Annotated in this window: 51 protein-coding genes, 3 tRNA genes, 1 other RNA gene and 2 pseudogenes (1 of these 57 only partly in view); 29 read left to right on the top strand and 28 right to left on the bottom strand. The window is 71.1% G+C overall.

Going from position 1 to position 56,244, the window contains the following annotated elements:
* The 5 genes from M2157_RS24860 to ffs all read right to left on the bottom strand — a co-directional run.
* Nucleotides 1-465: the start of a N,N-dimethylformamidase beta subunit family domain-containing protein gene (locus M2157_RS24860; protein WP_280866242.1), read on the bottom strand. 1,044 nt of this gene lie to the left of the window's left edge; 465 of the gene's 1,509 nt are visible here — the first part of the coding sequence; it begins with the start codon at nt 463-465; its stop codon lies beyond the left edge, outside the window.
* 166 nt (nt 466-631) lie between these two features.
* The gene (locus M2157_RS24855; protein WP_280866241.1) at nt 632-3,061 is read right to left on the bottom strand and encodes a hypothetical protein; all 2,430 of its coding nucleotides are present in this window, start codon (nt 3,059-3,061) and stop codon (nt 632-634) included.
* Between the two features lie 302 nt (nt 3,062-3,363).
* Nucleotides 3,364-4,617: a phosphoribosylamine--glycine ligase gene (gene purD, locus M2157_RS24850; RefSeq protein ID WP_280866240.1), complete on the bottom strand. Its 1,254-nt coding sequence runs from the start codon at nt 4,615-4,617 to the stop codon at nt 3,364-3,366.
* 107 nt (nt 4,618-4,724) lie between these two features.
* Nucleotides 4,725-7,232 carry a DNA polymerase III subunit gamma and tau gene (locus tag M2157_RS24845; protein WP_280866239.1) on the bottom strand — a complete coding sequence of 836 codons (2,508 nt, stop codon included), beginning with the start codon at nt 7,230-7,232 and terminating at the stop codon, nt 4,725-4,727.
* Between the two features lie 57 nt (nt 7,233-7,289).
* Nucleotides 7,290-7,388, bottom strand: an RNA gene (ffs, locus tag M2157_RS24840) — signal recognition particle sRNA small type.
* A gap of 72 nt (nt 7,389-7,460) precedes the next feature.
* Here ffs and M2157_RS24835 point away from each other — a divergent pair.
* The 3 genes from M2157_RS24835 to M2157_RS24825 all read left to right on the top strand — a co-directional run bounded on the left by M2157_RS24835 (nt 7,461) and on the right by M2157_RS24825 (nt 11,698).
* Nucleotides 7,461-7,548 (top strand) — tRNA-Ser (locus M2157_RS24835).
* A 231-nt stretch (nt 7,549-7,779) separates the two neighbouring features.
* The gene (locus M2157_RS24830) at nt 7,780-10,212 is read left to right on the top strand and encodes a helicase C-terminal domain-containing protein (protein ID WP_280866238.1); all 2,433 of its coding nucleotides are present in this window, start codon (nt 7,780-7,782) and stop codon (nt 10,210-10,212) included.
* A 64-nt stretch (nt 10,213-10,276) separates the two neighbouring features.
* Nucleotides 10,277-11,698 carry an ATP-binding protein gene (locus M2157_RS24825; RefSeq protein WP_280866237.1) on the top strand — a complete coding sequence of 474 codons (1,422 nt, stop codon included), beginning with the start codon at nt 10,277-10,279 and terminating at the stop codon, nt 11,696-11,698.
* A 67-nt stretch (nt 11,699-11,765) separates the two neighbouring features.
* On the opposite strand, the gene M2157_RS24820 is transcribed toward M2157_RS24825, so the two are convergent.
* From M2157_RS24820 to M2157_RS24810, 3 genes are all read right to left on the bottom strand, one after another.
* Entirely contained in the window at nt 11,766-12,176 is a 411-nt protein-coding gene (locus tag M2157_RS24820) for a roadblock/LC7 domain-containing protein (RefSeq protein ID WP_280866236.1), read from the bottom strand.
* On the bottom strand, nt 12,173-14,305 hold the full coding sequence (locus M2157_RS24815) for a nitrate- and nitrite sensing domain-containing protein (protein WP_280866235.1): 2,133 nt from the start codon (nt 14,303-14,305) through the stop codon (nt 12,173-12,175). Before M2157_RS24815 ends, M2157_RS24820 begins: the two co-directional genes overlap by 4 nt.
* Nucleotides 14,306-14,460: 155 nt before the next feature.
* Nucleotides 14,461-15,240: an SDR family oxidoreductase gene (locus M2157_RS24810; protein ID WP_280866234.1), complete on the bottom strand. Its 780-nt coding sequence runs from the start codon at nt 15,238-15,240 to the stop codon at nt 14,461-14,463.
* Between the two features lie 30 nt (nt 15,241-15,270).
* Here M2157_RS24810 and M2157_RS24805 point away from each other — a divergent pair, with 30 nt between their 5' ends.
* The gene (locus M2157_RS24805; RefSeq protein ID WP_280866233.1) at nt 15,271-16,113 is read left to right on the top strand and encodes a DUF72 domain-containing protein; all 843 of its coding nucleotides are present in this window, start codon (nt 15,271-15,273) and stop codon (nt 16,111-16,113) included.
* Here the strand turns inward: M2157_RS24805 and M2157_RS24800 are convergent.
* From M2157_RS24800 to M2157_RS24780, 5 genes are all read right to left on the bottom strand, one after another.
* Nucleotides 16,079-17,848, bottom strand: coding sequence for a copper resistance protein CopC (locus M2157_RS24800; protein ID WP_280866232.1), 1,770 nt, complete (start codon nt 17,846-17,848; stop codon nt 16,079-16,081). The two genes, M2157_RS24805 and M2157_RS24800, sit on opposite strands and share 35 nt — an antisense overlap.
* A gap of 123 nt (nt 17,849-17,971) precedes the next feature.
* Nucleotides 17,972-18,724 (bottom strand): glucose 1-dehydrogenase, encoded by a 753-nt coding sequence (locus M2157_RS24795; RefSeq protein WP_280866231.1) that lies wholly within the window; start codon nt 18,722-18,724, stop codon nt 17,972-17,974.
* Nucleotides 18,721-19,188: a cupin domain-containing protein gene (locus M2157_RS24790; protein WP_280858755.1), complete on the bottom strand. Its 468-nt coding sequence runs from the start codon at nt 19,186-19,188 to the stop codon at nt 18,721-18,723. The genes M2157_RS24795 and M2157_RS24790 overlap by 4 nt, the downstream gene beginning before the upstream one ends.
* On the bottom strand, nt 19,178-19,789 hold the full coding sequence (locus tag M2157_RS24785; protein WP_280859068.1) for a GNAT family N-acetyltransferase: 612 nt from the start codon (nt 19,787-19,789) through the stop codon (nt 19,178-19,180). The genes M2157_RS24790 and M2157_RS24785 overlap by 11 nt, the downstream gene beginning before the upstream one ends.
* Before the next feature lie 5 nt (nt 19,790-19,794).
* Nucleotides 19,795-21,903, bottom strand: a complete 2,109-nt coding sequence (locus tag M2157_RS24780) for a penicillin acylase family protein (RefSeq protein WP_280866230.1) — start codon at nt 21,901-21,903, stop codon at nt 19,795-19,797.
* 78 nt (nt 21,904-21,981) lie between these two features.
* Between M2157_RS24780 and M2157_RS24775 the strand changes: the two genes are divergently transcribed.
* The 4 genes from M2157_RS24775 to M2157_RS24760 all read left to right on the top strand — a co-directional run bounded on the left by M2157_RS24775 (nt 21,982) and on the right by M2157_RS24760 (nt 25,002).
* On the top strand, nt 21,982-22,719 hold the full coding sequence (locus tag M2157_RS24775) for a siderophore-interacting protein (RefSeq protein WP_280859069.1): 738 nt from the start codon (nt 21,982-21,984) through the stop codon (nt 22,717-22,719).
* Between the two features lie 33 nt (nt 22,720-22,752).
* Nucleotides 22,753-23,340: an HhH-GPD-type base excision DNA repair protein gene (locus M2157_RS24770; protein ID WP_280866229.1), complete on the top strand. Its 588-nt coding sequence runs from the start codon at nt 22,753-22,755 to the stop codon at nt 23,338-23,340.
* Between the two features lie 104 nt (nt 23,341-23,444).
* Nucleotides 23,445-24,095, top strand: coding sequence for an HdeD family acid-resistance protein (locus M2157_RS24765; protein ID WP_280866228.1), 651 nt, complete (start codon nt 23,445-23,447; stop codon nt 24,093-24,095).
* 589 nt (nt 24,096-24,684) lie between these two features.
* Nucleotides 24,685-25,002: a hypothetical protein gene (locus tag M2157_RS24760; RefSeq protein ID WP_280866227.1), complete on the top strand. Its 318-nt coding sequence runs from the start codon at nt 24,685-24,687 to the stop codon at nt 25,000-25,002.
* A 189-nt stretch (nt 25,003-25,191) separates the two neighbouring features.
* On the opposite strand, the gene M2157_RS24755 is transcribed toward M2157_RS24760, so the two are convergent.
* On the bottom strand, nt 25,192-25,662 hold the full coding sequence (locus M2157_RS24755) for a helicase HerA-like domain-containing protein (protein ID WP_280858759.1): 471 nt from the start codon (nt 25,660-25,662) through the stop codon (nt 25,192-25,194).
* 104 nt (nt 25,663-25,766) lie between these two features.
* Here M2157_RS24755 and M2157_RS24750 point away from each other — a divergent pair, with 104 nt between their 5' ends.
* Nucleotides 25,767-26,063: a type II toxin-antitoxin system VapB family antitoxin gene (locus tag M2157_RS24750; protein ID WP_003999914.1), complete on the top strand. Its 297-nt coding sequence runs from the start codon at nt 25,767-25,769 to the stop codon at nt 26,061-26,063.
* Between the two features lie 99 nt (nt 26,064-26,162).
* Nucleotides 26,163-26,798, top strand: a complete 636-nt coding sequence (locus tag M2157_RS24745; protein ID WP_280866226.1) for a LytR C-terminal domain-containing protein — start codon at nt 26,163-26,165, stop codon at nt 26,796-26,798.
* 538 nt (nt 26,799-27,336) lie between these two features.
* Here the strand turns inward: M2157_RS24745 and upp are convergent.
* Nucleotides 27,337-27,972, bottom strand: coding sequence for a uracil phosphoribosyltransferase (gene upp / locus M2157_RS24740; protein ID WP_057609479.1), 636 nt, complete (start codon nt 27,970-27,972; stop codon nt 27,337-27,339).
* Between the two features lie 97 nt (nt 27,973-28,069).
* Here upp and M2157_RS24735 point away from each other — a divergent pair, with 97 nt between their 5' ends.
* The 8 genes from M2157_RS24735 (at nt 28,070) to M2157_RS24700 (ending at nt 32,509) form a co-directional block, all read left to right on the top strand.
* The gene (locus M2157_RS24735; RefSeq protein ID WP_280858761.1) at nt 28,070-28,258 is read left to right on the top strand and encodes a hypothetical protein; all 189 of its coding nucleotides are present in this window, start codon (nt 28,070-28,072) and stop codon (nt 28,256-28,258) included.
* Nucleotides 28,259-28,568: 310 nt separating this feature from the next.
* The gene (locus M2157_RS24730) at nt 28,569-29,102 is read left to right on the top strand and encodes a hypothetical protein (RefSeq protein ID WP_280859070.1); all 534 of its coding nucleotides are present in this window, start codon (nt 28,569-28,571) and stop codon (nt 29,100-29,102) included.
* A 47-nt stretch (nt 29,103-29,149) separates the two neighbouring features.
* Complete coding sequence (gene tadA, locus M2157_RS24725; protein WP_280858762.1) at nt 29,150-29,575, top strand: tRNA adenosine(34) deaminase TadA; 426 nt, start codon at nt 29,150-29,152, stop codon at nt 29,573-29,575.
* Between the two features lie 45 nt (nt 29,576-29,620).
* Nucleotides 29,621-29,705 (top strand) — tRNA-Ser (locus M2157_RS24720).
* A 107-nt stretch (nt 29,706-29,812) separates the two neighbouring features.
* Nucleotides 29,813-29,989 carry a hypothetical protein gene (locus M2157_RS24715; protein ID WP_280858763.1) on the top strand — a complete coding sequence of 59 codons (177 nt, stop codon included), beginning with the start codon at nt 29,813-29,815 and terminating at the stop codon, nt 29,987-29,989.
* Between the two features lie 19 nt (nt 29,990-30,008).
* Nucleotides 30,009-30,302 carry a Dabb family protein gene (locus tag M2157_RS24710; protein ID WP_280858764.1) on the top strand — a complete coding sequence of 98 codons (294 nt, stop codon included), beginning with the start codon at nt 30,009-30,011 and terminating at the stop codon, nt 30,300-30,302.
* Nucleotides 30,303-30,444: 142 nt separating this feature from the next.
* A complete protein-coding gene (locus tag M2157_RS24705) occupies nt 30,445-31,302 on the top strand; it encodes an RNA polymerase sigma factor SigF (protein ID WP_280858765.1) in 858 nt (285 codons plus the stop codon).
* A gap of 313 nt (nt 31,303-31,615) precedes the next feature.
* On the top strand, nt 31,616-32,509 hold the full coding sequence (locus M2157_RS24700) for an RNA polymerase sigma factor SigF (protein ID WP_280858766.1): 894 nt from the start codon (nt 31,616-31,618) through the stop codon (nt 32,507-32,509).
* A 506-nt stretch (nt 32,510-33,015) separates the two neighbouring features.
* Here M2157_RS24700 and M2157_RS24695 read toward each other — a convergent pair.
* Entirely contained in the window at nt 33,016-33,219 is a 204-nt protein-coding gene (locus M2157_RS24695) for a hypothetical protein (protein WP_037711852.1), read from the bottom strand.
* Nucleotides 33,220-33,414: 195 nt separating this feature from the next.
* Between M2157_RS24695 and M2157_RS24690 the strand changes: the two genes are divergently transcribed.
* The 5 genes from M2157_RS24690 (at nt 33,415) to M2157_RS24670 (ending at nt 38,518) form a co-directional block, all read left to right on the top strand.
* The gene (locus tag M2157_RS24690; RefSeq protein WP_280866225.1) at nt 33,415-33,921 is read left to right on the top strand and encodes a MarR family transcriptional regulator; all 507 of its coding nucleotides are present in this window, start codon (nt 33,415-33,417) and stop codon (nt 33,919-33,921) included.
* A 13-nt stretch (nt 33,922-33,934) separates the two neighbouring features.
* Nucleotides 33,935-36,493: an MFS transporter gene (locus tag M2157_RS24685; protein WP_280866224.1), complete on the top strand. Its 2,559-nt coding sequence runs from the start codon at nt 33,935-33,937 to the stop codon at nt 36,491-36,493.
* Between the two features lie 91 nt (nt 36,494-36,584).
* Nucleotides 36,585-37,406 (top strand): YceI family protein, encoded by an 822-nt coding sequence (locus M2157_RS24680; RefSeq protein WP_280858768.1) that lies wholly within the window; start codon nt 36,585-36,587, stop codon nt 37,404-37,406.
* 34 nt (nt 37,407-37,440) lie between these two features.
* Nucleotides 37,441-38,040: a class I SAM-dependent methyltransferase gene (locus tag M2157_RS24675; RefSeq protein WP_280866223.1), complete on the top strand. Its 600-nt coding sequence runs from the start codon at nt 37,441-37,443 to the stop codon at nt 38,038-38,040.
* 4 nt (nt 38,041-38,044) lie between these two features.
* Nucleotides 38,045-38,518: a PPOX class F420-dependent oxidoreductase gene (locus tag M2157_RS24670; RefSeq protein ID WP_057609263.1), complete on the top strand. Its 474-nt coding sequence runs from the start codon at nt 38,045-38,047 to the stop codon at nt 38,516-38,518.
* Between the two features lie 19 nt (nt 38,519-38,537).
* Here M2157_RS24670 and M2157_RS24665 read toward each other — a convergent pair whose 3' ends face one another.
* The 9 genes from M2157_RS24665 to M2157_RS24625 form a co-directional block, all read right to left on the bottom strand.
* Complete coding sequence (locus M2157_RS24665; RefSeq protein WP_280866222.1) at nt 38,538-39,299, bottom strand: TetR/AcrR family transcriptional regulator; 762 nt, start codon at nt 39,297-39,299, stop codon at nt 38,538-38,540.
* A 143-nt stretch (nt 39,300-39,442) separates the two neighbouring features.
* Nucleotides 39,443-40,930: an MFS transporter gene (locus M2157_RS24660; RefSeq protein WP_280866221.1), complete on the bottom strand. Its 1,488-nt coding sequence runs from the start codon at nt 40,928-40,930 to the stop codon at nt 39,443-39,445.
* A 117-nt stretch (nt 40,931-41,047) separates the two neighbouring features.
* The gene (locus M2157_RS24655) at nt 41,048-43,261 is read right to left on the bottom strand and encodes a glycosyltransferase family 39 protein (RefSeq protein WP_280858772.1); all 2,214 of its coding nucleotides are present in this window, start codon (nt 43,259-43,261) and stop codon (nt 41,048-41,050) included.
* A complete protein-coding gene (locus M2157_RS24650) occupies nt 43,261-44,745 on the bottom strand; it encodes a bifunctional glycosyltransferase family 2/GtrA family protein (RefSeq protein WP_280866220.1) in 1,485 nt (494 codons plus the stop codon). Before M2157_RS24650 ends, M2157_RS24655 begins: the two co-directional genes overlap by 1 nt.
* A gap of 14 nt (nt 44,746-44,759) precedes the next feature.
* On the bottom strand, nt 44,760-46,406 hold the full coding sequence (locus tag M2157_RS24645) for a HAMP domain-containing sensor histidine kinase (RefSeq protein ID WP_280866219.1): 1,647 nt from the start codon (nt 46,404-46,406) through the stop codon (nt 44,760-44,762).
* On the bottom strand, nt 46,403-47,143 hold the full coding sequence (locus tag M2157_RS24640) for a response regulator transcription factor (protein ID WP_179332490.1): 741 nt from the start codon (nt 47,141-47,143) through the stop codon (nt 46,403-46,405). Before M2157_RS24640 ends, M2157_RS24645 begins: the two co-directional genes overlap by 4 nt.
* Nucleotides 47,144-47,287: 144 nt before the next feature.
* Complete coding sequence (locus M2157_RS24635) at nt 47,288-47,779, bottom strand: hypothetical protein (RefSeq protein ID WP_280858775.1); 492 nt, start codon at nt 47,777-47,779, stop codon at nt 47,288-47,290.
* 18 nt (nt 47,780-47,797) lie between these two features.
* Nucleotides 47,798-48,673 (bottom strand): DUF2797 domain-containing protein, encoded by an 876-nt coding sequence (locus M2157_RS24630; protein ID WP_280866218.1) that lies wholly within the window; start codon nt 48,671-48,673, stop codon nt 47,798-47,800.
* Between the two features lie 539 nt (nt 48,674-49,212).
* A complete protein-coding gene (locus M2157_RS24625; RefSeq protein ID WP_280858777.1) occupies nt 49,213-49,590 on the bottom strand; it encodes an HGxxPAAW family protein in 378 nt (125 codons plus the stop codon).
* A gap of 101 nt (nt 49,591-49,691) precedes the next feature.
* Between M2157_RS24625 and M2157_RS24620 the strand changes: the two are divergent.
* Nucleotides 49,692-50,181: pseudogene (locus M2157_RS24620) on the top strand (MarR family transcriptional regulator).
* A gap of 155 nt (nt 50,182-50,336) precedes the next feature.
* A complete protein-coding gene (locus tag M2157_RS24615; RefSeq protein ID WP_280866217.1) occupies nt 50,337-50,894 on the top strand; it encodes a GtrA family protein in 558 nt (185 codons plus the stop codon).
* 243 nt (nt 50,895-51,137) lie between these two features.
* Here M2157_RS24615 and M2157_RS24610 read toward each other — a convergent pair whose 3' ends face one another.
* Nucleotides 51,138-51,623, bottom strand: coding sequence for an NUDIX domain-containing protein (locus tag M2157_RS24610; protein WP_280866216.1), 486 nt, complete (start codon nt 51,621-51,623; stop codon nt 51,138-51,140).
* Between the two features lie 211 nt (nt 51,624-51,834).
* On the opposite strand from M2157_RS24610, the gene M2157_RS24605 reads away from it, so the two are divergent.
* The 3 genes from M2157_RS24605 to M2157_RS24595 all read left to right on the top strand — a co-directional run bounded on the left by M2157_RS24605 (nt 51,835) and on the right by M2157_RS24595 (nt 54,750).
* Entirely contained in the window at nt 51,835-52,035 is a 201-nt protein-coding gene (locus tag M2157_RS24605) for a hypothetical protein (protein ID WP_280866215.1), read from the top strand.
* A gap of 643 nt (nt 52,036-52,678) precedes the next feature.
* Nucleotides 52,679-54,214 carry an alkaline phosphatase family protein gene (locus M2157_RS24600; protein ID WP_280866214.1) on the top strand — a complete coding sequence of 512 codons (1,536 nt, stop codon included), beginning with the start codon at nt 52,679-52,681 and terminating at the stop codon, nt 54,212-54,214.
* Between the two features lie 308 nt (nt 54,215-54,522).
* Nucleotides 54,523-54,750: a hypothetical protein gene (locus M2157_RS24595; RefSeq protein WP_120051740.1), complete on the top strand. Its 228-nt coding sequence runs from the start codon at nt 54,523-54,525 to the stop codon at nt 54,748-54,750.
* A 210-nt stretch (nt 54,751-54,960) separates the two neighbouring features.
* Here M2157_RS24595 and M2157_RS24590 read toward each other — a convergent pair whose 3' ends face one another.
* Nucleotides 54,961-55,368, bottom strand: a complete 408-nt coding sequence (locus M2157_RS24590; RefSeq protein ID WP_280866213.1) for a hypothetical protein — start codon at nt 55,366-55,368, stop codon at nt 54,961-54,963.
* 286 nt (nt 55,369-55,654) lie between these two features.
* Between M2157_RS24590 and M2157_RS24585 the strand changes: the two are divergent.
* A pseudogene (locus tag M2157_RS24585) lies at nt 55,655-56,029 on the top strand (tyrosine-type recombinase/integrase); the annotation flags it as partial.
* 77 nt (nt 56,030-56,106) lie between these two features.
* Here the strand turns inward: M2157_RS24585 and M2157_RS24580 are convergent.
* A tRNA-Arg gene (locus M2157_RS24580) sits at nt 56,107-56,179 on the bottom strand.
* Nucleotides 56,180-56,244 lie beyond the last annotated feature (65 nt).

The raw sequence follows: 56,244 nt of genomic DNA, 5'->3' as shown, positions 1-56,244 counted from the left end.
GTGACAGGAGACCGTGCGGTCCGCGGTCAGCGGTGAGGGCTGGACGATGCCGGAGAGGCGGGGGCTGGTGGTGATCTTCGCCGCGCCGTCGCCGCCGTAGTGGCCGATGCGGTAGATGTCGACGCCGAACTCCTGCGGCGGGTCGACGGTGATGTGGAAGTCGACGGCCTCGCCGGGGGCCACCGCGCCGGTCGAGGTGAAGCCCTTGATCTGACGGCGGACGTCGTCGGCCGAGCGGGGGCCGCCGCCGGGGGCGGTGCGGGGGGAGGGGATGCGCGGGGCGCCCTCCTTGGGGGTGTGGGCGGGGTCCGTCTCGACGTACCACGGGACCACCTGGCCGGTGTCGTCGAAGTACGTCTCACTGCCGCGCAGCCAGGGGACGGGGCCCTGGCCGAAGGGGTCCGTCACGGCGTGCGCGAGTGCTCCCGACTCCCAGCGGCGGATGTGCTCCGGTCCTGGGCCCATGGTCGCTCCCCTCCCTCGTGCCCCCGTTGTTCGTCCTGCGCGGTGCTTTGCGCCGGCACAAGCCCTTGCCATGTGCGCGATCGGTCTCAGCACATCACATTCCGCACTCAGGCTGTCACTATTCGTTGCGAATTGGCCGAAAGTGGAAGAGGGTACTCCGGATCCGTCAGACGAGGCGGACCGGCTTCTCGGGGCGTATCCCCGACTTGACCAGCCAGGCGCGCAGAGGGGCCGGGTCGCCGTCCTCCACGAGGCTGAGGACGCGGGGGGCGAGGTCCGCGGCGCGTTCGCCGTTGATGAGGAGGGACGGGCCGTCGAGCCAGTCCAGGCCCGGGGCGGCGCCGGCGGTGTCGATCGCGGCGCAGCAGACCATCGCGGTGACGTGGTCGGTGAGGAGTTCTCGGGCGCTGCGGGGTGGCTGGAGCGGGAAGAGGGGGAGGACGGTGTCATCCCAGAGGGTGGTGTCGGGCGTGGTGCGGGACTGGGGGGCGGCGGCTTCCTCACGGGCGAGCTCGGCGGTGAGCGCCGCGGCGAGTGTCTCGGCTTCGCCCTCTGCGCTTCTCTCCACGGCACGCGCGCCACACTCGCCGCCCTTGTCACATTCGCCACCCTCGCCACATTCGTCATCGGCTGCGGGTGGTCCCTGGGGGGCGGTCTCGCGGTCGGTTGCTGCGGGATTGTCCGGCGGGGGCGGGTCGTGGGGTGCGGCGGCGAGGGCGTCAGCCGGGGCCGGGGCGTGCTGTGCAGCCGCTAGGGCGTCATCCGAGGCCGGGGCGCGGTCCGGGGCCGCCGCCATGGCGCCGTCCGGTGGAGCCGGTACGGGGGTGGCGGGAGCCTGGTCGTGCTGGATGGGTGCAGGGGCGGCGGCGGTCGCGAGTGCGTCCGCCTGAGCCGATTCGTGCTGTGTGGCTCCGGCGTCGTCCGGGGAGGCGGGTCCAGCGTCCATCGCCACGCTGTCGGCCGGCGGCGGGAGGTCTGTGGGAGCGGCGTCGTGCAGAGGTGCCGCGGTCCCGGTGGGCGCGAGATCGTCCGCGTCCGCCCGTGCCGGCCCGTGCTGGACGGGGCCGGCGTCGTCCGAGGTCGGTCCACCGGCCGCCACCGCGCCGTCGGCCGACGGCGCAGCCGCGGTCCCGGCGGGCGCGAGATCGTCCTCGTCCGCCCGTGCCGGCCCGTGCTGGACGGGGCCGGCGTCGTCCGAGGTCGGTCCACCGGCCGCCACCGCGCCGTCGGCCGGCGCAGGCGGGACGAGGTCTGCGGTGGGGGTGGGCGAGTACGTGGGTGTCGAGGTGGCGGGTCGGTCGGCTGCCTGCTGGGGAGCCGACAGGTGGGCCAGGACTCGGGAGAGGGTGGGGCCGTGGGATTCCGGCGGGGCGGTTCCCGGGGTGCGGCTCACGCCCTTGGCGTCGAGGACTCGGTGGAGGCGGGCCGCGTCCAGGCGCCACTTTCGGTCCACGACCTCTTCCGGGTACTCCTGCCAGTCCACCGGGGACCAGTCCTGCCCGGTCTCCGCGGGCCCGCCGTGGAAGAGGCGGGCGGCGAGAAGGGAGGCGGCCTCGTCGACCGCGCCGGGCTCTTCGAGCAGGTCGCAGGCGGGGCGCTCACCCAGGCGGGAGGCGAAACCCTCGGCCAGGCGGTCACGGCGGGACAGCTCGGTGAGGGCGGCCACCACACCCGCGTCCAGGCGGGAGGGCCAGCGGCCCATCCGCCAGGCGGGCAGCGCGACCCGGGTCAGCAGCCGGTCCCAGCCCGCGTACGCCAGGCCCACCTGTTCCTGGGCCACGATCCTGAGGCCGTAGTCCACAGCCTGTGCACGCTCGGCGGCCGCGGCCGCGACCCCGCGCTCCATCTGGGTCGCGTGCTCCCGGCAGCTACGCAGGAGGAGGCGGGCCACCCAGGCGACACCCGCGCACATCACACGGGTGAGCGGGCAACGGCCCGCGCCGGAGCCGACGGCCACGGCCGCGTCCAGACCCCGCACGAAGCGGCGGGCCGCCGCTATGTCGGGGTGGGCCGAAGGGCCCGTACCGGCGACGACCGGGGCGAGGACCGCGCGCAGTTCGCCGACGCGCATCCACCACAGGAACGGCGAGCCGATGACCAGCACCGGTGCGGCCGGGACACGGCGGTGGGAGTTGCGGACGCCCGCGATCTCGTCGTCCCGGCCCTCCCGCGGGGGCGGGCCGTGGGCGGGGTGGGTGCGGTCCTCCAGCCAGCTGTCGCAGTCCGGGGTGAGCGCTATCGCGGAGGGGGCGGGGACGTCCAGGCGGTCGGCGAGGTCGCGCACCATGCGGTACAGGTCGGGCGCGGACTCCTCGGCGATCGCGACGGTGGGGCTGACGGCGGGGCGGGCGCGGGCGACCACCAGGGCCACGGCTCCGGCGGCGAGCAGCACCACGATCCCGAGAACGGTCATGACCACGCGGGCGGTGTCCCAGAACCCGCCCACGAGATGACTGGTGGAACCTCCGGCGAGCAGCACCACGGCCACCGCCGCGGGCAGCAGCGCCACGGCCAGCGCACGGCTGCGGATGCGCAGCACGGCGAGGGCCCGGGAGCGCGCGGCCTGCGCGCCTGCCTCCACACCGATACCGGTCATGACCGGACCTCACGCCCTCCCTGCCGTCCTGAATGCCCAGCTGTCCTGGCGTTGCTCACTCCCCCACTGTGGCACCCGCCACAGACATCGCAATGCCGGTGGGCCAAGTGCCGGACCGCTTGCGCCGCACCCTAGTTGGGCCCCGGGCCCCCGTCAGCTGTATGGAGCCCCGGTCACCCGATGGAATGGCTTTGGGGAGAGGTGGATGACGTACAGCAAAGATCAGGCCCCGAATCCTTAGACGGATCCGGGGCCGGTCGGGTTGTTCGGCAGCGGGGGTTTCGCCCCGGTCTTCGAGCTTCTCAGGCTCCGGACGCCGCCTTCGCCGCGATGTCCGTCCGGTGCTGGGAACCGTCGAGCCGGATGCGGGCCACCGCCCGGTACGCGCGCTCGCGGGCCTCGGTGAGGTCCTTGCCGGACGCCGTGACCGACAGGACGCGGCCGCCGGCGCTGACGACGGCGTCACCGTCCCGCCTGGTGCCGGCGTGCAGGACGTACGTGTGCGGGGCGTCCTCGGCGGCCACCTCGTCGAGGCCGGTGATCGGGTCGCCGGTGCGCGGGGTGGCCGGGTAGTTGTGCGAGGCGACGACCACGGTGACCGCGGCGTCCTCGCTCCAGCGCAGCGGCTCCAGGTCGGCCAGGTTGCCGGTGGCCGCGGCGAGCAGGATGCCGGCCAGCGGGGTCTCGAGGCGGGCCAGGACGACCTGGGTCTCGGGGTCGCCGAAGCGGGCGTTGAACTCGATGACCCGCACGCCTCGCGAAGTGATCGCGAGACCGGCGTAGAGCAGGCCGGAGAAGGGGGTGCCGCGGCGGCGCATCTCGTCGACCGTCGGCTGCAGGACCGTCTGCACGACCTCGTCGACCAGCTTGGGGTCGGCCCAGGGCAACGGGGAGTAGGCGCCCATGCCGCCGGTGTTCGGGCCTTCGTCGCCGTCGAGGGCGCGCTTGAAGTCCTGGGCCGGCTGGAGGGGCAGAACGGTGTCGCCGTCGGTGATGGCGAAGAGGGAGACCTCGGGGCCGTCCAGGAACTCCTCGATGACGACCCGGTCGCAGGCGTTGGCGTGCGCCGCCGCGGCCTCGATGTCGCTGGTCACGACGACGCCCTTGCCCGCGGCGAGACCGTCGTCCTTGACGACGTACGGGGCGCCGAAGGCGTCGAGGGCCTCGGCGACCTCCTCGGGGGTCGTGCAGACGTAGGAGCGGGCGGTCGGGACTTCGGCCGCGGCCATGACCTCCTTGGCGAAGGCCTTCGAGCCCTCGAGCTGCGCGGCCTCCCCGGACGGGCCGAAGACCGGGATGCCCACCTCGCGCACGGCGTCGGAGACCCCCGCGACGAGCGGGGCCTCCGGGCCTACGACGACCAGGTCGGCACCGAGTCGCTGCGCGAGCGCGGTCACCGCCGCGCCGTCGAGGGCGTCGACCGGGTGCAGCTCGGCGACCTCGGCGATGCCGGCGTTGCCGGGGGCGCAGTGCAGGGCACTGACGTCGGGGTCGAGGGACAGGGAGCGGCACAGGGCGTGTTCGCGGGCGCCGTTACCGATGACGAGGACCTTCACGGGGCTCAGCCTAACGGGGTTTTTGTGGGGGGTTACCAAGGGGTGAAGGCAGGGGAGCCGTAGGTTCCTCCAAGATGACCCCTCGCGCCCGTCCCTGTGTCGTCCCCTTATTCGTTGGTGATCTCCTCCACCACGGTCGCCCCGAGCTCCCGCACGATCAGTTCGCGACCCGAGAGGGCGGCCTCGTTGAGATCGGGGTCGTCGTCCTCGGGGATGTCGTCCTCGATGGAGACCGGCGGAGGTTCCGGCGCCGACCGCTGCGGGGCAGGGGCCGGTACGGGGGCCGACGTCGGCGTGGGCCGGGCCGCCGGGGCGGGCGTCGGCTGGTGGGAGGACGGGGCCGGGGCCTGAGGGGCCTGGGTGCCGTAGCCCGCCGTGCCTCCGGTGCCGTAGCCGCCGGTGGTGCCGCCTCCGCCGTAGCCCCCGCCACCGCCGCCGTTGAAGCCGCCGGATGCCGGGGGCGCCCCTCCGCCGCCCGACGGGTCGACGACCGCCTCGATCTTCCACTGCACGCTGAACTGCTCGGCCAGCGCCTGCCGCAGCACCTCTTCGCTGCCGCTGCTCGCGAAGTTGTCGCGGGCGCCGCCGTTGACGAAGCCGAGCTGGAGGGTGGTGCCGTCGAAGCCGGCCACGTGGGCGTTCTGGCTGAGCAGGATCCATGTGAAGCGGCGGCGGTTCTTGACGGCTTCCAGGATGTTGGGCCAGAGCTGGCGGGGGTCGGGGCCGCCGGTCGGCGGGGCGTAGGCGCCCGGTCCGGGTGCGGGGGCCGCGGGGGCGGGCTGGGCCGGTGCCGGCGGGGGCGCGGGCCGGTGTGATGCGGGCGCCTGGGGTTGGCCGCCACCGCCCGCCGGGGCCGCGGTGGGCCAGCCACCGGGACGTCGGCCGCCGCCGACCGGGGCGGCGGCGGGCCAGGCTCCGGGGGCGGGAGCGGAACCCGACGCGGGCTGGTCCGCGTGGGCGGTGGCGGGTTGGCCGGAGGGTGCGCCAGGGGACTGGGCCGTGGGTACACCGTGCGCCGGGCCGGTGTGGGGCTCGCCGGTGTGGACGTCGGGAGACGAACCGTGGGCGGGGCCCGCGGGCGAGTCAGGGGCCCGGTCGGCGGGCGGCGCCGAGTCGGCCGTAGCGCCGGGGAATCCGCCCGTGCCGCCTGATCCGGCCGGAGCACCGCCACCTGGGGCGCCGACTTCCTGTGCTCCGGCGCCCGGCATGCCGCCCCCCGGGGTGCCGTTGCCGAAGCCTCCGCCGCCGGGTGTGCCCGCGCCCGAAGCCCGGACCGCCGCACGCGCCGCGGCCGGGCCGCCACCGGGCGGGACCTGTGCCGGTGGCGGGACGGCGGCCGTCGAGGCACCCGAGGCACCGGGCATGCCCTGGACGCCCGGGGCACCAAGGGCCGCGCCGCCGTGGGCTTCCGGCCCCGGCACGTACCCCATCGCGGGGGCGCCGCCGGACGAGAAGTTCACGCCCCGCTCGATGCGGTCGAGGCGGGCCATCACCGAGCGCTCGTCCCCATAGGCGGCGGGGAGCAGAACGCGCGCGCAGATGAGTTCCAGCTGGAGGCGGGGCGAGTTGGCGCCGCGCATCTCGGTCAGGCCTTCGTTGACGAGGTCGGCGGCGCGGCTGAGCTCGGCCGGGCCGAAGGTGCCGGCCTGGGCCTGCATGCGTTCGATGACGTCGGCGGGGGCGTCGATGAGGCCCTTCTCGGCGGCGTCGGGAACGGCGGCGAGGATGACCAGGTCCCTCAGCCGCTCCAGCAGGTCGGTGACGAAGCGGCGCGGGTCGTTGCCACCTTCGATGACGCGGTCGACGACCTCGAAGGCGGCGGCGCCGTCACCGGTGGCGAAGGCCTCGACGACGGAGTCGAGGAGGGAGCCGTCGGTGTAGCCGAGGAGGGACGTGGCCATGGCATACGTCACACCCTCCTCCTTGGCCCCGGCGAGCAGCTGGTCCATGACGGACATGGAGTCACGCACGGAGCCCTGGCCTGCCCGCACGACGAGGGGCAGGACGCCGTCCTCGACGGGGATGTCCTCCTTGCCGCACACCTCGCCGAGGTAGTCCCGCAGGGTGCCGGGCGGGACGAGCCGGAAGGGGTAGTGATGGGTGCGCGACCGGATCGTCCCGATGACCTTCTCGGGCTCCGTGGTGGCGAAGATGAACTTGAGGTGCTCCGGGGGCTCCTCGACGACCTTCAGCAGCGCGTTGAACCCTGCCGACGTGACCATGTGGGCCTCGTCGATGATGTAGATCTTGTAGCGGCTGCTCGCGGGCCCGAAGAAGGCCTTCTCGCGCAGCTCACGGGCGTCGTCCACACCACCGTGGGAGGCGGCGTCGATCTCGATGACGTCGATGGAACCGGGGCCGTTGCGGGCGAGGTCCTGGCAGGACTGGCACTCACCGCAAGGGGTGGGCGTGGGCCCCTTTGCGCAGTTCAGGCACCTGGCGAGGATGCGTGCGCTGGTCGTCTTGCCGCATCCGCGCGGACCGCTGAACAGGTACGCGTGATTGACCCGGTTGTTCCGCAGCGCCTGCTGCAGCGGGTCGGTGACATGCTCCTGCCCGATGACCTCGGCGAAGGACTCCGGGCGATAGCGGCGGTACAACGCGAGAGACGACACGCATACGAGGTTATAGGCGCCCACTGACAGCCGGGCCCGCGCGTGCGCTCCGCCGGGAACGCAAGCGCCCCCCACGCACCCGCCAGAGCCGACCTACCCTTGCTGCCTTCCGGCCCTGGGGGAGTTCAGTCAGATAGCGCCGCGTGAGGGGCTGCCCAAACAGTACCCGATGGCAGCGGGTGGGAACGAGTTCGCGAGCACTCCTCAACGTCTTGTATTGTTTGCGGCGGAGGATTCGCCTAGAGGCCTAGGGCGCACGCTTGGAAAGCGTGTTGGGTTCACACCCTCACGAGTTCGAATCTCGTATCCTCCGCCAGTGCCTCACCGGGCACGATGTCGAAGGGCCCCACCGTTCGCGGTGGGGCCCTTCGTCGTGCTTGTCGGCCCTCGTTGTCCTGGTTTTTCGTCCACAGGGGGCGTTGCGGGGGCAAGGGGATGCCTGCCCTCATGTGGCATCCGCGGATCATGGGGATACGCCATCCTTGAATCCGGCGCCGGGGCTCCCGCGCCGCTGCGACGCTCCCTGGTCCGACGAGGTGCACCCCGCATGAAGTCCCGATCAACGCTGGCGACATGGCTGGGCAGCCTCGACGCCTCGCGTCTGGCACGCGTACTCGGGGCGCGGAAGGACGCCGTGTCCCCTCCGGAGCCGCGCTCGGTGGGGGAACTGGCGGACCGTCTTCAGCGCCCGGGATCGGTGGCCCTGGTCCTGCCGCGGTTGGCACTGCCGCACCTCCAGGTGGCCGAGGCGCTGGCTGCCCTGGGTGCGCCCGCATCGCGCGATGCCCTGGCGGGACTGCTGGGAGCGGCGGACGACGAACCCACCCGCGAACTGGAGGCGGTGCTGGAGGCGCTGGCCGACCATGCTCTGGTCTGGCCGGACGGCACGGGGAAGCTCTGCATGGCCGGACCGCTGCGGCATGCGTGGGACAAGCCCCTGGGGCTGGATGCCCCGCTGGAGGAACTACTCGCGGGCACGACCTCCGAGGAGCTGCGCGGAATGCTGGCGGCACTGGGCGTCAAGCCGCCGGGCACCAAGCCGCAGCGACTGGCCACACTGCTGGAACACCACAGCGACCCGGGGCAGATCGCTGTGGTGATCGCCAAGGCTCCTGCGGCGGCCCGGGAACTGCTCGAACGCCGAGCGGAGGCTGCGCCGGGGGAGGCCGCGCAGTTCATCATGGTCGGGCATTCGAGCCCCGGCCTCGAACCGGGCGCCCGGTGGGCGCTGGAACGGGGACTCCTGATCCAGGACCGTCACCGCTACGGTCCGGCCCGTATGCCTGCCGAGGTGGCGCTCGCGCTGCGCGGACCCGGCCGGCACGCCCCGTTCCAACCCGTCCCGCCCGCCCCGCGGCTGGTGTCCGTCACACCGACAGAGGTCGACCGCGAGGCCTCGGCCGCCGCCACGGCGTTCCTCGCCCGTGCCGTCTCCGTCCTGTCGGCCTGCTCGGCGGCCGCGCCGGCCCGGGTGAAGTCCGGCGGGATCGGTGCGCGTGAACTGGCCCGGATCGGCAAGGCCGCCCAGGCCGACGACGCCGTCGTGCGCCTCACCCTGGAGACCGCGTACGCCGCCGGGCTGCTGGGTCGGGACGGCAATCGTGTGGCGCCCGCCGAGGCGTACGACGCCTGGGCGGAAGACGAGCCCCCGGAGCAGTTCGCCGTACTGCTGCAGGCATGGCGGAATCTGCCGCTCACTCCCACCCGGGTGCGCGACGAGGACAACAAGGCGCTTCCCGCTCTTGCGGGAGCACCGCCCTGCAACGGCTGCGTGCAGGCCCGCCACGGGTTGTTGGACGCAGCCGCACAGCTCCCGGCAGGGCAGGGTGTGAGGGTCGCATCGGAGCTGGGCCCCCTGATCGCCTGGCACAGCCCGCTCGCCGATACCTTGCCCCAGGACGGAACGCCGTTCGCCACTGTGATCCGTGAGGCCGAGCTCTTCGGCGTACTCGCTCGCGCCCTGTCCGCCCTTGGCATCCACCTGCGGAGCGGCGACACCGAGGGACTGAGCGTCGAGTGTCGTCGGCTGCTGCCCCCGGCCACCGCGGCGGCCCGGATCGGCGCCGACCTCACTGCCGTTGTCACCGGCACACCGTCCGCGCGGCTGGCCGCGCTCCTGGACTCCGTCGCCGACCGGGAAACCAGCGGCACGGCATCGGTGTGGCGGTTCAGTGCCGGCAGCATCCGCCGGGCCCTGGACGCCGGCCGTGTCCCCGAGGGCATCGAAGCCGACCTGACCGCTGTCGCCTCCGGGCCTCTGCCGCAGCCGCTGTCGTATCTGATCGCCGACACCGCGCGCGGCCACGGGCGTGTACGCATCGCCCCCGCCGCGTGCATCCTCCACGGCGACGAGCCCGCACTCCTGGCGGAACTCGCTGCCCACCGCAAGCTCGCCAAGCTCGGGCTACGGCAGCTGGCGCCGACGGTGCTGATCAGCCGCAGCCCGCTCGACACGACTGTCGCCGCGCTCCGGGCCGAGGGATACGCCCCTGTCGCCGAGACGGCCGAGGGCACGGTACGCGTCGAAAAGGCCCGGCCTCGGCGGGGCACCGCTCCCGTTCCGCCTCCCCGAGGCACCAACGCGAAGGACAAGGGCCGGATCGCTGCCACGCGCGCGGCGAAGGCGTCCGCCGCCATCGACTGCAACACCCTGGCGGCCCAGCTGCTGGCCGCCCCGCCCACGATTTCCGATCCGGCGCCGTTCGACGGAGGAGTGCCCTTCGCCACGGACACCGAGGAGATCGTCGCAGGGTGGGCGAAGCACCTGCCGTACGGCGATGTCCGCCAGCTCGCCCACGCCATCGACACCGGTCGGGCCATCACCGTCGAGTACGTCGCCGCCTCCGGCAGTCGGACCGTGCGTACCCTGAGCCGCCTCATGCTCGACCCGCCCTACCTCGAAGCCTGGTGCCACCTCAGGGACGCTGAACGGGTCTTCACCCTTTCCCGCGTCCACAGCGTCATGAGCGTGCCCGAATGAGAGGGAAGATAGTATCGACCGAGATAGTATCTCTATCGATACCATCTTCTACGGGAAGCTTGCCATGCGTCGTTTCATCGGGCGGGACCGCGAGCTGAACGTGCTCGGCAACGCCTTGCGGGCGGTTCGCGATGCCGTCGGGTCGGCGAAGCCGGGCCAGTGCATCCTCATGCGAGGAAGGCGGCGGGTCGGCAAGTCCAGCCTCGTCGAGGAGTTCCTCCGGCGCACCGAGACGCCATACCTTTTCTTCACTGCTGCGGGCGGCACGGCGGAGGACGAACTGACGGAGTTGCTCGACGCCGTCGCCAGGTCCACGCTGCCAGAGCGGGAACTGTTTGCGGAGGAGACCCCGGAGCAGTGGAATGCGGCATTCAGGCTGCTCGCGGAGATCCTGCCCGACGACAGCCCGAGCGTGGTCGTCATAGACGAGATTCCGTATCTCATGGACCGCATCGACGCCTTCGAGGGCATGCTCCAGCGGGCATGGGACCGGCTGCTCGGCCGTAAGCCGGTACTCCTCCTCCTGGTCGGATCCGACCTGTCGATGATGGAGGCGCTGAACAGCTACGACCGCCCCTTCCATCAGCGCGGCCGGGAAATGGTCGTGGGGCCGCTGAACCCGGCCGACATCGGCGAGATGCTCGACCTGTCGCCGGCGGCCGCCTTCGACGCCGCCCTCGTCACGGGCGGTCTCCCGCTGATCTGCGCGGAGTGGCGGGCCGGAGCGGATGTCTGGGAGTTCCTCCGCGACTCGCTGGACAACCCGATCTCGGCGCTGCTGGTCTCCGCCGAGCGCTCACTGGCCGCTGAGTTCCCACCGCAGGCGATGAGCCGGGAAGTGCTGCGGGCCATCGGAAGCGGGGAGCGAACGTTCACCAACATCGCGCGCGCCGCAGGCGGCATCGCCCACACCACTCTCACTCGAGCCACGGATGTCCTGACCGAGAAACGGGTGGTGGCAGCCGAGCTGCCGCTCTCGACACGGCCGTCGAAGGAACGCCGCTACCGGGTGGCCGACCCTTACCTGCGGTTCTGGCTCGCGTTCCTGGATCCCCACATGGCGGAGATCGAGCGGATGCGGGGAGATCTCACTCTGGCCCGGATCAAGGAGCAGTGGACCAGCTGGCGGGGCCGGGCGATCGAACCGTTGGTCCGGGAATCCCTCGCCCGTCTCCTGCCGGACGGGCTCCTGCCCGCCGCCCCGGCCATCGGCGGGTACTGGACCCGCAGCAACGACGTCGAAATCGACCTGGTGGGCGCCGACCGGCAGCCGGTGGCCAAGGAGTTGCTCTTCCTCGGCTCGGTCAAGTGGCTGGAGACCTCCGCGTTCGACAGCCACGACCTGGCCGCGCTGCAGAAGCACCGGGCGGCCGTCACCGACGAGCCCGTACCGCTCGTGGCGGTCTCCCGCAACGGGATCAGCTGCTCCGGGCTCCAGGCGGTGTACGGCCCCGAGGAACTGCTCGGCGCCTGGCGGAGAGCGTGAGCCGGGACCGGCCCCGCTGATTGCAGTTCTGGGTGCCTTCACCCCCGTCCAGTGCCGTCCGCCCTGCTCACCTGGGCGCGGAGTGCAGTTCGCGTACCAACTGCGGGGTGAGCAGCTCGCCGGCGCGGTCGGCGAGGACGGCCATTTCGTAGCCGACGAGGCCCACGTCGCACCCTTCGGCGGCGAGGACGCCGAGGCAGCTGCCGTCGCGGATACGACCGACCATGAGGAAGCCCCCGAGCATTTCGATCATGACGAGCTTCATGCCGTGGAAGCCGTGTGTCGTCGCCGCGTTCTGGGCGAGGCTGGTGATGCCGGAGACGACGGCGGCCAAGTGGTCGGCGCGATCTCGGCCGAGGCCGTCCGAGGCGGCCATGAGCAGGCCGTCGGAGGAGACAGCGACGGCGTCGGTGACGCCGTCGGCGGTGCGCACGAACTCCGAGACGAGCCAGCCGAAACTCTGGACGGCGGTGGTCACGATGACGCTCCTTGGGGGTTTCTGGCTTCGGCGCGGGCGACACCTGCTCGGAAGCCGTTGAGCAGGGAGGAGACAGCGGGCCTGGCGGGTGGGGGTGAGGTGGAGGGGTCCTCCACGGGGGCGAGCAGGCGCCCGGGGAGGACAAGGAGGGCGGACAGGCCGCCGCCAGGAGTGTCGAAGAGGTGGACTTGAGCGCCTTCACCGAGGCGGTGGGCGAGTCGGCCGACGACGAGGTGGCCGAGGAACCGGGTGGGTGCGGCAACGAGGGCCTCCTCGTCGGAGTCGGAGCCGGAGAAGAGGGCGCCCGCACGTGCCTTGTCGGCTTCGGACATGCCGATGCCGTGGTCGACGACGGCGATGCTGTACGTGTCGTCCTTGGCGTCGTACCAGCCGTGCACCTCGACCAGCTCGGCCGGTGGCGAGAAGTTCAGCCCGTTCTCGATGAGTTCGGCGAGGAGGTGGGCGACATCCGCGACGGCGTGCCCACGCACCCGCACCGGCTCCACGGTCGCGATCAGAACTCGACGGTACTGCTCCACCTCGGCGACTGCGGACTGGACGACCTCCAGACCGTCGGCGGGTGCTGCCGTGGGCCTTGGCGGATTCTGCCCGGCCAGGACCAGCAGGCTTTCGGCGTTGCGCCGCATACGGGTGGCGAGGTGGTCGAGTTCGAAGAGCTCGGCGAGGGCGTCCGGGTCGAGTTCCTGCCGTTCCAGGCGGGTGATGAGGCCGAGTTGGCGACGTACGAGACTCTGGTTCCGGCGGCCGAGATTGGCGAGCGATTCGGTGGTGTTGCGACGCAGGCCGGCCTGCTGGGCAGCCAGCTGGAGGGCCGTGTGTTCCACCTGCTGCAGGGACGCCGCGACCTCGGCGATCTCGGCCGCACCGCCCAGCAGCCGTGCATCGGGGGTGTCCTGCGCGTCCTCCGGCGTCAGGAGCTGAGCGGAGTCCTGCGGGGACTGCTGGATACGGGCGACGGCTGCGGGCAGTCGGCGGCGCGCCACGTCGTGAGCGGTCTCGGCGAGTCCACGGAGCGGGCGCGTGAGCGACCGGGAGGCGACAGCGGCGAGGCCCGCGACCAGGGCGGCGATGAGCGTGCCCGTGACGAGATAGGCGGCGAGGGCCAGTTCGGCGTCGTGGCTGAGCCGGTCGGCCCGGTCCCGTACGTCGTCACCGACCGACTGCTGGACGGCGTACAGATCGTCGACGAGTACGGTCATCGCGTCCCACCAGGTGCGGGCGTCGGCGCGCAGCGGGGAGCCGTCGGCGCCGCCTTCCGCCTGTTCCTCGTAGGCGGTGGCGCGTTCGGCGTCCTCGGTCGCGAAGGCTTTCTCCAGTGCCGCGCGCTGAGGTGCGGTGGCAACCTGCCGGAAGCGGGTGAGGGCGGCGACGCGGGTGGCGCGCACCTCGGTGAAGTCGATGTACGCACGGCCGTGGAAGGCGTCTTGGGCGAACACACCGTTGAGGAGCCCGCGTTCGAGGGCGACGGACTCCTTGGCGGCGGCCAGCTCGCGCAACGCGGCCAGCCCGTCGCGCAGTTGACGGTCGGCGCCGGTCGCGGTCTCCGCCACCGGATCGACGGCGTTCAGGGCGTTGACGGCGCTGGTGTAGAAGGTGAGGGTCGCGGCCTGGCCGGCGGTGCCTCTGTCGGCGGCGGCTCGGACGTCGGCGAGACGCCGCAGGTGCCGCTGGACGACGTCCTCGACGGCGCCTTCGCCGCGCATTCCGCTCAGTGCCGTGTCAACGCGCTTGCGCGTAACGGAAAGCGATGGGCGGAACTCCTTCTCACCGCCCAAGAGGCCGTTGGTCAGGCCGCGTTCGCGCTGCAGCTGGTGCACCAGGGCCTGGATGCGCAGGCTGAGGCCGACCTCGGCACGGGTCGTCCGGGCATCGCCGAGGGCCTCGGCGCGGCCCTGCACGGCGAGACCGGCCACCGCCAGCAGCAAGCAGATCGGGACCGTGATGACCACCGCCACCCGCCCCCTGATGCTGCGCCAGCCAGGCATCGGCCGTCGCCCGGGAGTCGTTCGGCCCCCGTGGCGGCCCACTGAACCACCCTTGCCGAATCCGCCCTTGCCGATCGCGGCAAGCCTGCCGCGCAGCGGCCGTACGGGCATCCGCACCCTCATGTCACGAAGCTAGTCCGCCTGCCGTAGCGGCCGGTTTCCTGTCTGTTAGACCGCGTGGGACATTCCGTTGCGCCGCTCTCACACCGCAGAGCAAGAGAGTGTGACCGCGACATCGAAATCGACCTGAGCACCTGGTGATCCTGGACCGTGCGAGATCAGTGCACCGACAACCCTCCGTCCACAAAGATCGACTGCCCCGTGACATAGCCCGAGGCCCCGCTCGCCAGGAAGACCGCCGCGCCCGCGAAGTCCTCGGGGAGGCCGTTGCGGCCGGTCATGGTGCGGGCGGCCAGGGACGTGACCTTGTCCGGGTCGGTGGCGAGGCGGGCGTTGAGGGGGGTCAGTACGAAGCCGGGGACGAGGGTGTTGCAGGTGACGCCGTGCGGGGACCAGGCCTCGGCCTGGGAGCGGGCCAGGGACTCCAGGCCGCCCTTGGAGACGCCGTAGGCGCCGCTCTGGACGAAAGCGCGGTGGGCCTGCTGGGAGGTGATGTGGATGATCCGGCCGAAGCCGCGCTCGGCCATGCCGGGGCCGAAGCGCTGGCCCAGGAGATAGGGGGCCTCCAGGTTGACCGCCAGGGTGGTGTCCCACACGTCGTCGGTGAGCTCGGCCATCGGTGGACGCAGGTTGATCCCCGCGGAGTTGACCAGGATGTCCGGCTCACCGAACACACCGGCGGCCGCCTCCGCCGCCGTACGCACGCCCTCCCTCGTACTCAAGTCGCCGCTCACCCAGGCGGCTCGGCAGCCGTCGGCCGTCAACTCCTCGACCGCCGCGGTCAGTTCCAGCTCCCTGCGGGCCACGATCACCACGCTCGCGCCCGCCCGCGCCAACGCCCCCGCGATCGCCCTGCCGATGCCCGAACTCCCGCCCGTCACCAGCGCCACACGGCCGTCCAGCGAGAACAGTTCGGAGAGATACGCCTGGGAAGTCATGGCCGAACCCTAAGTCGGTACCCACTCCCCATGACCAGCATCCTCGTCGGCACCTGCTCCTGGACCGATCCCGCGCTCGTCCGCAGCGGTTGGTACCCGCCCGGCCGGCGCGACGCCGAGGGGCGGTTGCGGTACTACACCGAGCGATTCCCGGTGGTGGAGGTGGACGGCACGTTCTACGCCCTGCCCAGCGAGCGCAACAGCCGTCTGTGGGTGGAGCGCACGCCTGCGGGGTTCGTGTTCGACGTGAAGGCGTACGCACCGCTCACGGGGCATCCGGTGAAGCAGGCCGCCCTCGCGGACGTGGCTCCTGACGAGGTGTGGGCGCGGTTCGCCGCCGGGATCGAGCCGTTGCGGGAGGCCGGGCGGCTCGGTTCGGTGCTGTTCCAGTTCCCGCCGTGGTTTCGGCCCGGAGGGCGGGCCGAGCGGTTCCTGGAGGAGACCGCCGCGCGGACCGCCGGATGGCCCGTGCATGTGGAGTTCCGGCATCCGTCCTGGTGGGGGGAGCGGCAGCGGGACCTCACCTGTGCGCTGCTGAGCACGTACGGCTTCGCCGCCGTGGCCGTGGACATGAGCCAGCGGCTGCCCACCTCCCTGCCGCCGGTCACCCCCGTCACCGCGTCCCGGCTGTCCGTCGTGCGCTTCCACGGACGCAGTGCCTCCTGGGGGCGCGGCAGCAAGGAGGAGCGTTTCCGGTACGACTACGAGCGCGCCGAACTCACCGAGTGGTTACCGCGGTTGCACGCCCTGGCGGAGCAGGTGGACGAGCTCCACGTCCTGTTCAACAACTGCTGCGGAGCAGCCGCCGTACAGGCCGCCGAGACCATGACCGGCCTGCTCAGCCCACGATCCTCACCGTCTTCGTCACGCTGACCTGGTCGACGTCGGAGACCCTGATCGTCGTCTTCATCTGCCAGTCGCCCGCGAGGGGCAGGGTGAGGTCGTTCGTGCCCCAGTAGCCGCCCTTGTCCTTGAGTTCGGCGTCGATCGGGCCGATCTCCTGGGCCGGGAGGGTGAAGGACAGCCGGAGTTCGGGGACCGTGGCGAGGCCTCCGTCGGCCGCGTAGACGATGGCCTGGACGGAGTTGTCGCCGGTGCGGCCCGGGTCGAGGGTGATCTGCACCCTGCCCGTGGCACCCCCCACGGAGAAGGGGACGTCGGTCAGGGACGCGGCGGGCAGTCCTCCCGTGGCCGGGCCCGCCTCGGCCGCCTCGGCCTCCGCCCGGCCGGGCAGCGTGCCGCTCAGCACGGTGCTGAGCACCAAAACCACGACACCGACGGCCACTTCGGCGAGGACGGAACGGCGCAGGCCGCGCCGGTACGCCGGGGAGTCTCCCCCGGGGGCGGCGGGCTCCCGCTCCGCGTCGGCGGCGGCCGGCGGTCCCCCCACCGGCTCCGGCACCCGCTCCCGTACGACGGACTCCGACTCGACCTGCGCCCCGGCCGTCACGAGCCGTCCCGTCCACTGCCGCGACAGCCTCGCCGCCCCCAGCAGCAGCGCCACGGCGAGCAGCTTGAAGACGAGCAGATGACCGTACGTCGTGCCGGTGACCGCTTCCCAGGAGCCGAGGCCGCGCCAGGACTGGTAGACGCCGGTGGCGACGAGGACGGTCACGGAGGCGAAGGCCAGCCGGGAGAAACGGGCGACCACGGCGGCCGGGATCTGCGACGACGCCCGGTACAGCGTGGTGAGCAGGGCCGCGAGGCCGCCCAGCCAGACCGCCATCGCGAGGACGTGCAGCACCGCGGACGTCATCGCCACCGGCACCTGGATCCCGGCGGACGCGTGCTCGGCGGCGGCCCAGGTCAGCGCGAGACCCACGGCGAGCGCGCCGCCCGCCGCCTGCCAGGCGCGGGGCAGCCTCGACTCCCCGAGCCGCAGCAGTCGTACGACGAAGAAGTACCCGACGAGCAGCAGCGCCAGCCGGACCAGGAGCGCCTCGCCCGGGCGGGTGGTCAGGGTGCGCTCGAAGGCCTTCAGCGAGAAGGCGGAGGCCGGGCCCGCCCCCGACTCGTACGGCGCCCGGAGCACCAGCAGGAACACGGTCGATCCGAGCAGGGTGCCCCAGCCCGCCCACAGGAGCCGGCGCAGCCGGGACGGCTCCGGCGGGCGGCAGGCGAGGAGGAAGACGGCCGTGCCGATGAGCAGGGCGGCGGCGAGGTAGGCCAGGTAGCGGCCCATGTTGAAGAGGCTCTCCGTGGCCGGGTCCTCGGTCGGGCCGGTGTCCATGACCACGGTGGCGGGGGAGGGTTTGCCGACCGAGAAGGTGAAGGCGCCGGAGACCGGGTGGCTGTCGGCCGAGACCACCCGCCAGGCCACCGTGTAGGTGCCCTGGGCGAGCTTTGCGGGCAGCGAGACACTGGCCGTGTCCGAGCCGCCCGCCCCGTGTCCGGCGTCCGTGACCTTCAGGCGCTTGCCGTCGGGGTCGAGCACCCGGAAGGAGTCGTCGAGGAGGCCGACGGACTCGGTGAAGGTCAGGGTGATGTCCCGGGGGGCGGACTTGAGGACGCTTCCGTCCTCGGGATCGGTGGTCCGGAGGGCCGCGTGGGCCGACGCCGCTCCCGCACCGCCGAAGAGGAGCAGGACCAGCACGGTGCCCAGCAGCACCAGCCCTTGAAGTCCTCGCCTTCGCCGGCCTGTGCTGCTGCCTGCACGCTCACACCTCACGTCACTACTCCGTACCTGGGCTCGCGGTCTTCCCGATAGGTACGGACGCGAACCCCCGAGCGCTCACCACGTGGGCCGGGCGGACACCCCGCCGTCCACCACCAGGTCGTGCCCGGTGACCCAGGACGCGAGCGCTGAGGCCAGGAACACGCACGCGTCGGCCACGTCCTCGGGCCGCCCGAGCCGCCCCAGAGGCGCTTTCCGCCCCCACCGCTGCACCCCCTCCGGCCAGGCCTCCGCCAGCCCCGCCCGGTCGATCAGCCCGGGCGAGACCGTGTTCACGCGGATGCCCCGCGGCCCGTACTCCAGGGCCGCCGACCGCGCGTGCGTCACGATCGCGGCCTTGGAGGCGGAGTAGTGGGCGTGCTCGGGCGCGGGGTGACGCGCCTCGATGGACGCGATGTGGGTCACGCAGCCGCCCGGCCCCATGACCTCGGCCGCCGCCTGGGTGCACGCGAAGACACCGGTCAGGTTGGTCTCCACGACCGCGCGCCAGTCCGCCGCCGTCATCCCGGGCAGGGGCTGAGTGGGCTGCACGCCCGCGTTGTTGACCAGGGCGGTCAGCCGGCCGCCCCACGCTGCGGCCTCCCGGACCAGCCGGTGGCACTCGTCCTCGTCCCGCAGATCCGCTTCCAGTACGACGGCCCGGGCGCCCGAGTCCTCGATCCGGGACGCCACTTCACGGGCCGCCGCCACCGCCGTACGGCAATGGACCGCGACCGCCGCGCCCTCCTCGGCGAACCGCAGCGCGATCCCCCGCCCGATGCCGCCGCTCGCGCCCGTGACCAGGGCGACCTGACCTTCCAGGAGTCTCATGGGCGGCACAGTCCCGCGATGCGCGCGGCCTCGGACGGATAACGCGCCGTCAGTTCGGCCGCGTTCCCGTGCTCGTAGTCCTCGTAGGTGAAGCCGGGCGCCATGGTGCAGCCGAAGAAGGTCCACGCGCCGCGGGTCCTTGCCCCCATCCAGGTGCCCGCGGGCACGGTCAGCTGGGGGTGCTGGCCGCCGCGTATGTCCGGGCCCACGACGGCGGTCGTCGCCGTGCCGTCCGGGGCGAGGAGCAGGAGGTCCAGCGGGTCGCCGAGGTAGTGGTGCCAGATCTCGTCGCTGGGCAGGCGGTGCAGGGCGGAGTAGTCGTCGGCGGTGAGGAGGGCGACGATCGCCGTGCCGTGCGGCCTGCCGTCGGCCCGCTCCTCGCCCGCCCAGGTCTGCCGGAACAGCCCGCCCTCGCGGGGGATCGGTTCCATGCCGTAGTGGGCGACGAGGTCGTCAGGCGTCACCCGGAAAGGCTACCTCCCTTGCCAGGAACGCCAGTTGGGCGTGCTTCTCGGGCAGGTACACGTCCGGGAGGTCGATCTCCGGCAGCACGACCGCGGGTCCGGCCACGAAACCCTGCTTCAGGAAACGGGCGACGGCCTTCTCGTTGCGCACGTCGGGGTCGACCACGACCCGCCGTTTGTCCAGGCCCAGCAGCACGTACGAGGCCACGGCCGACAGCAGCGCCGACGACCAGCCGGAGCGCGTGCCGTGCGGGCCGGGGGGCGGAAGCAGCAGGTGGACGCCGATGTCACCGGGTTCCACGGGGTAGCACTCGCTGACCCGGTCCGCCTCCGGCTCGTAGGTCTGCAGGAGTCCGACCGGTTCGCCGTCCTTCTCCAGCAGATAGGCGTGGTGGGTGTCGAGAGTGTCCAAGTGGGCGTAGATCTCGGCCACCTGCTCCTCGGTGAGGCCGTTCATGCCCCAGAACGCGGCCCGTTCCTCGCGCACCCAGGCGTGGACCGTCGCGGCGTCGGCGTGCGGGTCGAGGCGCAGGACGCGGACGGTGCCGAAGCCGTCCACTGGCTGGGTGTGGACCGCCTCACGGGTGGGGGTCTCGGACATCGGTCTCATCGGTCTTCCTTCGTCAGGTGCTGCCAGTCGGTGTCGACCGGGACGAGATCTCCCTTGAGCCACAGGGGGAGTTGGTCGCGGTGATGGGGTGAACCGGGCACGCCGGAGGCGCCCAGCGGGACCACCCAGAGACTGTCCTCGCGGCGGGCCAGGTCCCAGATGTATCGGGCGGCCGGGCCACGGGCGGCGAGGTCGGTGAGTCCGGGGACCGCGGAGGTGCACAGCACGCAGTCGTGGTCGCCGGAGAGGGCGGCGGAGAGGGCGGCGGCCTCGCGCTCGTCATCGGGAAGCGCCCGCCAGGGGGCGAGGCGATGGGTGTCGCCCCAGGTGCCCCGCGGCGGTTCGGCGGCCACTTCCTCCACGGCGGCCCGCACGGTCCCGGCGCGGTCGATGCCGTACAACTCCTCGGCGCGCAGGAGGTGTTCGAGCGCGAAGGCGATGCGGGGGACGAGGCCGAGCCAGGGGAGGAGGACGTCCGGGTAGGCGGGCGGGGCGGTCAGGGCCGCGAACGCGGGGTGGGCGGCGAGCCGTCGTACGACCGCGCTGCGTACGGCGGCGTAGAGGGCGGCCTCCCGGCTGCTCGCGACCATGCGGCGATCCCAGCGGAGAATCGTTTCCCTCGTGGTCACGGCCTCGGGGCTCAGTCCGTCCAGGGCCTCGATGTGATCCAACAGGGGCTGCGCCGAGGCGAGATGGGTGTCCATGTGGATCCGGGGCATGTCGGCGGCCGACCACTGCTCCTTCTCCCGCAGCAGGGCGGTGATGCGGTCCGCCCGGTGGGGCGGGGCGAACTCCACGCCGAGCGGGGTGGCGGGGCCGCGCTGGTTGGCCATCACGGCGATGCCGTCGGTGAGACCGGCGCGGGGAGAGTCGTGCCAGCCCTGCCAGTCGTGCCCGGGCTCCCAGGCGGGGACGGGGTGCAGCCGGTTGGCCTCCGCGCGCACGGGGACTCTTCCGGCGACCCGGTGCAGCAGCCCGCCCTCGGTGTCGGCGGCCTGGACGACGTTCACGGGCTCGGCCCACAGGTCGAACGCCTGGTCCACGTCGGCGGTACGGCGGGCCCGGAGCAGAGGGAGCAGGGCACTGAAACCGAGGTCCTCGGTGACCCGGGGCGGGTAGCGGAGGGAGAGGGCCACGGGCGTCCCCGGGAAGCCCGTCCGCTCCTCGTCCGGCACTCCCCCGTCCAGCCCTTCCGGACCCCCCGCGATCACCGGCCCCCGCCCGGTCTCGATCACCTCGATCTCGACCGGGGCCTCGCCCGCCACCTCGACCGTCTCGGTGTGCCGGGCGGCGCGGTGCCAGACGCCGTCCGGGCCGAGGGCCTCCACCCCGGCCCCCGTGCGGCGCAGTCGCTCCCGGTACAGGTCCTGGTAGTCGGCCATGGCGTTGGTGATGGACCAGGCGACCGTGCCGGTGTGGCCGAAGTGGGCGATGCCGGGGACGCCGGGAACGGCGAGGCCGACGACGTCGAACTCGGGGCAGGCGAGCCGGATCTGCTGGTAGACGCCGGGATCCTCGATGTAGCGGTGCGGGTCGCCCGCGAGGACGGCATGGCCGGTGGTGGTGCGGGCGCCGGCGACCAGCCAGCCGTTGCTGCCGGAGGTGCCCGGGCCGTCGGCGGCGAACAGCCCGACCGCGTCCGGGCCCAGGTGCCGTAGCGCCTCGTCCCGCCAGAGCTTGGCCGGGAAGCCGGCGAACAGGATGTGGGTGGCGAGCCAGACGCCGAGCGGGGTCCAGGGCTCCCAGCGCCCGGGGGCGAGGCCGACGCGGGCGAGCTCCGGGGCCCGCGTGCCCGGCAGCTCCTCGTTCACGCCGTCGACGTACGCCCGCACCCAGTCGGCCGTCTCCGGGTCCCGTCTCTCCAGCGCCTGGAAGCAGCGTCTCGCCGTGTCGTCCAGGCGGGCCCGTCTCGCGAGGGTGTCCCAGGACAGGGCCCCGGCACCGAGGAAGGCGGCCGAGGTGCCCTGCGCGCGATGCCGTTCCACCTCCAGCTGCCAGGCACGGTCGCGGGCGGTGACCCGGCCCTGGGCGCGGGCGAGTTCATGTGCGCTGCCCGCGCGGAGATGGGGTATCCCCCAGGCGTCGCGGTAGATCTCGATACTCACCCTCGAACCCGCTTCCCTTTAAGTTAGGCTTACCTAAGTTTACTGGTGAGGGAATCGTACGTGAGGGGTGAAAAGGTCATGGGGCAGGGGCACGGCTGGGAGGGAGCGGTCCTGAGGCTGCTGCGCGCGAAGGACTTCACGTTCACCGTGACCGGCGCCGAGGACGTCACCGGCGCGTACCGGCGGGTGCACCTCACCGACGGCGGGATGCTTGCCGTCACCGGCGTCCACCCGACGATGTGGGTGCGCCTGTGGTTCGCCGCGGCGGGCAAACCGCACCAGCGCGCCTACACCCTGGTGGACCCGGACCCCGCGGCAGGCACCTTCAGCCTGGAGTTCGCGCTGCACGACGGCGTGGCCAGCGACTGGGCCCGGACGGCGAAGCCCGGCGACACCGTCGAGGCCACCGTCCACGGAACCGGCTTCGAGCGCCCCGACCCCGAGCCCACCCATGTCTTCGCCATCGGCGACCCGGCCTCCCTGCCCGCCCTCAACTCCCTCCTCGGCGCCCTGGACTCCTCCCCCGCGACCGTCTGGTTCGAGGGCGGCGACGACGGCCTCCCCTTCCGCACCGACCCGTCCCGCCACGAGGTCCGCCGGGTCCTCCGCCTCGACTCCGGCGCGCATCTGGTCGCCCAGGTGAAGGCGGACCTGCCCGGTCTGCTGAAGAGCCACCCGGACGCGTATGTGTGGATCGCCTGCGACACGGCGACGACCAGGGCGCTGTCGTCGTACGTCCGCAAGGATCTCGGTGTCGCCAAAGATCGGGTGAACGCGCTCGGCTACTGGAGGGAGCAGTCCGCCGGCTCCCGGTAGAGGCGAGCCGTCGGCGCAGGCATGATCGGGGGCATGGACGTCACCCTTCACCTCTCCCAGGACCCCGAGGCCGACGAGCTCCTCGGCCGCTCCCCGCTCGCCGCGCTGGTCGGGATGCTGCTGGACCAGCAGGTCCCGATGGAGTGGGCGTTCAAGGGCCCCCGCACCATCGCGGACCGCCTCGGCGCGAACGACCTCGACGCCCACGAGATCGCCGCACAGGAACCGGAGGCCTTCGCCGCGCTGCTCTCCGAGAAGCCGGCCGTGCACCGCTACCCCGGCTCGATGGCCAAGCGGATCCAGCAGTTGTGCCAGTACCTGGTCGAGCACTACGACGGTCGGGCCGAGCTGGTCTGGAAGGGCGTGGCCGACGGCCGCGAACTGCTGCGCCGGCTGGAGGAGCTGCCGGGGTTCGGGAAGCAGAAGGCACAGATCTTCCTGGCGTTGCTGGGCAAGCAGCTCGGCGTTCAGCCGAAGGGCTGGCGCGAGGCCGCGGGCGCGTACGGCGAGCCGAAGTCCTTCCGGTCCGTCGCCGACATCACCGGCCCCGAGTCACTGACCAAGGTCCGCGCGCACAAGCAGGAGATGAAGGCGGCGGCGAAGGCGGCCAAGAAGTCCTAGGGCCGGTCCGGCGGATCTGGCCGAGAGGGAGTCGACGCGGAGCGCGGTCAGCCGGGTGGCCCGCCCCGGTGGCAGTGCGGTGTCCGGCGGTCCCAGCATGGACCATGACCGAGTTCGACGACCGCTTCAACGACCGCAAGGTCCACGCGGGCCGCCCGCCGGGCGTCTCGCCGCACGCGCCCGAACCGCCCCTCGAGGGGCCCTTGCACACCCTCGCCCAGGCCGCCTGGCAGGTCGTCCTGCTCACCGGCGCCGCCTCCCTGATCCTCGGCGTTCTGGTCCTGGTCTGGCCCGACGCCTCCCTGCTCGTGGCCGGTGTCCTCTTCGGCGTCTACCTCCTGATCAGCGGTGTCTTCCAGCTGGTCGCGGCCTTCGGCACCCACAGAACGACGGCCCTGCGCGTCCTGGCCTTCATCAGCGGCGCTCTGTCGATCCTGCTGGGCCTGTTCTGTCTGCGCGGCCCGATGCGGTCGATCCTGCTGCTCGCCCTGTGGATCGGCATCGGCTGGCTGATCCGCGGCATCACCCAGACCCTGGCCGCCGCGTCCGACCGGTCGATGCCGGCCCGCGGCTGGCAGATCCTCCTCGGCGTCCTCACCTTCGCCGCCGGGATCGTGCTGATCGACTCCCCCTTCGAATCGGTCGCCGTGCTCACCCTGGTGGGCGGCATCTGGCTGGTCGTCGTCGGCGTCGTCGAGATCATCACCGCGCTCACCATCCGCACCCGGGCCCGAGAGGTGCCGCGCACGCTGTGACCGCGACGCCACCTCTGCGACCGCCCCGGCTGTCGACACGCGTGTTCCACGGTCATGCCCCGGTCCGGTGAATCCCACGGCTGAAGGCGACCGGCGAGTGCCACCCAGGTCCTCGGCACACCGCCACTGCCGCCGGGCAGCCGAATCACGAGCCACACCCGCCGGCCGGGAACCGATGGGTGCCACCCAGCCGCCCCATCACCGGCATGCGTGCTGCCGCGACCTCTGACGAGTCAGACCCACGGACGGCGCCCGCTGGCGCCACCCCCGACATCCGCCACGCCCTCGCCCCACCGACGGCCACAACCCCGCCGCACGATCGACGGGCAAGCCACCTCGATCGGACAAGCTCATGGCCGAACTCGGTGTGCGTGCTGCCGCGACCCGGTGAGCCCCGCGACCGCTGACGAGCCACGCCCGAGATCCGCCACGCCCTCACCACACCACCGCCCTCCCGACGGCCACAGCCTCGCCGGACGGGAACCGGCGAGCGTCACCTTCCGCACCACCGACGGGCGCACTGCTGCGACCGGGTGAATCGCGCGGCCGAAGTGATGAATCACGTGCGCCGGGCGGGGAGACGACCTGTGTGAGTTCCGTACGACGTGCCCCGTGCAGCCATGACTGGCTGCGGACGCTCGTGCTGCTGCTCGCGCTGCTGGTTCCCGGGGCGCATTTCCAGGCGCATGCGATGCCGCCCGTACCGGCCGGGGAGCTCGTCGAGTACGACGTCCTCGACACCCCTGTGCGGTCACCGGCCCGGGCCGTCCACCGAACGGCCGTACCTCTGCGCCCCGCTCCGCGACCGGAGACGGCTCCCGGCGTGCCGGCGTACCGCCCCGTGCCGGTGTCGCCGCGGCCGCCGTACGTGCCGCGCGCCCTGCGTTCCGTGGTCCTGCGCTGCTGACAGAGCCCGCTTCCCCAGGCCTGCTCAGCACTCACGCAAGGAACACCGTCATGTCCAAGGACCCGTACGCGATCCTGCGCGCCCTGCTGCGCGCGGAGGCCGCACGCAGTGCGCCGAAACCGCAGAGCACGAAGAAGCAGCCGCCGTTGAGAGCGGAGAAGCGCGGCTGATCCTCCGGAGGAGGCGGGGCTACCGCCTCCTCCGGGCCGTACTGCCACGACGGCCCTGACGCTGGAGCACCTTGGACAGCAGCACCGGCCCGAAACTGGTGACGGTGGCCCGCACGGGAGTGCCGTGACCGATGCCGCCGAGGGCGTGGAACTCGGCGGGACACCCGGTGGCGGCCCACGTCTGATGCACTTCCGCGGCCCTGGCCTGCACCTTCTCGTTGCGCACACCCGGTTCGGAGATCCCCGGGACATCGCCCGCCGGTTGAGCAACGGCAGCGGGATCCTGACCTGCGCGTCCGGCAGACAGACGCCGTCCCCACATGAGCGCGCCCAGATCGAGGGCGGACCCGGTGAAGGCGTAGCCGGAGGCGATCTTCAGGGCCTCCCGGGGCTGGGCGGAGGAGCCGGACTGTGCCTCCGGCATGGACCGGTCGGCGGTTCCCGCGGCGGCCCCCGTGACGCCCTCCGGAGGGGTCTTTCGCTCACTCATCCCCAACCCCTGCTCCCGTTACGAGCCCTTTCGTGGCTTTTTTCCAGCACCGCACTCGGTCGCCATGGCTGCGCCCGGAAGGTCTTGACCGGTAGGCTTTCCGTGTGATCTTCAAGCGCATCGGAAACGGCCGGCCGTACCCCGACCACGGCCGGGAAAGCACCCGGCAGTGGGCGGACGTCGCACCGCGCCCGGTCCGCCTCGATCAGCTGGTGACGACCAAGGGCCAGCTCGATCTGGAGACCCTGCTCGCCGAGGACTCGACGTTCTACGGCGACCTGTTCGCGCACGTCGTGAAATGGCAGGGTGACCTGTACCTGGAGGACGGGCTGCACCGCGCGGTGCGGGCGGCGCTCCAGCAGCGACAGGTGCTGCACGCGCGTGTGCTCGAACTGGACTGAGTGACCGCGCCGTGAAGGTTTGACCCTTTCGGGTTCACCTGCACCGTGGTCAATGATCATCTAGTAGGCATTGCCGTCCTGGCGCACTACGCTGCGCCCATGAGCATGCTGACGCCCCCCGGCATGGGCCGTAAGTACCGGATCACGGGCGACAAGTACCCCCGGATGCGTCGGCCCCGGCGGCGCGGCAGGCTCGTGCTCGGCGTGGTGGCCTCCGTCGCCGCGCTGAGCCTGGTCGGCTGGGGCACGCTCCAGCTCATCGACGTGTTCACGGGCGGTGGGGACGAGGCCTCCGCGGTCGGCTCCAAGGGGGACTGCACGACGAAGGCCGGCGCGTCCCCCTCCGCCTCCGTGGCCCCTCTCCCCAAGCCGGGCCAGATCACCGTCAACGTCCTGAACGCCACGGCTCGCGGTGGGCTCGCCAAGAAGACGGCGGACGAACTGAAGAAGCGGGGCTTCAAGATCGGCGACGTGGGCAACGCGACGGCGACCTACGACAAGAAGGTCAAGGGCACGGGGGTACTGCTCGGTCCGTCGTCCGCGCTCAAGACCTCACTGCCGGTCCTCGCGACGCAGCTGGCCTCCGCCGAGACCCGCACGGACACCCGCAAGGGCGCCGAGGTCGACCTGATCATCGGGACGGCCTTCAAGAACCTGACCAGCAAGGTGGCAGCGGACAAGGCCCTGGCCGCGCTGAGCGCACCCGAGCCGACGGCGTCGAAGAAGAGCTGCTGAGGTGACGTAGGGCTGGGTGCCTACGGGGATGCCACCTGATGTCGTAGGGCGGGTGCGGGCCGGTGGGGGCTGGTCGCGCAGTTCCCCGCGGGCAGCTGCGCTGGGCTTGGGCCGGGCGCCTGTGGGGGTGCCACGCCGGGTCCTTGCGCGTCTGCGGGCCGGTGGGGGCTGGTCGCGCAGTTCCCCGCGCCCCTGGGGAGTTGCAGTCACCCGCACCACGACGGACCGATCCCCACCCCCGCACCACGACGGGCCGTTCGCCACCTCGCCCGCCCCGACGGGCCGTTGGCCGCGTACGGCGGCAAGGGGACGGGGTGGGGGGTGTCCGCCCGCAGCGGCCGGCGTCCGTTACCGAGCCCTGTTCAAGGGACCGAGCCGCCGGACCGAGGACGGATACCCCCCACCCCGGCCCCGACCCACCCACCGGACCGCAGGCGCTACACCAGCCCCCACCGAGGCCGAAACGGGCCGCCGCAGGCATTCAGGGGCGCGGGGAACTGCGCACAACGCCCGCCCCCACCGAACCCGCAGGCACCCCCTACTCGGCCGCGCCGTACAGGCGGTCTCCCGCGTCGCCGAGGCCCGGGACGATGTAGCCGTGCTCGTTGAGGTGGTCGTCGACCGCGGCCGTGACCACCGTGACCGGAGTGCCCGCCAGCTCGCGCTCCATGATCTCCACGCCCTCCGGGGCGGCCAGCAGGACCACCGCCGTCACATCGTCCGCGCCCCGCTTGATCAGCTCACGGATCGCGGCGACCAGGGTGCCACCGGTCGCGAGCATCGGGTCGAGGACGTACACCTGCCGCCCGGAGAGGTCCTCCGGCATGCGCGCGGCGTACGTGGTGGCCTGCAGCGTCTCCTCGTTGCGGATCATGCCGAGGAAACCCACCTCGGCGGTCGGCAGCAGCCGGACCATGCCGTCCAGCATGCCGAGCCCGGCACGGAGGATCGGCACCACCAGCGGGCGCGGATACGACAGCTTCACACCGGTCGTGGGGGCGACCGGCGTGCGGATGTCGACCGCCTCGGTGCGCACGTCGCGCGTGGCCTCGTAGGCGAGCAGGGTGACCAGCTCGTCGGCGAGACGACGGAAGGTCGCGGAGTCGGTGCGCTGGTCGCGCAGCGCGGTGAGTTTGTGTGCGACCAGCGGATGGTCGACGACGTGGAGACGCATGTCCACAACAGTAGCCGGGTCCACCACCCCCCCTCGCGCTGGCGTCAAACCGCCCGACCGGGGGAAAGTGGGAGGGACGGACTGGGGTGGTGAACCGATGCCTGACCTGCCTGAGCACGAACCGTCGTCACACGAGACCGAGACCGACGCCGAGCGCCGACGCCGTCGCGCGCAGTTCCTGCGCGATCTCGCGGAGGCCCGAGAACTGCGCGACCGGGTGCAGCCGCGCCGGGCGAAGGTTGCCCGACTGCGACACGCGATGCGTATGCGGACTTTCCGCTGGTAAGGAAGATCACGCGCCCGCGAGCCCGGCGGCGCACCGATGGTGCGCTGAACAGGTGGCCGTGCGTGGGCCCTTGGGAAAGCCGCGTACGATCCCGCTCGTGGCGGCGACGAGTGCGCTGGTGGTCCTTCACCGACGTGCCGACGCACGTGCGATCAAAACCACCGGACACAGGGTGCCGAAGACGTCCCCTGAACGCCTTGTTTCTGCCACGATTCCGAGTGGGCGGGGCTCGGAGCCGAGCTCTCCCCGCCCGCAACCTCCGCCGGGGGGACCCCCAACCGGCACGCCTATGACCAGTGGGAGAGTCACGGTGTACTTCGCCGCACTGCTCGCGCGCACCGAAGACGGGTGGGAAGCGAGCGACACAGAGCTCGACGATGTGGAGACCCTGTCGGATCTGGCCGACCTCGCCCGTGAAGCCGCGGCCGAGGACGACACGGTGCTCGTACTGATCGAGCAGGAAGACGCTTGGTTCGGCGTCGTCCGCATCGACGGCGAGGAGGATCCTCGCATCTATGTCTCGGACGCCGCCGCCGCTGCCCGCAGCTCGTACGGCGAGATCCTGCTCACCGACGAACTGCTCGGAAGGGAGCCCGACGACGACCCGGACCTCGACGCCCTCGACCTCGACGGCACCGAGGACGGTGAGGACGAGGACGACGACGACACCGCCGCCGAGGCGGGCGTCTCCGGAGAAATCGTGCCTCACGGCCCGGTCGGGGATGCCCAGGTCCTCGACGACCTGGGGGTCAGCGAGAAGCAGCTGAAGTCCCTGTCGGAGGACGCCGTCAACGAGATCGCCGAGTCCCTGGGCGCCTCGGAGGTCCTGGAGACCGTCCGCTGACCGGAACCACCGCGGCAGACCCGCTGCGCGACCGCTGGCGGGCCGCGATGCGGCTCGCCCTGGAGGAGGCCGGCAAGGCAGGCGCGGATGTGCCGGTGGGCGCCGTCGTACTGTCTCCGGACGGTACGACCGTGCTCGCGGCCGGCCACAACGAACGCGAGGCCGGCGGCGACCCGACCGCGCACGCGGAGGTCCTCGCCATCAGGAGGGCGGCGGCGGAGCTCGGCGAGTGGCGGCTGGCCGGCTGCACGCTTGTCGTCACGCTGGAGCCCTGCACGATGTGCGCGGGCGCGATCGTCCAGTCCCGGGTGGACCGGGTGGTCTACGGCGCCCGGGACGAGAAGGCGGGCGCGGCCGGTTCACTGTGGGACGTCGTCCGCGACCGGCGCCTCAACCACCGGCCCGAAGTCATCGAAGGTGTCCTCGCGGAGGAGTGCGCCGGACTCCTCACGGAGTTCTTCCGCGAGCGCTGAATTCTGATTTCAAAGCACGCCCCACCTTGCTGTAAGGTCTCCCTCGGTAGCGTGTCCGAGCGGCCGAAGGAGCTCGCCTCGAAAGCGAGTGTGGCGCAAGTCACCGAGGGTTCAAATCCCTCCGCTACCGCTTGAGAAGGGCCTCGTCGAGAGACGGGGCCCTTCGTGCGTACTGATCACCCCGGTTACACTCGCGCCCCAGAAGGAACAGACTCACCAGAAGCGGGGGAGGCCGCGGTGGCGGTGAACGGAAAGAAGATCGCCGTCTATGTGCTCGTGGTCTTCGTGCTGTATGTGATCATCACGGACCCGGCCAAGGCCGCCGACTACGTGCAGATAGGGTTCGAGGGCATATCGGACGCCGCCAAGGCCGTCGGCGACTTCTTCACCTGGCTGGCCGACGGGGCGCACTGACAGACCCGAGGGAGCGCCCATGATCCGCCATCTCGTCCTCTTCAAGCTCGACGAGGGCGTCGAGCGCGACGACCCGCGCGTGGTGGCGGGAGTCGAGGCCTTCCGCGCCCTGGAGGGCAAGATCCCCGAGATCCGCTTCTGGGAGCTGGGCTGGAATCTCAGCGACCGGCCCATCGCCTACGACTTCGCCATCAACTCCGGCTTCGAGGACGCGACCGCGCTGCGGACGTACGTCGAGCACCCGGAGCACCAGGCGGGCGTGGCGCTGTGGAAGGAGTTCGCCAGCTGGGTGATCGCGGACTACGCGTACTGAGCCCGAGCGCTCCGAAGCCTCCCGCCGGAAACAGCGGGAGGCTTTTCTGCGCCTTCACCCCGACATGCCCCTCAACACGGCGTAACCCAACGTATGCGGTGCTTGCACACAGTGCACATGTCTTGTGATGCTATGACCGCTTTTGACGGATGGGTTGATCAACGAAGAGGTGGCGTTGACCGTGTCGGCCAGTACCGCGCCTCCCCAGGAGGCACCCCAGGAGGCCGCTCCACGTAGCCGCGGCGCCGACACCCGGGCGCTCACCCAGGTGCTCTTCGGCCAGTTGAAGGGGCTTCAGCCGGGCACGCCGGAGCACAGCCGGGTGCGGGCGGCCCTCATCGAGGCCAACCTCCCGCTCGTGCGCTACGCGGCCGCCCGCTTCCGCTCCCGGAACGAGCCGATGGAGGACGTGATCCAGGTCGGCACCATCGGGCTCATCAACGCGATCGACCGCTTCGACCCGGACCGGGGCGTGCAGTTCCCGACCTTCGCGATGCCGACCGTCGTCGGCGAGATCAAGCGGTACTTCCGCGACAACGTCCGTACGGTCCACGTCCCGCGCCGGCTGCACGAGCTGTGGGTGCAGGTCAACGGCGCGACGGAGGACCTGACGACCGCCTTCGGCCGGACCCCGACGACCTCCGAGATCGCCGAGCGGCTGCGCATCACCGAGGACGAGGTGCTGTCCTGCATCGAGGCCGGACGGTCGTACCACGCCACCTCGCTCGAGGCGGCCCAGGAGGGCGACGGACTGCCGGGCCTGCTCGACCGGCTCGGCTACGAGGACCCGGCGCTGGACGGCGTGGAGCACCGCGACCTGGTCCGCCATCTGCTCGTCCAACTCCCGGAACGGGAACAGCGAATCCTGCTGCTGCGCTACTACAGCAATCTCACCCAGTCGCAAATCAGCGCGGAACTCGGCGTCTCGCAGATGCACGTTTCGAGGCTACTCGCGCGTAGCTTCCAGCGGCTGCGATCCGCCAATCGGATCGACGCTTAGCCGATGCATAAGGGGCGCACGGTCGCACGTTCCGGAACACCGCAGTTCGCAAGCAGTATCGAGGCGTAACCGGCGCGAGCGAATCGCTCACCAGCGCCGTTCCCGACACTTCTGTGCCGAAAAACCGTCAGACCCCCTTTATCCAGGGCGTATTCGGGTCTCACATGTCGACATGTCACTACAGCGTGTTGCCGACATGTGACATTCTGCGGGAAGCGCGTTTGCCGAGGCTTCGGCTCCGGTATTCAGGTGAAGGCTGACGTTCCACCACGGGGCGTTCGCCACGACCGTCCCGCGACCCAAAGGGGGTGGCATGTCCGCAGATCAGGGCAGCTCGAAGGTGCTTACGCTCATGAAGAGCGAGGCCGAGCCAGTGCTCGACGACATCACGGCCGTCGAGGCCGCACCGGCCCCGGTCCTCCCGACTCCCCCGACGGTGTCCGGAGCCATCGACACCCGCACCCTGTCCCGCTCCCTCTTCCTGCGGCTCGCCGCACTCGACGAGAACAGCCCGGAGCGTGCCTACGTCCGGGACACCCTCATCGAACTCAACCTCCCGCTGGTGCGCTACGCGGCGGCCCGCTTCCGCTCGCGCAACGAGCCGATGGAGGACATCGTCCAGGTCGGCACCATCGGCCTCATCAAGGCGATCGACCGCTTCGACTGCGAACGCGGCGTGGAGTTCCCGACGTTCGCGATGCCGACCGTCGTCGGTGAGATCAAGCGGTTCTTCCGCGACACCTCGTGGTCGGTGCGCGTCCCGCGCCGCCTCCAGGAGCTGCGGCTGGCCCTCACCAAGGCCAGCGACGACCTCTCCCAGAAGCTGGACCGCTCCCCGACGGTGGCCGAACTCGCCTCCGTGCTGGGCGTGTCCGAGGAGGACGTCGTCGACGGCCTCGCGGTCGGCAACGCCTACACCGCCTCCTCGCTGGACTCCCCGGCCCCGGAGGACGACGGCGGCGAGGGCTCCCTCGCGGACCGCCTCGGCTACGAGGACACGGCTCTGGAGGGCGTCGAGTACCGGGAGTCCCTGAAGCCGCTGCTGGCCAAACTCCCGCCCCGTGAGCGGCAGATCATCATGCTGCGCTTCTTCGCCAACATGACGCAGTCACAGATCGGCGAGGAGGTCGGCATCTCCCAGATGCACGTCTCGCGCCTGCTGACCCGCACGCTGGCACAGCTGCGCGAGGGCCTCATCTCGGACTGACCTGAACGAACCGGGTGCGCCTGAGGGGGCACCCGGTCAGGTCGTGGTCCGGGCGCCTGTGGAGGTGCCGGGTCGGTGCGGGCGGGGCGCCTATGAGGGTGCCTCACCATGTCGTCGGGCGGCTGCGGGCGCGTCGTGGCCGGTCGCGCAGTTCCCCGCGCCCCTGGGGAGTTGCAGCCACCCACGCCACGACGGACCGATCACCACCTCGCGCGCCCCAGCGGGCCGGTAGCCGCGTACGGCGGGAAGGGGACGGGGTGGGGGGTGTCCGCCCGCAGCGGCCGGCGTCCGATACCGAGCACCGCCCAAGCACCAGCAACCGCCGGACCGAGGACGGACACCCCCCCACCCCGGCCCCGACCCACCCACCGAACCCCACGCGCTACACCCGCCCCCACCGAAGCCGAAACGGGCCGCCGCAGGCACCCAGGGGCGCGGGGAACTGCGCACAACGCCCGCCCCCACCAAACCCGCAGCAAACCCGCCCAACCGCCGGAGGCAACCCGCTACTTCAGCGCCAGCCAAGCCACCGCCGCGACGATCGCCACTGCGACCACCACGCCGATGATGAGGCCGATCCGCGGGCCGCCCGAAGCGGCGGGAGCGGTCTGCTGCCGGCGGCCCTGCGGGCCCTCGTCGACGAACGCGCGGAACATCTGGGTGCTGCCGGCGGGGTCGTGGTTGCCCTGGGGGACCTGGTTCTCAGCCATGCCCAGAGACCCTAGCGAATCCGGGAGCCGGGCCCAAGTGCGGGGCTCAAGGGGGTAGTACAGGCCCCCACCCGCAGGTTTACGTTCGCAATACTTGCCTTTGCCAAGTTTTTATGCCGCACTCACCCCGTTTTATTTGCCTGTAGCAACCAAGCACGTCTATGGTTGCCCTAAGCAACGAATACGGGAGGTGTGATGGCCGAGCAGACGCGCTACGAGGAGCTGATCCGTCAGTTCAGCGCCTTCGGCGCCGTGAAGAGGGAGATCGGACGGATGATGCCGTCCGAGTGCCCTTCCGGTTCCGCCGCCGTGCTGACCCTGCTCGGGCGCTACGGAGACATGCGCATGAGCAGGCTCTCCGAGCTGCTCGCCGTGGACATGTCCGTGACCAGCCGGCATGTGGCGCACGTCGCCGAGCGCGGCTGGATCGAACGCTCCCCCGACCCGGCGGACAAGCGCTCACGCATCCTGCGGCTGACCCCGGCCGGCCAGGCGCTCCTGGACCAGCTGTCCCGTCGGACCTGCCAGCTGCTCGCCGAACGGCTGAGCGACTGGAGCGACGACGAGGTGGCCCAGTTGACCGCGCTGATGGCCCGCCTCCGGGCGAGCTTCGACGACACCCGCGCGCACGGCCCCGAACCGCGGCCGCCCGTACCCCCCGTACTCGAACAGATCACCCGTACACCCGCGACCACCCAGTAAGAGAAGGAAGCCCATGGCTACGACCACACCAACCGGTGTGCGGGCTCACGCCAAGCACGGGGGAGGCTCCACCGAGTACGCCCCCATGACGCACCGGCAGATCATGGAGGCCATCTCCGGCCTGCTGCTCGGCATGTTCGTGGCGATCCTGTCGTCCACGATCGTCACCAACGCCCTCCCGCACATCATCAGCGACCTGGGCGGCGGCCAGTCCGCCTACACCTGGGTCGTCACCGCCGCCCTGCTGTCGATGACCGCGGCCACTCCCCTGTGGGGCAAGCTCGCCGACCTCTACAGCAAGAAGGCGCTCGTCCAGATAGCCCTGGTCATCTACGTCCTGGGCTCCGCGGCGGCGGGTCTCTCGCAGAACGCCGGCATGCTGATCGCCTGCCGTGTCGTCCAGGGCATCGGCGTCGGCGGTCTGTCCGCCCTCGCGCAGATCGTCATGGCGGCGATGATCTCCCCGCGCGAGCGCGGCCGTTACTCCGGCTACCTCGGCGCGACCTTCGCCGTCGCCACCGTCGGCGGCCCGCTGCTCGGCGGTGTCATCACCGACACCTCGTGGCTGGGCTGGCGCTGGTGCTTCTACGTCGGCGTCCCCTTCGCCGTCCTCGCGCTGATCGTGCTGCAGAAGACCCTGCACCTGCCGGTCGTGAAGCGGGACGTGAAGGTCGACTGGGGCGGCGCGTTCTTCATCGCCGCCGCCGTCTCGCTGCTGCTGGTCTGGGTCACCTTCGCCGGTGACAAGTACGACTGGGTCTCCTGGCAGACGTACGCGATGGTCGGTGGTTCGATCGTCCTCGGTCTGGTGTTCGTGCTGGTCGAGTCCAAGGTGCGCGAGCCGATCATCCCGCTGCGCCTGTTCAGGAACCGCACCATCACGCTCGCGTCGCTGGCCTCGCTGTTCGTCGGTGTCGCGATGTTCACCGGCACGGTCTTCTTCAGCCAGTACTTCCAGCTGGCCCGCGACAAGTCCCCGACGATGTCGGGTGTGATGACCATCCCGATGATCGGTGGTCTGTTCGTCTCCTCCACCGTCTCCGGGCAGTTCATCACCCGCACCGGACGCTGGAAGGCGTGGCTGGTGAGCGGTGGCGTGCTGGTGACGGCCGGCCTGGGTCTGCTCGGCACCAGCACGTACGACACGGACTACTGGAAGATGGCCATCTTCATGGCCCTGCTGGGTCTCGGCATCGGCATGATGATGCAGAACCTGGTGCTGTGCACGCAGAACCAGGTCGACCCGAGCGACCTCGGCTCGGCCAGCTCGACGGTCACCTTCTTCCGCTCCCTCGGTGGTGCGGTCGGCGTCTCCGCGCTCGGCGCGGTCATGTCCCACCGGATCACGCACTACGTCACGGACGGTGTCGCCGCCCTCGACCCCAAGTACCGGGCCGCGCTGTCCGGTTCCGGCTCGTCCACCGACAGCATCCCGGACCTGGGCAAGCTGCCCGCCCCGGTGCGCACCCTGATGGAGAGCGCCTACGGCCACGGCATCGCGGACGTCTTCCTGATCGCCGGTGCCCTCGCGGCCGTCGCGTTCCTGATCACGCTGTTCATCAAGGAGGTTCCGCTGAAGACCAAGGGCGCACTGGCGCAGTCGGCCGCCGAGGACGCGCCGGCCGAGGCACCCGCAGAGGCCGCGGCTCCCGCGGAAGCTGCGACTCCGGCGGAGGCTGGGGCTCCGGTCGGCGGGCACACGCCGAGTTGGGCCACGACCGCCTCCGACACCGAGGCCGCTCCCGACGGCACGCAGCGGCTGTCCGCCGTCGCCACCCTGACCCGCCCCGAGGAGCCCTCGGCCGGCTCCGGCGGCATCCCGGTCCGCGGCTTCGTGCGCGGCAACGAGAGCGCGCCGGTCCCGCAGGCCGCGGTCACGCTGATCTCGCTCGCGGGACGGCAGCTGGGCCGGTCGGTGACGCAGGCCGACGGCTCGTACGCGGTCGAGGCGCCGAGCGTGGGGTCGTACGTCCTGATCGCCTCCGCCGACGGCTTCCAGCCGCAGGCGTCCACGGTGCTCGTGAACAGCGAGCCGGTGGCCTACGACGTCCTCCTCAGCGGCACCAGCGGGCTGAACGGGCTCGTGCGGGCCGCGCGGAGCGGGGAGCCGGTCAAGGACGCGATGGTGATCGTCACCGATGTGCGGGGCGATCTGCTGGCCACCGGGACCACCGGTGAGCAGGGCGAGTTCGCCTTCGGCGAGCTGGTGCCGGGTGCGGTGACCGTCGCGGTGAACGCCGCCGGGTTCCGGCCGCGCGCGCTGCCCGTGGAGGTCGGTGGCACCGGCGTCACCCGTGTCGAAGTCGACCTCGACTCGGGCGCCCGCCTCCAGGGTGTCGTACGGGCGCCGCACGGTCCGCTGGCCGACGCGCGGGTCACCCTCGTGGACGCGGCGGGCAACGTGGTCGGTACCGCCACCACCGGGACGGACGGGGCGTACGCCTTCACCGACCTGGACGGCGGCGAGTACACGGTCATCGCCACTGGGTACCCGCCGCAGGCGACGGCCCTGACGGTGAACGGGCCCGCGGTCGACGGCCACGACATCGAACTCGCCCACCCCGGCGAGTAGTCCACCGACTCCGGCCCGTGGCGGGGAGCGCGCTCCGAGCGGAGGTGCGCGCCCGCCACGGGCCGGTCTTTCTTTCGAGGAGTTACGTGAAATGGGACTGAGCGCGAGGATCCGGACCCGGGACGGCTGGGCCGTGTCGCACGCGGTCGTCACGGTGACCGACATGACCGGGACGCAGGTGCTGCGCGCGGAGGCGGACGCCGAAGGAGCGGTACGGGACGGCACACCGCTGGAGCCGGGGCCGTACACCGTCATCGTCACGGCCGTCGGCTACGCGCCCGCCGCGTCGAGCGCGATCGTCACCGCGAGCGGCCGGGCCGAGGTCGGCACGGTCACGCTGGCCCGCATCGGCGGGGCGGAGCTTCCGCCGCCGGGGCCCTGGACCGTGGACCCGGCCCACTCCGGCGTGGGCGCGGTCGCCCAGCACCTGGGCATCTCCAGCGTGCACGGCCGCTTCACCGACTTCACGGCGGCGATCGAGGTCGCCCCGGACGACGTGACCAAGTCGCGGGTGGAGGCGGTGATCCGGGCGGCCTCCATCGACACGGGGAACGCGATGCGGGACGAGCACCTGCGGTCGGCGGACTTCCTGGACGTCGAGCGCTATCCGGAGATCACGTACCGGTCCACGGGGCTGGCCGTGGCCGGTACGGACCGGTGGACCGTGCGGGGTGAGCTGGCGATGCGTGGTGTCGTGCGCCCCGTCGACCTGGACCTCGCGTATCTGGGGACGGGTGCCGATCCCTGGGGCGGGACCCGTGCCGCCTTCCGGGCCACCACCCAGCTTCGGCGGGAGGACTTCGCCATGAACTACAACCAGGTCGTGCAGGCGGGGATCGCGGCGATCGGTACGACGCTGAAGGTCGAACTCGATGTCCAGGCGGTGCAGGGGGAGTCGCTGCCGCAGGCCTGAGGCCGTTGTCAGTGGCAGGTCGTACGGTTCTGGCATGGAGCGAACCACGGGGGTGCAGGCCTACTACGCCGAGTCGGCGGAGCGGCTGGCAAGGGTGTACGAGAGCGTCCCCTTCGAGTCGGTGCACGAGGCGCTGCTGGATCTGCTGCCGGAGGCGCCCGCGCGGGCGCTGGACGTCGGCGCGGGGACGGGGCGGGACGCGGCGGCACTGGCCCGGCGCGGGTTCACGGTCGACGCGGTGGAGCCGGTGGCGGAGCTGCGGGACCTGGCCGAGCGGCTGCATCCCGGCAGCGGGGTGACCTGGCGGGCGGGTGCGCTCCCGGAGATACCCGGCGTCCAGGGGCCGTACGACATCGTCCTGCTGTCCGCGGTGTGGATGCACCTGCGGCCGGAGGAACGGCCCCTCGCCATGCGGCGTCTGGCCGAACTGCTCGCCCCCGGCGGGATCCTGCTGATCACCCTGCGGCGCGGCGAGCCGCCGGTGGACCGGAGGATGTTCGACATATCGCCGGAGGAGGTCGCCGGGCATGGGGCAGGGGCGGGGCTGAGGCTGCTGCGGATCGTGGACGAGAAGGCGGACCGACTCGGCCGTGACGCGGTTCACTGGAACGCCGTGGCGCTCCAACTAGGCTGACGTCATGGCACCGAACATTGCGACCAACAAGGCCGTCTCGCTGGACGAATTGCTGGACTTCGTACGGCCCCGGCACCGGGCGATCCTGCTGACGCGGCGGGGGGACGGGTCACCGCAGGCCTCGCCGTTGACCTGCGGGGTGGACGACTCCGGGCGGATCGTCGTCTCGACGTACCCGGAGCGGGCCAAGACGCGGAACGCGAAGCGGGACTCCCAGGTCAGCGTGATCGTGCTGAGCGACGACTGGAACGGACCGTGGGTGCAGGTCGACGGGACCGCCGAGGTCGTCGACTCGCCGGAGTCCGTGGAGCCGTTGGTGGAGTACTACCGGAACATCGCGGGTGAGCATCCTGACTGGGACGAGTACCGGGCGGCGATGGTGAAGCAGGGCAAGTCGATCATTCGGGTGACGCCGGTGCGGTGGGGTCCCGTGGCGACGGGTGGGTTTCCTGAGCGGCTGGCTTCGCCGGACGCCTGAGGGGCCCTGTGACGCCGACCTAAGCGGATTCGACCATCGCCTCGATTCCCTTGATCAGCAGGTCCAGGGCGAACGTGAAGTCCCTGTCCCTCATCTCCTCCACCGTGTCGCCTCCCCTCGCCGTCATGATCTCCTCGTTCTCCTTGAGGATCTCCGTGGCGCCGGGGGCCCGGGTCGCGGTGGTCATGGCGTGACGGAAGTAGGCCTCCTGGGTCATGCCGGCCTGGGCGGACCGGGCGATGAAGTGGCCCTCGATGGTGCCGAAGCCGTAGACGAACTGGAAGACGGCGGAGATCGCGCCGGTGATGCCGTGTGCGGGCAGGCCGGTCTTGCGGATGACCCGGTGCACGATCCGGGAGAGGGTCAGGGAGTTGGGGCCGATGTTGAGGAAGGTGCCGGCCAGCGGGGAGACCCAGGGGTGCCGGACCAGCAGGCCCCGGTACTCCCTGGCTACCGTGCGCAGTTGGTCCCGCCAGTCCTCGTCGGCCTCCGGGTCCGGCAGGTCCAGTTCGCCGAAGGTCGCGTCCAGGGCGAGTTCGAGGAGGTCGTCCTTGGTGTCGACGTACCAGTAGACGGACATCGCGGTCACGTTCAGTTCGGCGGCCAGCCGCCGCATGGAGAACTTGGCCAGCCCTTCGGCGTCCAGGAGACGGACCGTCACCTCGGTGATCCGGTCCCGGTCCAGTCCGGACGGCTGCCCGCCGCCACGCCCGCCCCGGCGCACCTTGCCCTCCAGCCACACACTGGTCCGACCCGAGGCCTTCTGACCTGCGTTGGGCATGGCGCACCTTTCGAAAACATCCGTCCACTTGCAAAGATGCTAGGCCTTGCAGGGGCGCGAGCCGTCTCGATGTGCGGCTGCGCCGCGTGGGCGCGACCAGCCACGACGGACTCGCACCCGCCGACGGCCGAAGCCGCGAGCTCCTAGGCTCCCTCTGCCCGCTCAGCCCGCCGCAGCAACACCGCGGCGACCACTCCGCCCAGCAACACGGCGCCCGCCCCCACCAACTGACTGTTCTCCAGGCCGGAGGCGAACGCCTCGGTGATCCGCGCCCGCTCCTGTGCCGACCCCGCCTGCGCCAGCGCCGCCGGCAGGGACGCCGCCGCCACCGAGACCAGCGCCGCGAAGCGGGAGTTCAGCACGGCGCCCAGCACCGCGACCCCGAGCCCCTGCCCGAACTCGGCGAGCGTTCCGTTGATACCGGCCCCCACCCCGGCCTTCTCCGGAGGAATCGCGCTCATGACGGCGTTGGCCATGGCCGGCATCGCGAAGGCGACCCCCGCGCCCATGACGACCAGGCCGGCCAGCATGCCACCGTACCCGTGACGACCGAGCACGGCGATCGCCGCGAGGCCCACCGCCAGACAGGTCATCCCGATGGCGATCGTGAGCGGGGTGCCGACCCTCGGCAGGAGCTTCGCGCTGACCCCGGTGAGGTTGAGGGCGACGATGGTGAGGGCGAACGGCGCCGTCCGCAGTCCGGCCTCCAACGGGTCGTATCCGAGGACGAACTGCAGGTGCTGCGTGAGCAGGAAGAGCGATCCCGCCATGCCGAAGGCGACGAGGATCGCGCCCGCGACGGCCCCGGTGAACCGCTGGTTGCGGAAGAAGTGCATGTCCAGCATGGGGTACGGGACGCGCAGTTCCCATACCGCGAACCCGGTCAGCACCACGGCTCCGACCGCGGCGGAGGTGAGGGTGGTGGCGGAGGTCCAGCCGTGGTCCGGGCCGGAGATGATCGCGTAGACGACGCTCGTCATGCCGATCGTGGAGAGCAGTGCGCCGAGCAGGTCGGGGCGGTCGCCCTGCGGGTTCTTGGACTCGGGCACCAGGACCAGGACGGCCACCAGGCCGATGGCCGCGACCGGGATGTTGATGAGGAAGATCGCGCCCCACCAGAAGTGGTCGAGCATCACGCCGCCGAGCAGCGGTCCTACGGCGAAACCGAGCGAGTTGACCGTCGACCAGAGGCCGATCGCCTTCACGCGTTCGCCGTCGTCGAAGATCTGGACCACGACGGCGAGGGTGGTGGTGATGAGGAGCGCGCCGCCGACGCCCATGCCGGCGCGGGCCGCGATCAGCTGTTCGCTGGTGGTGGCCAGACCGGCCACCAGGGAGCCGACGCCGAACAGGGCCAGGCCCGCCATCAGCAGCTTCTTGCGGCCGTAGCGGTCGGCGGCGCTGCCCGCGGTGAGCAGCAGACCGGACTGCACCAGCGAGTACGCGTTGATCATCCACTGGATGTCGGAGGTGGCCGCGCCCAGTTCGCGGGTGAGCGAGGGGATCGCGACGTTCAGGACGGTGTTGTCGAGCAACACCGTCAGCTGCGCGAGACAGATGACGCCGAGTATCAGCCAGCGCTGGGGATGGCCCTGGGAGACGGCGACGAGAGCGGGTGCGGGAGCGGACATGCCGTACACCGTAGAACAGTTCCCATACGCTGTACAACAAACTTTCCCGGCCGCGGACAGGGCTGAGGGGCGGCGACCGTGTGGGTCGCCGCCCCTCAGCCCTGTTCGGGTCCTGCGTCAGCCGCTCGCCTTCTGGGTGAGGTCGTAGAAGGTGGCCGAACCGACCGTCACCTTCTTGAAGTTGGCCTCGACCCACGAGGTGATCTGCGCGGACGTACCGCTGCTGCTGCCGCCCATGCCGCCGCCCGAGCCGCTGGAGATGAAGTAGTGGATCTTTCCGTCCGCCACGTACTCCTTGAACTGGGCCAGGGTCGGGGACGGGTCCGTGCCGTTGAAGCCGCCGATCGCCATGACGGACTCGTCGGTGGCCAGCTGGTAGCTCGCGGCGTTCTGGGCGCCGATCGCGGCCGCCGCCCAGGTGTAGTCGTCCGCGTCCGCCTTCAGCAGCTTCTTGGCCTCGGCGGAGACGGTCGCGCCGTTGAGCAGGCCGCCGACACCGCCGCCACCGCCCATGCCGCCGCCGTCACCCGTGGTGCCGCCGGGCATGCCGCCCTGCTGGTTCTGCGTGTTGCCGTTGCCCTGGGTGTTGCCGTTCTGGCCGGGCATCCCGCCGCCGAAGCCGCCGGTACCGCCCGTGCCGCCGCCCGGGAAGCCCTGGCCCTGCTGACCCTGGCCCTGGGTGGTGCCGTTGCCGTTCTGGGTCCCGCCGCCCGGGCCGCCGCCGAAGCCGCCGCGCCCGCCGCCACCGGGACCGCCGCCCATCATGCTCGCGCCCGCGGGACCGGCCGTCGGGATGGACCCGGTGTGCGCGGAGTTCACCGTGCTCAGCGTGTACGCCGTCGGGCCGGCCAGCGCGGCCACGATGCCCAGGGCCGCGGCACCGAGCGCGAGCTGCCGGCCGAGCCTGGCCACGAAGATCAGGCCGAGCGCTGCGACCAGGCCGCCGGTCAGGACCAGCCACTTCAGCCAGGGCAGGTGGTCGGGGGTGCGGTTGAGGAGGACGTACCCCCAGGCGCTCCCCGCCACGACGGAGGCCGCGAGGGTGAGCGAGGCCCACATCTCGGCGCGCTTCTCCCACAGGATCCCGGCGCCCATGCCGACCACGGCGGCGATGTAGGGGGCCAGGGCGATCGTGTAGTACTGGTGGAAGATGCCCGCCATGTAGCTGAAGACCACCAGGGTGATCAGCAGCGAGCCGCCCCAGACGAGGAACGAACCGCGGGTCACCGACGTCCGCTTGAGCTTGCGCGTCGCCACCAGGCCCGCGACCAGCAGGATCAGCGCGGCCGGCAGCAGCCACGAGATCTGGCCGCCGATCTCGGAGTTGAACATCCGGTCCCAGCCGGTCTCGCCCCACTGACCGGTGCCACCGGCGCCGCCACCGCCGCCGACGCTGCCGGTCTCCTCGCCGTTCAGACGGCCGAGGCCGTTGTAGCCGAAGGTCAGCTCGAGGAAGGAGTTGTTCTGCGACCCGCCGATGTAGGGGCGGGAGGAGGCGGGCCACAACTCGACGATCGCGACCCACCAGCCGCCGGAGACGATCAGGGCACCGGTCGCGGCGGCCAGCTGACCGAAGCGCTTCTTCAGGGAGACCGGCGCGCAGACCGCGTACACGATCGCCAGCGACGGCAGGATCAGGAAGGCCTGCAGGGTCTTCGCGAGGAACGCGAAGCCGATCGCGACCCCCGCCCACACCAGCCACTTCGTCTTGCCGTCCTCGATGGCCCGGACGACGAAGTAGCAGGCCAGCGCCATCAGCAGGGCCAGCATGGCGTCGGGGTTGTTGAACCGGAACATCAGCGCCGCGACGGGGGTGAGCGCGAGCACGGCGCCCGCGATCAGACCGGCCCCGGGGCTGAACCGTCGGCGCACGGACGCGTAGACGACGGCGACCGTGCCGACGCCCATCAGGACCTCGGGGCCGAGGATCGTCCACGCGTTCAGGCCGAAGATCCTGGCCGCGATCTCCATCGGCCACAGGAAGGCCGAGGGCTTGTCGACGGTGATGGCGTTGCCCGCGTCCAGCGAGCCGAAGAACATCGCCTTCCAGCTCTTGGTGCCGGCCTGGACGGCCGCCGAGTAGAAGGAGTTGGCGTAACCGGAGGCGCTCAGGTTGTAGAAGTAGAGCGCCGCGGTGGCGAGCAGCAGGCCCCAGAAGGCCGGGCGAGCCCAGCGCGGGTCCTCGGGGCGGCCGCGCCACAGTCTGCGCGCGAGGGGCTGCTTGGGTTCACCGGACTCGGGGGCCGGGGGAGCGACCGGCGCCTCGGGGGCCGTCGCCGCCCGACCCCACCCGGAACCCTGCTGGGTCGGATGGTCGGTCTGCGTGGTCATCAGGAGTCCCTCGGGTCGGTGTCGGTCGGGCGCACCGGCTGCAACTGCACGGTGGCGTCCCTCCAGGAGCGCTGCTCCGCGGCTTCACCGGCGCGGAACTCGGTCGTCTCGTACGGCGACGGCGGCGCCGTGGCGTACTGGTGCGCGGTGGGGCGCTGGGGCAGCGGCGCGCAGGGCTGCTGGGTGGAGTAGGTCGGCGAGGACGGGGTGTGGCCGGCCACCACCGTGGAGCGGGGCTGGTCGTCGTCGCGGTCGGGGAAGACCCAGGCCCTGAAGAGCAGGAAGCGCAGCACGGTCGCCGCGAGGTTGGCGGCGATCAGCACCGCCAGCTCGGTGGAGTGCGCGGGGTCGCTGCTGGCCGCGTTGAGCGCGGCGAGCGAACCGCTGGTCAGCGCGAGGCCGATACCGAAGACGACCAGGCCCTGCGCCTGGTGCCGGACGGCCCCGCCCCGCCCGCGCACCCCGAAGGTCAGGCGCCGGTTGGCGGCGGTGTTGGCGACCGCGGAGACCAGCAGGGCCAGCGCGTTGGCGATCTGGGAGCCGCCGAACTGCCGGAAGGCGCTGTAGAGGACGAGGTAGAAGAGGGTCGACAGACCGCCGACGACACAGAACCCGACGAGCTGGCGGGCCAGCCCCTTGGGCACGTCCTGGATCTCGCGGTCGCGCGGGTCGTCGCCGAACGGCCGGGTGATCCGGTCCAGCGGCAGCGATCCGCTCGCCAGGGCCTTGCCCACCCGCCACACCCCCTTGAGGTCCTCGGTCGCCGTCTTCACGATGTGCACGGTGGAGTCGGGGTCGTCGACCCAGTCGACGGGCACTTCGTGGATACGAAGGCCCGCGCGCTCGGCGATGACCAGCATCTCGGTGTCGAAGAACCAGCCGGTGTCCTCGACGAGCGGCAGCAGGACCTGCGCCACGTCACGCCGGATGGCCTTGAAGCCGCACTGCGCGTCGGAGAAGCGGGCCTGGAGCGAGCCGCGCAGGATGAGGTTGTAGGCGCGGCTGATGAACTCGCGCTTGGGGCCGCGTACGACCCTGGAGCTGCGGGCGAGCCGGGAGCCGATCGCCAGGTCGGAGTGGCCCGAGATCAGCGGGGCCACCAGCGGCAGCAGGGCGTTGAGATCGGTGGACAGGTCCACGTCCATGTACGCGAGGATCGGGGCGTCCGAGGCGGACCACACGGTCCGAAGGGCCCGGCCGCGGCCCTTCTGCTCCAGCCGGAAGGCCTTGACCTCCGAGATCTCCGCCTCCAGCCGCTGCGACACTAGGGGAGTGGTGTCCGTCGACGCGTTGTCCGCGATGGTGATGCGGAACGCGTACGGGAACGTGCGCTTGAGGTGCTCGTGCAGTCTCAGCACACACGGCTGGAGGTCCTTCTCCTCGTTGTAGACGGGGATCACTACGTCCAGGACAGGCGTACCGGCGTCGCCGGCCGGGAGGTGCTCCCGCGCCGGCAGGGTGCCGGGAGAAGAGTCGCTTCGCATGTGAACGACTCTGGTCAAGCCCCCTGTTGCACCCATATGGCGGCGCTGTGCTGTGCCTGTGAGTGCGATTGCCAGTTCGTTTCGGGCGCCGGACGCGGGGTCACGGGACCGAGCGCGGGCAGGTGCATGGTGAACACGGTGCGCCCGGGAACGCTGTCGACGGTCACGGCACCGCCGTGCGCGGTCGCGACGGCCTGCACGATGGCGAGGCCCAGCCCCGTCGAGCCGGAGGCACGCGAGCGCGAGGAGTCACCGCGCGCGAACCGTTCGAAGACGTGCGGGAGCAGGTCGGACGGGATGCCCTGGCCGTTGTCCTCGACGTCCACGCACATCCAGGGGCCGCGCCGCTGGATGCGCGCCGTGACGGTCGTGCCCTCAGGGGTGTGTTTGCGGGCGTTGCCGAGCAGGTTGATGAGCACCTGCTGGAGCCGGGCCGCGTCACCGGAGACGAGGGCGGGTTCGTCGGGCAGGTCCAGGCGCCAGTTGTGGTCCATGCCGGCCGCTCGGGCATCACTGATGGTGTCCACGACGAGCGGGATGAGGTCGGTCTGCTCGAACTGCAGCGGCCGCCCGGCGTCCAGGCGCGCGAGCAACAGCAGGTCCTCCACGAGCAGCGTCATACGGCCCGCCTCGGACTCGATACGGCCCAGAGCGTGCCGGGTGTCGGGGCCGACCTCTTCCCTGCCGCGTCTGGTGAGCTCGGCGTACCCGCGGATGGAGGCGAGCGGGGTCCGCAGCTCGTGACTGGCGTCGGCCACGAACTGGCGCACCCGCATCTCGCTCTGCTGGCGGGCATGCAGGGCGCCGTGGACGTGGTCCAGCATGCGGTTGAGCGCGGAGCCGACCTGTCCGACCTCGGTGTGCGGATCGCACTCCGCCTCGGGGACCCGCTCGCTGAGGTTGACCTCGCCGGTGTGGAGCGGGAGTTCGGAGACCCGGGTGGCGGTGTTGGCGACCCTGCGGAGGGGGCGGGTGGCGAGCCCGACCAGCACGTAACCGGCGATGACGGCCGCGCCGAGACCGGCGGCGGTGACGCTGACCTCCACGAGGATCAGGGTGTCGATGGTGGCGTCGACGTCCGTGGTGGGGAGGGCGACGTAATAGGCGGAGGTGTCGTTGCTGGAGTACCGGACGAGATAGTCACCGATGCCGGGCAGCTCCACCTTGTGCTGCTTGTTGTCCTTGGGAACCGTGCTGAGCACCTTGATCTGGGCGGCCGTGAGGCTCTCGGCGGTCATCCCGAAGTTCTGGTCGGAGCCCGACTTCACCCCGCGCTTGGCGTCGGTGATCTTGCCCTTCTCCACCTTGGCCGCGATCGTGCCGTCCGGCCCCGGGCCGATGACGAACTTGGCGGGGGTGTTCTGCTGGTTGCCCTGCGCGCCGAGCTGGCCGTTCTTGTCGTCACCGTTGCCGTTGGCGCCGTTCGCGAACTTCCCGGGCGGGAACTCACGCGGCGCCGCCCGTGACGAGGCCTCCTTCAGCTTGCCGCTCAGCTGGTCGTACAGATGTGACCGCAAGGCCAGCGTGGTCACCGTGCCGATCACCGAGCAGACCACGGCGATCAGCACCACCGACGCGACGACGAGCCGCGTCCGCAGCGTGCGCGGCTTGCCTGCTCGCCCTGCCCGCTTCTGCGCCCGCGGCCGTCGTCGTCCGCTCATGAGGCGGCGGGCTTGATCAGATAGCCGGCTCCGCGCCGCGTGTGGATCATCGGCTCACGTCCCGCGTCTATCTTCCGGCGCAGGTAGGAGATGTAGAGCTCGACGACGTTGGCCTGGCCGCCGAAGTCGTACGACCACACGCGGTCGAGGATCTGCGCCTTGCTGAGCACCCGCCTGGGGTTGCGCATGAGGAAGCGCAGCAGTTCGAACTCGGTCGCGGTGAGGTGGATGTTCTCTCCGGCACGCGAGACCTCGTGGCTGTCCTCGTCGAGCGTGAGGTCACCGACGACCAGCACGGAGTCGCTGCGGCGGTCGGCGGCACCGGATCGGCGAATGAGCCCACGCAGCCGGGCCACGACCTCTTCGAGGCTGAACGGCTTGGTGACGTAGTCGTCGCCACCGGCGGTGAGCCCGGCGATGCGGTCCTCGACGGCGTCCTTCGCGGTCAGGAACAGCACCGGCACGTCCGGCAGCTCACGCCGAAGCCGCCCGAGGACGGCCAGTCCGTCCATGTCGGGAAGCATCATGTCGAGAACGACGGCGTCGGGCCGGAACTCCCGCGCGGTCTGCACGGCACCCTGGCCGTCTCCCGCACTCCGGATCTGCCATCCCTCATAGCGAAGAGCCATGGACAGCAGTTCGGTGATCGACAGCTCGTCGTCCACCACAAGCACCCGGACGGGGCTCCCGTCCGGCCTCAGCAGTTCGGTGCGCCCCTGGGGCGAGGTCGTGGTCATGGCGAACACCATGTCGGGGCCCCCTGAGAGCACCCTTTCGGATATCTGTGATTTTCCTGAGAAACGCACAGGCGGCTCTCAGGGAACCCCTGGGGAATCCCTTGTTCGACGGGCGGAAGAGCCACCCGCCCGAGACTCCGACCGCTACCGGACAGGCCCCTGCTCGTCCACATGGACCGTCGGCGCGCCGAGGAACACCTCGGCGCCGACCGGGCCGTAGGCGATGTTGAAGGTGTCCAGCCAGTACGACCAGTCCCGCAGCCCTACGGCACTGCTGAAGCGGTAGTTGAGCCGCCACCGCACCCACTGCCCGGGCTCGAGCCGCACGCCCGGACGCCGCCGCGGCCGGGGCGGCACCCCGAACATCGGTCTCACCCTGGGCAGGACCCGCAACCGCCCGTCCGCCTCACGGAGTTGGACGTCGACGCCTCTGAGGCTGTCGCCCTGGTGGTCGTGCGGCACGAAGTCGTCCCGCTCGTCCATCCGAACCGCGTGGACGAACGGCTCCCCGTCGCGCCCCACCGCGGACGGCGGCAGAACGAAGCCGACCGGAGCCGCGTTCCTCCTTGTCGCGGCCTCGCCGCCACGGGACTGCTTCGTCCACGACGTGCGTATCCACTGCACGGTGACGTCCATCCCCGGCCCTCCCCCTCATCAGAACAACCCGTCCTGAACCCCCGGCTTCTCCTTGAACTCTCTCATCGGCACGGTGATTTCCGCCCCGTCGGCCGGAACCAGATCCCACCCGGTCATCAGCCGTGTGTCCAGTACGACGACTCCCCCGCCCTCCGTCTCCAGGTGCAGGTCCGGCCCGGCGGCCGCGATGAGCCGGCCGCCCACCGACCCGCCCGCGACGAGCTCGCTCACCTCACCGACGGCGGCGGGCAGGCCGGCGAGGCCGAAGACCTCGACGTGATCGACCGGTTCGTAGGGCGCGCGCTCCAGGGACTCGGGCCAGCCGCCCAGTGTCACCGCCCGCGCGTGCAGTTCGGCGATCTCGGCGGCCCGCTCGGCGGCCGACGCCGGCAGGGCGGACCGGACGGCCCGCTTGTCGCCGTACGGAATGCGGTCCGGCACCGAGAGGGCCGCCCGCAGCAGTTCCTCGGTGCGCCGGGCGGCCATGAGCGGACCGGTGCCGAGCCAGCTGAAGCAGACGGCGCCCTGCTCCCACAGACGCGTGCTCCCCCGCTCGTGCGCCGTGATGCCGACCTTGACCATGCCGGGCCCGAACCACGCCAGGTACACCCGGTACGGGCGGGGGTCGTCCGCGAGGGTGTCGGCGGCCACGGAGTGCGCCCGGTCCAGCCGCGCACACTCCTCGCACCGCGCCCCCGTGCTCCGCCCCGACACCGCGGCCCGCGCCGGACACGCACGCCTCCGCGCTCCCACACATGTCCGCACACCCCCCTCCGCGACCCCGAAGGCCACCCGCTTCCCCCAGGTCAGCGCGCTGCTCCGACCGCCGACCCACCGCAACACGGGCCCACCCGCCGACCACCGCAGCCCCGAGCACTTCCATGCCTGTGCCATCCCTCACGAGGGTAGGGGGCGCCACTGACAATGAGGATCACGCGAGTATGCGGAGACCGGTCTGCGGGAGCCGGGGACCGGTCCGCAGGATCCGGAGCCCCTCCCCGGCAGCCGGAGACCGGTCTGGGGGAGCCGGAGGACCGGCCTGGGGGAGCCGGAGACCAGCCCGCGGGATCCCGAAGACCGGTCCGCGCCAGCCGAAGACCAGCCCGCCGGAACCGAAGACCCGTCCGCGCCAACCGAAGACCAGCCCACCGGAACCGAAGACCCGTCCGCGCCAACCGAAGACCAGCCCACCGGAACCGAAGACCCGTCCGCGCCAACCGAAGACCAGCCCACCGGAACCGGAGGACCGGCCTGGGGGAGCCGGAGACCAGCCCGCCGGAACCGAAGACCCGTCCGCGCCAGCCGAAGACCAGCCCGCCGGAACCGGAGGACCGGCCTGGGGGAGCCGGAGACCAGCCCGCCGGATCCGGAGACCGGTCCGCGGCAGCCGGAAACCGGTCTGCGGGAGCCGCGACGCGAGGACTCCGGGGAGTTCAGCCCACCGACTCCACGGAGACGGGTTCTGGTTCCGCCGTCGCTGCCGCCCTGGGCTCGACCACCGGGGTCCGCGAACCTCCCCGCCCCGCCATCCGGCACCCGACGCAACCGACGTGGCCCTGCCGCGCGCTCGTGTCCCGCACCCGCATCCCCCACTGCTCGCGCGGCCGGCGCCCCGGTGGCTTGCCCCAGCCGGCCAGGTGCAGGGCCCAGGTGACGAGGGCACCCACCGCGGTGATCGCGAGACCACCGGTCATCACGACACCGGACACCGTGCACACCCCCAGCCCGAGCACGGCCGTCCCGACGGTCGCGATGCCGAATCCGGTCCACCCCGCGACCGTGTGCCCCTCGTCATACTGATGTGCACTCACAGATCCTCCTCGACCAGATCCCTCACACCCTAAGAAATTTAGCGCAGAAACCTCTCACGCGCTAAGAGAAATCCAGTACGTCTCAGAGAATCAGGAACCCGATGTCCGCCGAGCCCCGCCCCACCGCCACTCCGGCCCAGACACGGGAGGCGATGGACCTCTTCATCGCCACCGCCCACCTCGGCCAGCAGGAGATGGCCCAGCGGCTTGGTCTGAACGTCACCGACCTGCTCTCCCTTCGCCTGCGTCCTGAAGGCCGGCGAGGACCTCCTCACCGCGGGCGACCTCGCCGAGCACGCCCATGTCACGACCGGCGCGGTCACCGGCATCCTCAACCGCCTCGAACGCGGCGGCTACGTCACCCGCGTCCCCGACCCCACCGACCGCCGCCGCGTCCGGGTCGCCGCGCTGCCCGACGCCGTGGCCAAGGTCGTCGCCCTCTACCAGCCGTACTACGACCGCCTGGACGCCGTCTTCGCGGGCTACTCCGCCGACGAGATCGCCGTACTCCACGACTGGTTCAGCCGTTCGACGAACCTCGCGCTCGCCTATATCGAGGAGCTGCGGGCAAAGGACGCGGACGGCGAGTAGCGGGACCGCCCCACCCCGGGGGTGGAGCTAGCCCCACCTCTCATTCGGGAGGGCACTCCATCGTTCCGGCGAGCCCGCGACGGCATCGTTGATCTCAGCCGATCCACCCCGGATCAGGCGGATCGAGAAGCCCTCGCCGAGCCGGAGGAAACACCATGGAGCCGAAGACGGCCGACAGGACCCAGTCCCCGTCCTCGCCCTCCTCGCCGTCCTCGCCATCCTTGTCCTCCCCGGCCACCCCCGGCCCCCTCGCCTCCTTCGTCCGCTTCGTCGTCTGCGGCGGCGGGATCGGCGTGCTCTCCAGCTTCGCCGTACCGCTGGTGGCGATGACGATGCCGTGGGCGGTCGCGAACGCGGTGATCACCGTGGCGTCGACGCTCCTGTGCACCGAGCTCCACGCCCTGTTCACCTTCGGCACCGGCCGCCGCCCCGGCTGGCGCCGGCACCTCCAGTCCTCCGGCTCCGCGGCGGCCGCGTACGCCGCCACCTGCGCCGCGATGTTCCTCCTCCACGTCATCCAGTCGGCGCCGAGCATGCTCACGGAACAGGCCGTCTACCTCACCGCGTCCGGCCTGGCCGGCATCGGCCGCTTCCTGGTCCTGCGCCTGTTCGTCTTCACGAGCGGCCGCAAGAGCCCGCTCCAGCCTCGGCGCCCTGTGCTCCCCCTGCCCCGCCCCGTCCTCACCCACGCCGCCGTGGGCGCCACCGCCTGACGTACGGTCACCACGCATCGCTTGCCCCGAAACAACCTGTCGTGCGCGGGCGCGGAGACTGGCGGGAGCCCCTGTCCACGGCCCGGCGTCTGGTCGCCGACGATCTGGGCGGCGGCTTCGGGGCGGAGCTCGTCGTCCGTCAGCCCGAGAGCGAGCCGGAGACCGAGGTCCGGGTGTACGTCTTCCGGCTCGACCGGGGGCGGGCGCCCCGCCCATGGGAGGCCCTGCCAAGGCGCCAGGCGTTCAGGCCGCCAGGTAACGCCGTAGGGCCTCCACCCCGTCGGACACGAACGTCCCCCGCCCGACGACCTCCAGCAACTCGCCCTCGCCGAACCAGCCGTGCCACGCGATCTCCGCCGGATCGGGCACGAGCGCCCCGGTCAGGACGACTTCGTGCACCCCGAGCCAGTAGGGGCTGATCTCGCCCCGGCACAGGAACTTGAAGAGGAAGCGGGGTGTCCCGGACACCCCCAGTTCCTCGGCGAGTTCACGGGCCGCCGCCTCCTCGTACGACTCCCCGATGTCCGCCGCCCCGCCCACCAGCCAGTTGTACTGACCCGGGAACCGGGAATCGTTCTCCGGCCGCCGATGCACCAGAATCCGCCCGTCCGGATCACGGCAGATTGTGGTCGCGATCCGGTGCAGCCACTTCTTCTCGATGGCCTCCGCCCGGTCCACCACCCCGATGACCCGGTCCTCCTCGTCCACCCGCTCCACCAGTTCGCCCATGACGGTCACGATCGCAGAGGGGTACGACAACGCCCTGTTGGGGGCTGCCGACACCCTGGAGGTACAGCTGCCCCCACCCCGGACTGGGCGGCGGGCTCCATGTCGCCGTCCCGGAATCGGCGGCATCGTAGACGCCATCGGATCCCGGATCCCCGGGCCCCGCCCCGAGTTCACCGCCCTCCTCCTCGCATCGCCCTCCGGAAGGAACACCATGAGCCCGCTGCTGTCCTCCCCGACCTCCCCGGCCTTCCCGTCGATCGAGATCTCCCCCGAGAGCGAACTGGCCCCGCTCCTCACCGCCTGGGACCTGGCCCACCCCGCCGCCGACCCCGACTGGCGCCACCTGCTCGACGAACTCGCCCACCCCCGCACCACCCAGGCCTTCCACGGCCTGGCCACGACCGCCGCATGACCTCGTGCCACGCCATCACCCCCACCGCAAGAGGCCCCGGAGATCCACTCCGGGGCCTCTCTCATGTTCAGGGCGGGGTCAGAGCTCCAGCGTCGCCAGGTCCTGCCGGAAGACCACACGCGCCGCCCGGGTCACGTCTCCGTGAGCCTGCCGGGCGGCGTGGTATTCATCTGGTTCGGCGGTCCTGCAGCCTGTTGTCCCTGACCGGCCGTACGCCACGACAAAGCCCCCTCCGGAATGATCCCGAGGGGGCTTTGAACTGCTGTGCACTCGGCAGGATTCGAACCTGCAACCTTCTGATCCGTAGCTCTATGTGGATCGGTCAGTGGCGGTCATACCGGTTGCGCTACGGCCCTTCAAGGACGCTGCCGGGCGGAGTCGGTTGCCGTGGTTGCTGTACTTGGCTGCTGTACTGCTGGCGCATCCGTGGCCGAGAGACAATCCAGTGCTGCGGATCAATTCGGGGAGCCCAGGCCAGAGCGGGGTGGGGGTGGTCACCTGTGGGTGCCGTCTGTCAGCGTTGGTCGGCTCGGACGGTCCAGGGACGGCCCAGGCGCCTTCCTCGGGCCCAGGATGCGCCCGCGCTCGGGTCAGAGGAAAATAGTGGGTTCGGAGGGGGCCACGGGATACCGAGGTGGTTGCAGTGACTCCGACCCGCGAGAACGCCCTCGACCACCTTGTTGTGATGATGTTCGAAAACCGGTCCTTCGACAACCTGCTCGGCCGCCTCTACGAACCCGGTGAGGTCGATGCGTTCGAGGGTGTCGCGGGCAAGGACCTGGCGAACCCGATACCGGACTGGGCCGACGACGGACCGGAGCGCGGGAGTGTCCACTACGACGTCGCCACCTCGATGAACACCCCGAGCCTGGATCCGGGCGAGGAGTACCCACACGTGAACACCCAGCTGTTCAACGTGCTCGACCGGCCCGGGCAGGCAGGGCTCGCCCCGCCCTACAACGCACCCCCGGCCGGCACGCGGCCCACCATGGACGGCTTCGTGACCGACTACATCAGCACCTGGTGGGCGAGCACGGGACGCCAGCCGTTCTTCCAGGAGTACCGGCAAATCATGGAGGGCTACACACCCGAGCAGATGCCCGTGATCTCATCGCTCGCCAAGGGCTTCGCGACCTTCGACCACTGGTTCTGCGACGTGCCCTCTCAGACCTTCACCAACCGATCCTTCTTCCACGCCGCCAGCGCATCGGGGCAGGTCGTGAACATGGGCGACGGCTCGGACTTCGTCCGCAACAACACGGCCGAGACCCTCTTCGACCACCTCGACACGGCGGGCCTGGAATGGCGCGTGTACTGCGACCCGCCCTCGCGCTACTCCCTCACCGGCCTCATCCACGCACCCCGGCTGCGGCAACGGTTCGCGACCAACTTCTTCTCCACCGACCAGTTCTTCGAGGACGCCGAAAGGGGCGAGCTGCCCCCGTACTCCTTCATCGAGCCGCAGATCATCGGCTGGGACCACAACGACATGCACCCGCCGTTCTGGTCCGCCGCCCCCGGACTGGTGTGGGACCCACCGTCCAGCCTCCTGGGCGGCGAAGATCTCCTCGCCCGGATCTACGACGCTGTGCGCACCGCATCCTCCCCGCACGGCTCGAACCACCTGAACACGACCCTGCTCGTCACCTTCGACGAGCACGGCGGCACCTACGACCACATACCGCCCGGCGCCGCACCCGCCCCCATCACCGGTGCCCCGGCAGGCCAGTTCGACTTCCGCTTCAACCGCCTTGGCGTACGCATCCCCACCATCGCCGTATCGGCCTGGACCCCGGCCCGCACGGTCGTCAACCAAGAACATTGGGCCACGTCCGTCATCGCCACCTTGCGCGAGAAGTGGCGTCTTGGACCGCCGCTCACGGCCCGCGACGCTGCCGCCCGGACATTCACAGACGTGTTCACCCTCGACTCCCCGCGGTCCCAGGAGGATTGGCCCGAGGTGACTGCCCAACCCGTCCCGCCGCTGCACGAGTCTCTCGTGCCCTTGGACACCCCGCTGGGCAGCCACGCCAAGGCTCTGTTCGCCGGAGTTTTCGCCATCGGCACGGAACTCGGAGTGCCGGCACCGCCCATCGACCTCGGCACGGCGACGGGGGTCCAGGCACTCGACGCTGTTCATGGGCTGCTTGACAACCTGTTCCCTCAGCTGAAGGGCTGAACTGGACCGTACGGGGGCCTAGGGGGGCTTAGCACTGTTGGGGGCTTACAGGATTTGAACCTGTGGCCTCATCCTTATCAGGTCGATCGAGGTGCTCTCTCGACCGTGTTGAACGTCCGCTGAACCCCGGTCCGGCTGCCGCTGAGGTTCGGCGTTGATCGGCGCCGTACGCCCTTGTTGGTGTCAGCCGCTGGTGTCAGACGACCTAGGCGCCCTTGCCAGTTCGGCTTACGCAGCCTGTCAGTTAATGGTGGTCCCCGCCGGGATCACCGTCGACATCGCTCTGTCGCACCAACTACCGTGCGGCCATGGACTGGTTGCAATCCCTCGCCTTCGCCATCCCCGGCTTGGCACTGGGAACGGCCATCGTCCGGGACTACCGAGGGTTTCGGAGTAGCTTCTACCAGCCCCGGGCGGGACCACCGTCAGAGGCAGCGGAACAACGCTATGGAGGGGTCATCCGGCTCACCGGTTGGGTCTTCATCGTGCTGTCGCTCTACCCGCTCGCTTACGAGACGATCCGACTGTTCCTGTAGGTCTGTGAGCGATCTCGAAAACCGTCGTGGCGCGAGTCACCGTGGGTTCAAATCCCACACCCACCGCGCAGGTTGAAGGCCTCTGACCAGGTCTATCGGTCGGGGGCCTTCGTCGTGCACGCTGCCCGTCCGTGACCGTGGTTCCCCGTGAGTTCCCGGTCTCTCGGGCACGGGAGGGGCACGCGGTCTCGCTGACCCTGTGCCTGATTTCTAAGTGATGACGAGCAGGACGATCCACATCACTGCGGCCAGTGCAGGCAGGCCGTAGACGATGAACGGCAACGTAGTGGGCCCTGGCCTGCGACAGACCGCCTCAGTGGCATCGACATCGGGGAGCTTTGCCCGGATACGCCGATAGATCGCTTGGCAGAATTTGAGGTGCCGGTCGCCAACGAAGAGCCACACTACGGTGCACGCGATGCCGAACATGGCCATCACTCGCGCTGGCCCGCGTCCATCACCGCCTGTCGCAATGGTGCTGTACGCGACAGTGAGGAGTGATTGAGCGATGAGGAACAGGTTGCCCCTCTGAAAAAGCATCTCTCCTTCGTGTAGCCAATGCCCCCACAGACGGGCGTCTTCGGCTTGCCGCTGCTCGTCGTTGCCCGAGACCGTCATGTAAGAGGGCTGCCCGCGGGCACGGGGAACAGTCGGCTCCGGGTAGCTAGCCCCTCAACCACTGATCACCCCTGCTCCCATCCCGTCCGCCGTCGACCCACACACCGTGGAGCGGGCGTGGTTCATGGCGTCCAGGTGGAGCGCGCCACTGTACGAACGACCTGGACGCCATGGGCCGCGTCTGCTCGGCTCTGCCTGGGTCGATGGTGGACGGGATGGGAGGTCCCAACGCTTGCCACGATGCGCCCGCGGCCGGGAACGGCGCCCCCTCCATCCCGGTGCCGGGGCACTCTGCCTCAAGGCGTTGCGGATGCGTCGCGCTCAGCAGATGGGCGACCGGAAAGCCGCCGGGGAGCTCTGGCAGGGAAGCCATGACCTGATCTTCACCACGAAGTACGGCACGCCGATCGAACCGGGCAACATGACCCGCATGTTCGCCCTCCGAGCTCGTCGCGCCGGGCTCCGGGTCATCCCGCTCCGGAACACCCGGCACACATGCAGCTCGCTCCTGGTCGCGCTCAAGGTCCACCCGAAAGTGGCCCAGCGCATCCTGCGGCATTCACAGATCGCCATGACGATGGAGGTCTACGCCGAAGCGAGCGAGGAGGAAGTGCGCGCCGCGATCGGCCAGCTGTCCGACGCCATGGGCGGTACCGGTTGACGCGGTTGCTGTACTTCGCTGCTGTACGCCCCTGAAACGTCAAAGGCCCCGGAGTGATCCGGGGCCTTTGACCTGTGTGCACTCGGCAGGATTCGAACCTGCAACCTTCTGATCCGTAGTCAGATGCTCTATCCGTTAAGCTACGAGTGCTTGTTCTGTTTTCTCGCCGTTCCTTGCCCTTCCGGGCCGCTCGCGGCGACAGGAAGAACATTACA

The sequence above is a fragment of the Streptomyces sp. SAI-127 genome (assembly GCF_029894425.1).
GTDB lineage: Bacteria > Actinomycetota > Actinomycetes > Streptomycetales > Streptomycetaceae > Streptomyces.
The sequence above is the reverse complement of the archived record's forward strand: the minus strand, read 5'-3'. Positions and strand labels throughout refer to the sequence as shown.

Bases quoted from the DNA above. Each gene is read 5' to 3' on its own strand.
- M2157_RS24855 (WP_280866241.1), bottom strand. From the start codon at position 3,061: ATGACCGGTATCGGTGTGGAGGCAGGCGCGCAGGCCGCGCGCTCCCGG.
- M2157_RS24830 (WP_280866238.1), top strand. From the start codon at position 7,780: ATGAAGTCCCGATCAACGCTGGCGACATGGCTGGGCAGCCTCGACGCC.
- M2157_RS24825 (WP_280866237.1), top strand. From the start codon at position 10,277: ATGCGTCGTTTCATCGGGCGGGACCGCGAGCTGAACGTGCTCGGCAAC.
- M2157_RS24815 (WP_280866235.1), bottom strand. From the start codon at position 14,305: ATGAGGGTGCGGATGCCCGTACGGCCGCTGCGCGGCAGGCTTGCCGCG.
- M2157_RS24810 (WP_280866234.1), bottom strand. From the start codon at position 15,240: ATGACTTCCCAGGCGTATCTCTCCGAACTGTTCTCGCTGGACGGCCGT.
- M2157_RS24805 (WP_280866233.1), top strand. From the start codon at position 15,271: ATGACCAGCATCCTCGTCGGCACCTGCTCCTGGACCGATCCCGCGCTC.
- M2157_RS24795 (WP_280866231.1), bottom strand. From the start codon at position 18,724: ATGAGACTCCTGGAAGGTCAGGTCGCCCTGGTCACGGGCGCGAGCGGC.
- M2157_RS24785 (WP_280859068.1), bottom strand. From the start codon at position 19,789: ATGTCCGAGACCCCCACCCGTGAGGCGGTCCACACCCAGCCAGTGGAC.
- M2157_RS24775 (WP_280859069.1), top strand. From the start codon at position 21,982: ATGGGGCAGGGGCACGGCTGGGAGGGAGCGGTCCTGAGGCTGCTGCGC.
- M2157_RS24770 (WP_280866229.1), top strand. From the start codon at position 22,753: ATGGACGTCACCCTTCACCTCTCCCAGGACCCCGAGGCCGACGAGCTC.
- M2157_RS24765 (WP_280866228.1), top strand. From the start codon at position 23,445: ATGACCGAGTTCGACGACCGCTTCAACGACCGCAAGGTCCACGCGGGC.
- M2157_RS24755 (WP_280858759.1), bottom strand. From the start codon at position 25,662: ATGAGTGAGCGAAAGACCCCTCCGGAGGGCGTCACGGGGGCCGCCGCG.
- M2157_RS24745 (WP_280866226.1), top strand. From the start codon at position 26,163: ATGAGCATGCTGACGCCCCCCGGCATGGGCCGTAAGTACCGGATCACG.
- upp (WP_057609479.1), bottom strand. From the start codon at position 27,972: ATGCGTCTCCACGTCGTCGACCATCCGCTGGTCGCACACAAACTCACC.
- M2157_RS24735 (WP_280858761.1), top strand. From the start codon at position 28,070: ATGCCTGACCTGCCTGAGCACGAACCGTCGTCACACGAGACCGAGACC.
- tadA (WP_280858762.1), top strand. From the start codon at position 29,150: ATGCGGCTCGCCCTGGAGGAGGCCGGCAAGGCAGGCGCGGATGTGCCG.
- M2157_RS24710 (WP_280858764.1), top strand. From the start codon at position 30,009: ATGATCCGCCATCTCGTCCTCTTCAAGCTCGACGAGGGCGTCGAGCGC.
- M2157_RS24700 (WP_280858766.1), top strand. From the start codon at position 31,616: ATGTCCGCAGATCAGGGCAGCTCGAAGGTGCTTACGCTCATGAAGAGC.
- M2157_RS24695 (WP_037711852.1), bottom strand. From the start codon at position 33,219: ATGGCTGAGAACCAGGTCCCCCAGGGCAACCACGACCCCGCCGGCAGC.
- M2157_RS24690 (WP_280866225.1), top strand. From the start codon at position 33,415: ATGGCCGAGCAGACGCGCTACGAGGAGCTGATCCGTCAGTTCAGCGCC.
- M2157_RS24685 (WP_280866224.1), top strand. From the start codon at position 33,935: ATGGCTACGACCACACCAACCGGTGTGCGGGCTCACGCCAAGCACGGG.
- M2157_RS24680 (WP_280858768.1), top strand. From the start codon at position 36,585: ATGGGACTGAGCGCGAGGATCCGGACCCGGGACGGCTGGGCCGTGTCG.
- M2157_RS24675 (WP_280866223.1), top strand. From the start codon at position 37,441: ATGGAGCGAACCACGGGGGTGCAGGCCTACTACGCCGAGTCGGCGGAG.
- M2157_RS24670 (WP_057609263.1), top strand. From the start codon at position 38,045: ATGGCACCGAACATTGCGACCAACAAGGCCGTCTCGCTGGACGAATTG.
- M2157_RS24665 (WP_280866222.1), bottom strand. From the start codon at position 39,299: ATGCCCAACGCAGGTCAGAAGGCCTCGGGTCGGACCAGTGTGTGGCTG.
- M2157_RS24660 (WP_280866221.1), bottom strand. From the start codon at position 40,930: ATGTCCGCTCCCGCACCCGCTCTCGTCGCCGTCTCCCAGGGCCATCCC.
- M2157_RS24655 (WP_280858772.1), bottom strand. From the start codon at position 43,261: ATGACCACGCAGACCGACCATCCGACCCAGCAGGGTTCCGGGTGGGGT.
- M2157_RS24650 (WP_280866220.1), bottom strand. From the start codon at position 44,745: ATGCGAAGCGACTCTTCTCCCGGCACCCTGCCGGCGCGGGAGCACCTC.
- M2157_RS24645 (WP_280866219.1), bottom strand. From the start codon at position 46,406: ATGAGCGGACGACGACGGCCGCGGGCGCAGAAGCGGGCAGGGCGAGCA.
- M2157_RS24640 (WP_179332490.1), bottom strand. From the start codon at position 47,143: ATGACCACGACCTCGCCCCAGGGGCGCACCGAACTGCTGAGGCCGGAC.
- M2157_RS24635 (WP_280858775.1), bottom strand. From the start codon at position 47,779: ATGGACGTCACCGTGCAGTGGATACGCACGTCGTGGACGAAGCAGTCC.
- M2157_RS24630 (WP_280866218.1), bottom strand. From the start codon at position 48,673: ATGGCACAGGCATGGAAGTGCTCGGGGCTGCGGTGGTCGGCGGGTGGG.
- M2157_RS24615 (WP_280866217.1), top strand. From the start codon at position 50,337: ATGGAGCCGAAGACGGCCGACAGGACCCAGTCCCCGTCCTCGCCCTCC.
- M2157_RS24610 (WP_280866216.1), bottom strand. From the start codon at position 51,623: ATGGGCGAACTGGTGGAGCGGGTGGACGAGGAGGACCGGGTCATCGGG.
- M2157_RS24605 (WP_280866215.1), top strand. From the start codon at position 51,835: ATGAGCCCGCTGCTGTCCTCCCCGACCTCCCCGGCCTTCCCGTCGATC.
- M2157_RS24595 (WP_120051740.1), top strand. From the start codon at position 54,523: ATGGACTGGTTGCAATCCCTCGCCTTCGCCATCCCCGGCTTGGCACTG.
- M2157_RS24590 (WP_280866213.1), bottom strand. From the start codon at position 55,368: ATGACGGTCTCGGGCAACGACGAGCAGCGGCAAGCCGAAGACGCCCGT.